The 57,671-nt window shown below is 35.1% G+C and carries 55 protein-coding genes, 1 pseudogene and 3 other annotated features (1 of these 59 running past the window's edge); of the genes and pseudogenes, 38 read left to right on the top strand and 18 right to left on the bottom strand.

The annotated features are described in order from the left end of the window. Positions 1 to 17: 17 nt before the first annotated feature. Positions 18 to 1,124 (top strand): RNA-guided endonuclease InsQ/TnpB family protein, encoded by a 1,107-nt coding sequence (locus BM350_RS11965; RefSeq protein ID WP_090948246.1) that lies wholly within the window; start codon positions 18 to 20, stop codon positions 1,122 to 1,124. 180 nt (positions 1,125 to 1,304) lie between these two features. Here BM350_RS11965 and BM350_RS11970 read toward each other — a convergent pair whose 3' ends face one another. Continuing rightward, positions 1,305 to 1,550 carry a DNA alkylation repair protein gene (locus BM350_RS11970; protein WP_090914988.1) on the bottom strand — a complete coding sequence of 82 codons (246 nt, stop codon included), beginning with the start codon at positions 1,548 to 1,550 and terminating at the stop codon, positions 1,305 to 1,307. Positions 1,551 to 1,688: 138 nt separating this feature from the next. Between BM350_RS11970 and BM350_RS11975 the strand changes: the two genes are divergently transcribed. Both BM350_RS11975 and BM350_RS11980 read left to right on the top strand, forming a co-directional pair. Further along, positions 1,689 to 2,018 carry a VOC family protein gene (locus BM350_RS11975; protein ID WP_090914986.1) on the top strand — a complete coding sequence of 110 codons (330 nt, stop codon included), beginning with the start codon at positions 1,689 to 1,691 and terminating at the stop codon, positions 2,016 to 2,018. Between the two features lie 12 nt (positions 2,019 to 2,030). Then, positions 2,031 to 2,594, top strand: coding sequence for a GNAT family N-acetyltransferase (locus BM350_RS11980; protein ID WP_090914984.1), 564 nt, complete (start codon positions 2,031 to 2,033; stop codon positions 2,592 to 2,594). A 58-nt stretch (positions 2,595 to 2,652) separates the two neighbouring features. Here the strand turns inward: BM350_RS11980 and BM350_RS11985 are convergent, their stop codons facing one another. Next, on the bottom strand, positions 2,653 to 3,147 hold the full coding sequence (locus tag BM350_RS11985; protein WP_090914982.1) for a GNAT family N-acetyltransferase: 495 nt from the start codon (positions 3,145 to 3,147) through the stop codon (positions 2,653 to 2,655). 380 nt (positions 3,148 to 3,527) lie between these two features. Here BM350_RS11985 and BM350_RS11990 point away from each other — a divergent pair, with 380 nt between their 5' ends. From BM350_RS11990 to BM350_RS12000, 3 genes are all read left to right on the top strand, one after another. Continuing rightward, positions 3,528 to 4,097, top strand: a complete 570-nt coding sequence (locus BM350_RS11990) for a DJ-1/PfpI family protein (protein WP_090914980.1) — start codon at positions 3,528 to 3,530, stop codon at positions 4,095 to 4,097. A 469-nt stretch (positions 4,098 to 4,566) separates the two neighbouring features. After that, a complete protein-coding gene (locus BM350_RS11995) occupies positions 4,567 to 5,241 on the top strand; it encodes a GOLPH3/VPS74 family protein (protein ID WP_090914978.1) in 675 nt (224 codons plus the stop codon). Between the two features lie 13 nt (positions 5,242 to 5,254). Further along, a complete protein-coding gene (locus BM350_RS12000; RefSeq protein ID WP_090914976.1) occupies positions 5,255 to 5,512 on the top strand; it encodes a helix-turn-helix domain-containing protein in 258 nt (85 codons plus the stop codon). A 442-nt stretch (positions 5,513 to 5,954) separates the two neighbouring features. Here the strand turns inward: BM350_RS12000 and lsrF are convergent, their stop codons facing one another. From lsrF to lsrK, 3 genes are read right to left on the bottom strand one after another with little or no spacing between them, the layout of a single operon-like run. Next, entirely contained in the window at positions 5,955 to 6,737 is a 783-nt protein-coding gene (gene lsrF / locus BM350_RS12005) for a 3-hydroxy-5-phosphonooxypentane-2,4-dione thiolase (protein WP_090914974.1), read from the bottom strand. A 13-nt stretch (positions 6,738 to 6,750) separates the two neighbouring features. Next, positions 6,751 to 7,107 (bottom strand): cupin domain-containing protein, encoded by a 357-nt coding sequence (locus tag BM350_RS12010; protein ID WP_090914972.1) that lies wholly within the window; start codon positions 7,105 to 7,107, stop codon positions 6,751 to 6,753. A 25-nt stretch (positions 7,108 to 7,132) separates the two neighbouring features. Further along, entirely contained in the window at positions 7,133 to 8,695 is a 1,563-nt protein-coding gene (gene lsrK, locus BM350_RS12015; RefSeq protein ID WP_090914970.1) for an autoinducer-2 kinase, read from the bottom strand. A gap of 466 nt (positions 8,696 to 9,161) precedes the next feature. On the opposite strand from lsrK, the gene BM350_RS12020 reads away from it, so the two are divergent. From BM350_RS12020 to BM350_RS12050, 6 genes and pseudogenes are all read left to right on the top strand, one after another. Further along, complete coding sequence (locus BM350_RS12020) at positions 9,162 to 10,655, top strand: sugar ABC transporter ATP-binding protein (RefSeq protein ID WP_090914968.1); 1,494 nt, start codon at positions 9,162 to 9,164, stop codon at positions 10,653 to 10,655. Then, a complete protein-coding gene (locus BM350_RS12025; RefSeq protein WP_244547990.1) occupies positions 10,652 to 11,620 on the top strand; it encodes an ABC transporter permease subunit in 969 nt (322 codons plus the stop codon). Before BM350_RS12020 ends, BM350_RS12025 begins: the two co-directional genes overlap by 4 nt. Next, positions 11,617 to 12,612, top strand: a complete 996-nt coding sequence (locus tag BM350_RS12030; RefSeq protein WP_090914966.1) for an ABC transporter permease — start codon at positions 11,617 to 11,619, stop codon at positions 12,610 to 12,612. The genes BM350_RS12025 and BM350_RS12030 overlap by 4 nt, the downstream gene beginning before the upstream one ends. Next, the gene (gene lsrB, locus BM350_RS12035; RefSeq protein ID WP_090914965.1) at positions 12,609 to 13,652 is read left to right on the top strand and encodes an autoinducer 2 ABC transporter substrate-binding protein LsrB; all 1,044 of its coding nucleotides are present in this window, start codon (positions 12,609 to 12,611) and stop codon (positions 13,650 to 13,652) included. The genes BM350_RS12030 and lsrB overlap by 4 nt, the downstream gene beginning before the upstream one ends. 698 nt (positions 13,653 to 14,350) lie before the next feature. After that, positions 14,351 to 14,827, top strand: a pseudogene (locus BM350_RS12045) (GNAT family N-acetyltransferase); the annotation flags it as partial. Then, positions 14,802 to 15,323 (top strand): cysteine hydrolase family protein, encoded by a 522-nt coding sequence (locus BM350_RS12050; protein ID WP_090914961.1) that lies wholly within the window; start codon positions 14,802 to 14,804, stop codon positions 15,321 to 15,323. The pseudogene BM350_RS12045 and the gene BM350_RS12050, both read left to right, overlap by 26 nt. Positions 15,324 to 15,449: 126 nt before the next feature. Here the strand turns inward: BM350_RS12050 and BM350_RS12055 are convergent, their stop codons facing one another. Next, entirely contained in the window at positions 15,450 to 16,004 is a 555-nt protein-coding gene (locus BM350_RS12055) for a helix-turn-helix domain-containing protein (RefSeq protein ID WP_090914959.1), read from the bottom strand. A gap of 358 nt (positions 16,005 to 16,362) precedes the next feature. Between BM350_RS12055 and BM350_RS12060 the strand changes: the two genes are divergently transcribed. Together BM350_RS12060 and BM350_RS12065 are read left to right on the top strand one after the other, a co-directional pair. Beyond that, positions 16,363 to 17,694: a D-serine ammonia-lyase gene (locus tag BM350_RS12060; RefSeq protein ID WP_090914957.1), complete on the top strand. Its 1,332-nt coding sequence runs from the start codon at positions 16,363 to 16,365 to the stop codon at positions 17,692 to 17,694. A gap of 470 nt (positions 17,695 to 18,164) precedes the next feature. Continuing rightward, positions 18,165 to 18,869: a YoaK family protein gene (locus BM350_RS12065; RefSeq protein WP_090914955.1), complete on the top strand. Its 705-nt coding sequence runs from the start codon at positions 18,165 to 18,167 to the stop codon at positions 18,867 to 18,869. Positions 18,870 to 19,085: 216 nt separating this feature from the next. Here BM350_RS12065 and BM350_RS12070 read toward each other — a convergent pair whose 3' ends face one another. Beyond that, positions 19,086 to 19,535 (bottom strand): YndM family protein, encoded by a 450-nt coding sequence (locus BM350_RS12070; RefSeq protein ID WP_090915033.1) that lies wholly within the window; start codon positions 19,533 to 19,535, stop codon positions 19,086 to 19,088. Between the two features lie 293 nt (positions 19,536 to 19,828). Between BM350_RS12070 and BM350_RS12075 the strand changes: the two genes are divergently transcribed. From BM350_RS12075 to BM350_RS12115, 9 genes are all read left to right on the top strand, one after another. Beyond that, the gene (locus tag BM350_RS12075; protein WP_090914953.1) at positions 19,829 to 23,344 is read left to right on the top strand and encodes a DUF4020 domain-containing protein; all 3,516 of its coding nucleotides are present in this window, start codon (positions 19,829 to 19,831) and stop codon (positions 23,342 to 23,344) included. A 97-nt stretch (positions 23,345 to 23,441) separates the two neighbouring features. Continuing rightward, positions 23,442 to 23,675 (top strand) — a binding site (T-box leader). Positions 23,676 to 23,730: 55 nt separating this feature from the next. Beyond that, positions 23,731 to 23,964: a binding site (T-box leader), on the top strand. 144 nt (positions 23,965 to 24,108) lie between these two features. Next, positions 24,109 to 25,185, top strand: coding sequence for a bifunctional 3-deoxy-7-phosphoheptulonate synthase/chorismate mutase (locus tag BM350_RS12080; protein ID WP_090914951.1), 1,077 nt, complete (start codon positions 24,109 to 24,111; stop codon positions 25,183 to 25,185). 7 nt (positions 25,186 to 25,192) lie between these two features. Continuing rightward, positions 25,193 to 25,425: a binding site (T-box leader), on the top strand. 52 nt (positions 25,426 to 25,477) lie between these two features. Continuing rightward, positions 25,478 to 26,650 carry a chorismate synthase gene (gene aroC, locus BM350_RS12085; protein WP_090914949.1) on the top strand — a complete coding sequence of 391 codons (1,173 nt, stop codon included), beginning with the start codon at positions 25,478 to 25,480 and terminating at the stop codon, positions 26,648 to 26,650. A 14-nt stretch (positions 26,651 to 26,664) separates the two neighbouring features. Further along, on the top strand, positions 26,665 to 27,759 hold the full coding sequence (hisC, locus tag BM350_RS12090; protein WP_090914947.1) for a histidinol-phosphate transaminase: 1,095 nt from the start codon (positions 26,665 to 26,667) through the stop codon (positions 27,757 to 27,759). Next, positions 27,752 to 28,852: a prephenate dehydrogenase gene (locus BM350_RS12095; RefSeq protein WP_090914945.1), complete on the top strand. Its 1,101-nt coding sequence runs from the start codon at positions 27,752 to 27,754 to the stop codon at positions 28,850 to 28,852. Before hisC ends, BM350_RS12095 begins: the two co-directional genes overlap by 8 nt. A 21-nt stretch (positions 28,853 to 28,873) precedes the next feature. Beyond that, positions 28,874 to 30,166, top strand: coding sequence for a 3-phosphoshikimate 1-carboxyvinyltransferase (gene aroA, locus BM350_RS12100; protein WP_090914943.1), 1,293 nt, complete (start codon positions 28,874 to 28,876; stop codon positions 30,164 to 30,166). Positions 30,167 to 30,546: 380 nt separating this feature from the next. After that, positions 30,547 to 31,755 (top strand): MFS transporter, encoded by a 1,209-nt coding sequence (locus BM350_RS12105; RefSeq protein WP_090914941.1) that lies wholly within the window; start codon positions 30,547 to 30,549, stop codon positions 31,753 to 31,755. Positions 31,756 to 32,616: 861 nt separating this feature from the next. Then, a complete protein-coding gene (locus tag BM350_RS12110; protein WP_090914939.1) occupies positions 32,617 to 32,835 on the top strand; it encodes an RtcB family protein in 219 nt (72 codons plus the stop codon). A gap of 472 nt (positions 32,836 to 33,307) precedes the next feature. Beyond that, positions 33,308 to 34,267 carry an RtcB family protein gene (locus tag BM350_RS12115; protein ID WP_090914937.1) on the top strand — a complete coding sequence of 320 codons (960 nt, stop codon included), beginning with the start codon at positions 33,308 to 33,310 and terminating at the stop codon, positions 34,265 to 34,267. 278 nt (positions 34,268 to 34,545) lie between these two features. Here the strand turns inward: BM350_RS12115 and BM350_RS26215 are convergent, their stop codons facing one another. The 3 genes from BM350_RS26215 to BM350_RS12125 all read right to left on the bottom strand — a co-directional run bounded on the left by BM350_RS26215 (position 34,546) and on the right by BM350_RS12125 (position 36,800). Then, the gene (locus tag BM350_RS26215; RefSeq protein WP_139207640.1) at positions 34,546 to 34,848 is read right to left on the bottom strand and encodes a hypothetical protein; all 303 of its coding nucleotides are present in this window, start codon (positions 34,846 to 34,848) and stop codon (positions 34,546 to 34,548) included. A gap of 269 nt (positions 34,849 to 35,117) precedes the next feature. After that, entirely contained in the window at positions 35,118 to 35,414 is a 297-nt protein-coding gene (locus BM350_RS12120; protein WP_090915030.1) for a hypothetical protein, read from the bottom strand. A gap of 426 nt (positions 35,415 to 35,840) precedes the next feature. Next, positions 35,841 to 36,800 carry an aminoglycoside phosphotransferase family protein gene (locus tag BM350_RS12125; RefSeq protein ID WP_090914935.1) on the bottom strand — a complete coding sequence of 320 codons (960 nt, stop codon included), beginning with the start codon at positions 36,798 to 36,800 and terminating at the stop codon, positions 35,841 to 35,843. A gap of 307 nt (positions 36,801 to 37,107) precedes the next feature. Here BM350_RS12125 and BM350_RS12130 point away from each other — a divergent pair, with 307 nt between their 5' ends. The 3 genes from BM350_RS12130 to BM350_RS26925 all read left to right on the top strand — a co-directional run bounded on the left by BM350_RS12130 (position 37,108) and on the right by BM350_RS26925 (position 39,246). After that, positions 37,108 to 38,736, top strand: coding sequence for an ABC-F family ATP-binding cassette domain-containing protein (locus tag BM350_RS12130; RefSeq protein WP_090914934.1), 1,629 nt, complete (start codon positions 37,108 to 37,110; stop codon positions 38,734 to 38,736). Between the two features lie 118 nt (positions 38,737 to 38,854). After that, positions 38,855 to 39,079, top strand: a complete 225-nt coding sequence (locus BM350_RS12135) for an FAD-dependent oxidoreductase (RefSeq protein WP_090914932.1) — start codon at positions 38,855 to 38,857, stop codon at positions 39,077 to 39,079. Beyond that, entirely contained in the window at positions 39,076 to 39,246 is a 171-nt protein-coding gene (locus BM350_RS26925; RefSeq protein ID WP_170857695.1) for a hypothetical protein, read from the top strand. Before BM350_RS12135 ends, BM350_RS26925 begins: the two co-directional genes overlap by 4 nt. A 210-nt stretch (positions 39,247 to 39,456) precedes the next feature. On the opposite strand, the gene BM350_RS12140 is transcribed toward BM350_RS26925, so the two are convergent. Next, the gene (locus BM350_RS12140; protein ID WP_090914931.1) at positions 39,457 to 40,284 is read right to left on the bottom strand and encodes a peptidoglycan-N-acetylglucosamine deacetylase; all 828 of its coding nucleotides are present in this window, start codon (positions 40,282 to 40,284) and stop codon (positions 39,457 to 39,459) included. Between the two features lie 206 nt (positions 40,285 to 40,490). Between BM350_RS12140 and BM350_RS12145 the strand changes: the two genes are divergently transcribed. Then, positions 40,491 to 40,673: a hypothetical protein gene (locus BM350_RS12145; RefSeq protein WP_090914929.1), complete on the top strand. Its 183-nt coding sequence runs from the start codon at positions 40,491 to 40,493 to the stop codon at positions 40,671 to 40,673. Positions 40,674 to 40,737: 64 nt separating this feature from the next. Here BM350_RS12145 and BM350_RS12150 read toward each other — a convergent pair whose 3' ends face one another. The 4 genes from BM350_RS12150 to BM350_RS12165 all read right to left on the bottom strand — a co-directional run bounded on the left by BM350_RS12150 (position 40,738) and on the right by BM350_RS12165 (position 44,862). Beyond that, on the bottom strand, positions 40,738 to 41,274 hold the full coding sequence (locus BM350_RS12150) for a PCYCGC motif-containing (lipo)protein (protein ID WP_090914927.1): 537 nt from the start codon (positions 41,272 to 41,274) through the stop codon (positions 40,738 to 40,740). A gap of 31 nt (positions 41,275 to 41,305) precedes the next feature. Beyond that, complete coding sequence (locus BM350_RS12155; RefSeq protein ID WP_090914925.1) at positions 41,306 to 41,890, bottom strand: SCO family protein; 585 nt, start codon at positions 41,888 to 41,890, stop codon at positions 41,306 to 41,308. Positions 41,891 to 41,951: 61 nt separating this feature from the next. After that, a complete protein-coding gene (locus tag BM350_RS12160; protein ID WP_090914923.1) occupies positions 41,952 to 44,513 on the bottom strand; it encodes a heavy metal translocating P-type ATPase in 2,562 nt (853 codons plus the stop codon). Continuing rightward, positions 44,503 to 44,862 (bottom strand): ArsR/SmtB family transcription factor, encoded by a 360-nt coding sequence (locus tag BM350_RS12165; protein WP_090914921.1) that lies wholly within the window; start codon positions 44,860 to 44,862, stop codon positions 44,503 to 44,505. Before BM350_RS12165 ends, BM350_RS12160 begins: the two co-directional genes overlap by 11 nt. Before the next feature lie 294 nt (positions 44,863 to 45,156). Between BM350_RS12165 and BM350_RS12170 the strand changes: the two genes are divergently transcribed. Then, on the top strand, positions 45,157 to 46,194 hold the full coding sequence (locus BM350_RS12170; protein WP_090914919.1) for a flavin-containing monooxygenase: 1,038 nt from the start codon (positions 45,157 to 45,159) through the stop codon (positions 46,192 to 46,194). A 160-nt stretch (positions 46,195 to 46,354) separates the two neighbouring features. Here BM350_RS12170 and arsB read toward each other — a convergent pair whose 3' ends face one another. Then, positions 46,355 to 47,413 (bottom strand): ACR3 family arsenite efflux transporter, encoded by a 1,059-nt coding sequence (gene arsB / locus BM350_RS12175; RefSeq protein ID WP_090914918.1) that lies wholly within the window; start codon positions 47,411 to 47,413, stop codon positions 46,355 to 46,357. 263 nt (positions 47,414 to 47,676) lie between these two features. Here arsB and BM350_RS12180 point away from each other — a divergent pair, with 263 nt between their 5' ends. From BM350_RS12180 to BM350_RS12215, 8 genes are all read left to right on the top strand, one after another. After that, positions 47,677 to 48,006, top strand: a complete 330-nt coding sequence (locus BM350_RS12180) for an ArsR/SmtB family transcription factor (protein ID WP_090914916.1) — start codon at positions 47,677 to 47,679, stop codon at positions 48,004 to 48,006. A 25-nt stretch (positions 48,007 to 48,031) separates the two neighbouring features. Continuing rightward, positions 48,032 to 48,433, top strand: a complete 402-nt coding sequence (arsC, locus tag BM350_RS12185) for an arsenate reductase (thioredoxin) (RefSeq protein ID WP_090914914.1) — start codon at positions 48,032 to 48,034, stop codon at positions 48,431 to 48,433. A gap of 55 nt (positions 48,434 to 48,488) precedes the next feature. After that, a complete protein-coding gene (arsD, locus tag BM350_RS12190) occupies positions 48,489 to 48,848 on the top strand; it encodes an arsenite efflux transporter metallochaperone ArsD (protein WP_035432312.1) in 360 nt (119 codons plus the stop codon). A 19-nt stretch (positions 48,849 to 48,867) separates the two neighbouring features. Further along, positions 48,868 to 50,634, top strand: a complete 1,767-nt coding sequence (gene arsA / locus BM350_RS12195; RefSeq protein WP_090914913.1) for an arsenical pump-driving ATPase — start codon at positions 48,868 to 48,870, stop codon at positions 50,632 to 50,634. 21 nt (positions 50,635 to 50,655) lie between these two features. Continuing rightward, positions 50,656 to 50,937 carry a HesB/IscA family protein gene (locus BM350_RS12200; RefSeq protein WP_090914911.1) on the top strand — a complete coding sequence of 94 codons (282 nt, stop codon included), beginning with the start codon at positions 50,656 to 50,658 and terminating at the stop codon, positions 50,935 to 50,937. Positions 50,938 to 51,191: 254 nt separating this feature from the next. Beyond that, positions 51,192 to 52,175, top strand: a complete 984-nt coding sequence (locus BM350_RS12205; protein ID WP_090914909.1) for an alpha/beta fold hydrolase — start codon at positions 51,192 to 51,194, stop codon at positions 52,173 to 52,175. A 13-nt stretch (positions 52,176 to 52,188) separates the two neighbouring features. Next, a complete protein-coding gene (locus tag BM350_RS12210; protein WP_090914907.1) occupies positions 52,189 to 52,860 on the top strand; it encodes a two-component system response regulator YbdJ in 672 nt (223 codons plus the stop codon). Further along, positions 52,857 to 53,858, top strand: a complete 1,002-nt coding sequence (locus tag BM350_RS12215) for a sensor histidine kinase (protein WP_090914905.1) — start codon at positions 52,857 to 52,859, stop codon at positions 53,856 to 53,858. Before BM350_RS12210 ends, BM350_RS12215 begins: the two co-directional genes overlap by 4 nt. A gap of 291 nt (positions 53,859 to 54,149) precedes the next feature. Here the strand turns inward: BM350_RS12215 and BM350_RS12220 are convergent, their stop codons facing one another. Then, positions 54,150 to 55,268 carry an RNA-guided endonuclease InsQ/TnpB family protein gene (locus BM350_RS12220; RefSeq protein ID WP_090914903.1) on the bottom strand — a complete coding sequence of 373 codons (1,119 nt, stop codon included), beginning with the start codon at positions 55,266 to 55,268 and terminating at the stop codon, positions 54,150 to 54,152. Between the two features lie 302 nt (positions 55,269 to 55,570). Further along, positions 55,571 to 56,107: a hypothetical protein gene (locus tag BM350_RS12225; protein ID WP_090914901.1), complete on the bottom strand. Its 537-nt coding sequence runs from the start codon at positions 56,105 to 56,107 to the stop codon at positions 55,571 to 55,573. An 851-nt stretch (positions 56,108 to 56,958) separates the two neighbouring features. On the opposite strand from BM350_RS12225, the gene BM350_RS12235 reads away from it, so the two are divergent. Together BM350_RS12235 and BM350_RS12240 are read left to right on the top strand one after the other, a co-directional pair. Beyond that, complete coding sequence (locus tag BM350_RS12235; RefSeq protein WP_090914900.1) at positions 56,959 to 57,669, top strand: nucleotidyltransferase domain-containing protein; 711 nt, start codon at positions 56,959 to 56,961, stop codon at positions 57,667 to 57,669. Further along, positions 57,669 to 57,671, top strand: partial view of a serine hydrolase gene (locus BM350_RS12240; protein WP_090914898.1) — the 5' portion only. Its footprint extends 663 nt past the window's final position; only the first 3 of its 666 coding nucleotides appear in the window; the start codon lies at positions 57,669 to 57,671; its stop codon lies off the right edge, out of view. The genes BM350_RS12235 and BM350_RS12240 overlap by 1 nt, the downstream gene beginning before the upstream one ends.

Raw genomic sequence — 57,671 nt, forward strand, 5'->3', positions numbered from 1 at the left:
AAAAAAAGAGGTAGGTGATGACAATGTTGCTCAGCCAAAAGTATGAAATTTTTCCAACTCAAGAACAAAAAGAAATGTTAGAACGTTGGTTACAATATTGTCGTCAAACTTATAACTCTGCTCTTTTAGATAAACAAAGAAAATATAAAGAAAATAAACAATCGTATACACGCTCTGATATGCAAAAACAACAAACAATCGATAAAAAGAGATATCCTTTTCTAAAAGAAGTGCCATCACAGCCCTTACAAGAAGTATTTTTACGACTGAAAAAGGCATATGATGGCTTTTTTCGTGGGGATGCCAACTATCCAAAAATGAAAAAGTGTAAAGAATATAACAGTCTCACTTTTACTCAATTTGGATTCAAACCGAATGGAAAACACCGCTATGCGATGTCATTTGCGGATAACGGAAAATTATATAACAAAAGATTAGGAGAAATTGATATCCTTCTTCATCGCCCGATAGAAGGAATCATCAAACAATTCATTATCAAACGTCAATCTAAGAGATGGTACGCTATTTTTAGTGTCGAAAGACAAGCTGTACCTTCCTCTTTTGTTATGGAGCACGCAATTGGTATAGATGTAGGACTAAACAAATATGCTGTTCTTTCCAATGAAATGTCAGTTGAAAATCCCAGATTTCTTCGTCAAAAAGAAAAGCAATTGAAAAAAGCACAACGTAATCTTTCAAAGAAAAAGAAAGGATCTGCGAACTATAAGAAGCAAGTAGAGCGGATTCATAATCTTCACGAAAAGGTGGCGAATCAAAGAAAAGATTTTTTACACAAATTAAGTTATCGCCTTACGCAAATGTATTCGGTAATTTGTATGGAAAACCTCGATATCCGAAACATGGTTCAAAATCGAAAGGTGTCAAAGTCGATTTCTGATGCGGGCTGGGGTGCTTTTCGCCGCATGCTTTCGTATAAGTGTGAGAAATTTGGAGGCCTACTAGTAAAAGTAGATTCAGCATATACATCACAAGATTGTTCAAGCTGTGGGAATCGTGTGAAAAAATCACTTTCTATTCGGACACATATTTGTGCAAAGTGTGGAACGGTATTAGACAGGGATCATAATGCAAGTCTAAACATTTTGCGAAAGGGGTTAGAATAATTACGTGTGAGAGCGAATGAAGACTGAAACTGTAGGGCAAGGTTGTGCCCAAACAGTATAAACGACGCCTGCGGAGAGTATGTAAGACTGCTTGGGAACCCCAAGCAGCAACGCTCTAAGAAACAGGAAGCCCCTTCTTCAAACAGCTCGTAAGAGTGTTAAGGAGGGGTCATTCACCAATTAAAAAGATTGATTTTGTGCGGGTTTAATAAATTGCTCTGGGTTTTCAATTAATCCACACGCAGCGCATTGTACACGGTATGTAGGACCTTGGTAAGCCATATGAAATGCACTTATATTATCATTTGTATATTCTTCTTCAATCTGACCAGTCTGTGGATTTAATTTTACCGGTTTTACTGATTGTTCAATAATGTTGAATCGTGTACGGTTCGTTTTGCAACTTGGACAAAGCATTGGTTCCATTTTAACACACCTCCATTGTTAGCATTTGTAACTATGGAGGTGTTTATTCATGAAAAAATTATAGAAAGGACTTTTGCGTTTTTTGTCAAATATAGTAGGGATGTGAAGGAGGAAGAAATGTGAATTTACAAATGAAATATATCATTTTATCGTGATATTTTACAGTTACCAATAAAGGGGGAGCACGGTGCATATGTTGAGTTCGATACAGGTTCCACAATTTTGGCAATCAATAGTAGAGAAAGTGTTCAACAGTTACCGGGATTATCAATTCCGAAGATGTTATCAGAATCATCTACATTTGAGATTGGATTTGTGGTTGATGATGTGAATGAAACAATATATACGCTAAAAAAACATGGTGTAACAGTATTAGTAGAGCCTGTTACAAAGCCATGGGGACAAACCGTTTCTTACGTTTCTGATCCAGACGGGAATTTTATTGAAATTTGCAGTTCATTAGATTAAGGGGGAAAGAGAATGGAAAGGTTTCCTAGTTTAGAAACAGATCGTTTGCAGTTAAGAGAATTAACGTTAGTTGATGCAGATACAATGTTTCAATATTTTACAAAAGAACCTGTTATTCGGTATTTTGGAATGGATTCGTTTCAAAATATCGAGGAAGTAAAAAACGTCATCAAAAATTTTAGGAGCAGATATGAAGAAGGCTCTGCATTCCGCTGGGGAATTGTATTAAAAGGAACAGATCAACTAATTGGAACGTGCGGTTTTCATCTTATTAATAACAGACATAAACGAGCTGAAATCGGCTATGAACTTGATGAAACGTATTGGGGAAAAGGATATGCGACAGAAGCACTACAAGCAATTCTTACATATGGGTTTGAAACACTTTATTTTGAGAGAATTTCAGCAGTTGTGTACCCGGAAAATGAATCATCGCGCAAATTACTACAAAAAGCAGGCTTTATGGAAGAAGGATTGCTTCGAAAATATATGATTCAAAATGAAGTGATGCATGATACGATTATGTATTCGCTATTGAAGGAAGAATGGGCGACATTACTTCAAAAAGTACGTTAAATACATAAAAATAAAGACAATCTAAACCTTTAGTTTCAGGTCTTAGATTGTCTTTTCGTTATGAAACGATGTATTTATAAAACTTTTTATCTACTTGCATGATAGGAAAATTGGTAGGTAACTTGTTAAGTTCTATATTTTCGAAACCATGTTTCTCGTAAAACCTATGGGCCGCTACAAATTGTAACGTCGTTCCTAAGTATATTTCTTTCACTTCTTTTGTCTTTGCCCATGCAATCGTATTATGTAATAAAAGACTAGCTGTTTGAAATAATTTGCCTCTAAACTCTTTTTTCACAAACATTTTTCTCAATGCTACTTGACGATTGCCAATATCTAAAAGAGCGATAGTGCCTACAACTTCTCCTTGATAAAGTGCAACCCAAAAATTACCGTTACCAGATTGATAAACGCTTTCTATGTTAAGTAAATCAGGTTGATCCTCTTTTGAAATAGGGATATTGTATTCATCTTGTTGGATGGAAAGGATTAAATCTAAAATTTGAGATTGATAATTAGAAGAGTATTCTTGTAAGGTAAGAGTTTCATTCATATATAACACCGTCCGATATATTATATAAATACAAATTAAAAAGTCGACATAAAAACCCTCTTCCTTTCTAGGCAAGCGAGGGCATCTGGCCATGCATAGAAGCGGTCAGGGCCTTTTTCTGCCACATGCAAGGTTTAAAACAAAAGGAGCAATCGAGTACTGATCATATTGTATTCTGCATAGCAGCGACTTATATGTCGAAAAATTAAAATGGACATATATAGATTTTCATTACTGCTTTCATTATACCAGATTTTATATTGACTATTCTAATAATTCGACAATAAAAACCTTTGTAATTTCATCAGAAAGTGTCGGATAGGAATGTTTAAGGTTTTATATGTAATTGAATAACAAGTGTAAAGGAGAAGAATAATTGTATGAAAAAAATATTATTTCTTGCTTATCCACAATACGCTGATTTTGAAATAGCTCACGCATTATTTTTGCTTAGAAAAATAGGTAAAGCAAAAATTACTACTGTCTCCGTAGATGGTAAACCAGTAGAAAGTATTGGTGGGTTATGGAGTCAAGTCGAAGCTTCTTTATCTGAAATTAAAGTAAATGAATTTGATCTAGTCCTTATTTCTGGAGGAGATGGTGTTCATGAAATAGTAGATGAGGGAATTGTTAGTGAGACATTAATGAACGCCTTTAACTTACATATTCCCATTGCTTCTATATGTGCTTCCGCCATTTTGTTGGGGAAAGCAGGGGTACTTAACGGTAGAAATTTTACGTGTCTCCAGCATACATATGAGAATAACAAAGCCCTGTTTGAAACATCAGTATATACAGGTACAGATATTGAAGTAGAAGACACAATAATAACTGCAAAAGGTACTGCATTTGCAGAGTTTGCAGTAGCTGCTTGTCAATTAATGGACTTGCTGAAAGAGAAAGAAAAATTAGACTCAACATTAAAGTTTTGTAAGGGAATAACCTCTTAATTTAATGATCTTTTAAGTAGAATATTAACAATGAAAATTAATATAACCTAATAATATAAAGCAGAAATAGGAAGAATAAACAGGATGATAGATCAGTTTTCAATCATAACTATCATTTCTATTATTCTTCTTTTCGTTTTAATAGTATTATTTTTGTCTTGCTTGGAGCGTTTATATGATCGCGATTCATTAATCAATTTAGTCAAATTTAGTCAAAGGACTTTTTTGGTTTACATTTACATAGAATACATCCTTTACAGGGAGTGAAAATACTGATAATTTAAAACGTTTAAAATAAATATAATATTCTGTTGCGTTTTTTAGTTTTTTTACATATGATAAGTAATAAGTAATAAGTAATAAGTAATAAGTAATAAGTAATAAGTAATAAGTAATAAGTAATAAGTAGTAAGTAATAAGTAGTAAGTGCTGAATTGCAAATCCATTATAAAAACGGGAGGTAAGTCAATTGTTAAAAGAATTAACTATTCCTGAAGAATTTGTATTATTATCTTTAGACCGTGAAACGAATAAACTAAAATCTATTTTCCGACAACATATCGCACTCTATACTGTTATGGCTTGTATAGTGGAGTTGTCTTTAAAAGGTAAGGTGAAATTTGAAGACGACGATACAGTAACGATTCTAGATTTTACTTCAACAGGAGATAAGTCTCTTGATCGTTTATTAGGAATTATGACTTCGGAAAAACCGAAAAAATTGAAAAAATGGGCATCTTATTTCTATAACCACATGTTTAAGCAACGTGAAGTTTATAAGTTAGTTGTAGAGGGGCTTGTAGAAAAAGATGTTCTAGAAGTGGAAAATACAGAAATCTTGTTTGTTGTACCAAAGAAAAAATATGTAGATGTAGCAAACACTCGCAATTACATTGTGGAAAAAATTCGTGCTGAACTATTAGAAGAAGGTAATCTGGAAGAGCATACTATTGTGTTGGTACTGTTTTTAAATGCGAAGAAAATGTTAAACGATTATTTTTCTGAGTTTGAGCGTAAGGCATTGAAACAAAAAATTGAGCAACTCCGTAAAGAAGAAATGTTTGAAACCATTAAATCTATTGATAAAGCAATTAAGAATATTGATGCCTCTATTGCTACAATTGCAGCATCAGCAACAACATAATAGGTGATAAGTGATGGGAAGACAGCGAAGTTTAGAGATAATACAGAAATCAGAGTATGTAAGTATTAGTGAATTGGTTCAACTTTCAGGTATTCGCTACAGTACTATTAAATATTACACCGAGGAAGGACTCGTTCCGTTTGAACAAGAAGATACTAGGCTAACGAGAAGATATCCTCGTGTGAAGGCACTTGAACGATTGGCAGAGATTAAAGATTTGAAAGAGTATCAGGGATTAACGATAAAAGAAATTAAAGAGAAATTGTTGTAGCTTTAAAAGAAAAAAATAATATTTTCAATAATAGAAGTTAGAAAAGAACAAGAAATGTGGATAAACCATGTTTCTTGTTCTTAATCGTAATTTATTTTTTATGTTTATTAGGAGTGTCAGGGGTTATACGATTGTATGAATAGAACTGAAGATACATTATCTTTTTTCTCTCCCTTAATACTAGTCCATGAACTGTTATATTAGTAGTATACGAAACATATAAAGTTAAGTAAGAAACTATATAAATTCATTTTCATTTTTCGACATATCAGTCACTGCTATGCAGAATGCAATATGAGCGCTACTTGCTTTCTTCTTTTGTTTTCAACCTTGCATGTGGCAGGAAAAGGCCCTGACCGCTTCTATACACGGCCAGATGCTCTCGTCCTCCCCTAAAAAGGAATGGGTTTTTATGTCGTTTTTTTTACTTATATATGAATGCTTAGTTTGTAATCGTATTATATAATTCTAGAGCTTCTTTTACATTTAATCTATTTTTTACGATACCATGAATCGATTGAATCATCGCAGCCGGATGTTCAGATTGCCAAATATTTCGCCCCATATCGACACCGACTGCCCCTTCTTGCAGTGCATTGTATGTAATCGTAAGCACTGCTTCAATGGTGTCTAACTTTGGCCCACCTGCAATCACAACTGGAGCCGGACATGTACTTGTGATTTTTTCAAAGCCTTCACAGTAATACGTTTTAATGATATCAGCACCCATTTCAACACATACACGTGAAGCTAACGCCAAAAAACGTGCTTCTCGTTTTTGAAGTTCTTTTGCTACTGCGGTGATTCCGAGTACAGGTAAGCCGTAATCATGTGCTTCAGATACAACATTAGCAAGGTTTGTTACAGTTTGTGTTTCATAATCAGATCCAACAAAGACAGATACGCCAACGCCAGCTACATTATGACGCAAAGCTTCTTTTATTGGAGTAACGATTGTTTCATTCGCAAGATCTTTTCCAACTACAGTCGCACCGCCTGACACACGAAGAACCATAGGGGTTTTACAATCTTCAGGTATACAAGAATTAAGAACGCCTCTCGTTAAAAAGAGGGAGTCGGTATATGGAAGTAAGCTTTTTACTGTTTCATGAGGCTGTTCCAATCCATGAATGGGTCCTAAAAAGTAACCGTGATCAATTGCTAACATAACTGCTTTTCCATCAGGCAAAATAGTGTTTAGGCGATTTTGAAATCCCCAAGTCATAGGGTATCACTCCTTAATTACAGTTTGGATTTTCTGTTTGTACAGTATCTTTTTCTTGTAAATGAGGCGATTTAATAAAGAGCGCTTTAAAATTTTGAGAAGAGCGATTGATGAGATAGTGAGATTCATGAGGATGAACTTGTAAGACGTCGCCTTGCTTAATAGGAACTTTTACGTGATTAATATAGAAATCTATCTCACCTTCTAATGCATAGAAAATTTCTTCGCAAGTTGTATGATAATGATTTTGAAAATCTTGCCCTGGTTTAATGACAACTACACCTATATCAATATTAGGACCCTTTACTAAATATTTTGGCCCATTATCACCAAAGCGATAGGAGAAATCTTCTTCATTCACCTTTAACATACTTTTCACTCCTTTTTGTAACAATTTACAGAGCGCCGGGTGCAATCCACATATGAGAAGTAAATCCTTGATCAGCTAATTGGAGTTGCTGCTGATATACATCCTTCCAGTTTTTGTATAGCTTTTGATATTGTTTATGATTTTCATTGTTCGGTATATAAGTTGTTTCCCATTTTACAAATTGTTCGGAAATAGATTCCATTGAATGATACATACCGACACCAATCCCCGCCACAATTGCTGTTCCTAAAGCAGCTGCTTCCTTGACCACTGGTACTTTTACAGGAACGCCTAATACATCAGCAACAATTTGGCACCATAACTTTCCCTTTGAAGCCCCTCCGGCAAAAGTTACTTCTTTCGGGAACTGTCCTGTTAATTCTTCAATTAACTTTAAATTTCCATATGTTACGAAAGCTGCATTTTCTTCAATTGCCCGAAACATTTCTTTCTTCCCGCACTTTTCAGAATCTAAGTTTAAATTTATAAAAGAGGGAGATGCATGTCGCCAAGAAATATAGTTCATAACATTAGAAAAAATCGGAATGATACCGTGTGATCCAACTGGGACATGTTTTGCTTGTTCCTCTAATAATTCGTAAGCATCGATACCTAGTTCTTTTGCTCGTTGCTTTTCCTCCTGACAGAAAGCGTCCCGAAACCAGCGCATAACAAGACCGGGAAAAAAGGCAATTGTTTCGTACTGCCAAAGAGTAGGAAGAACGTGACAATTTACACGAATGCGAGCGTTTGGATCTAGTACAGGGTTGCTTACGTTTACTTCTTGTTGCCAAAAACTTCCGCCGCAAATGAATGTTTGCCCGCTCTTGACAACTCCAGAACCGAGAGAAGCCATTTGCGCATCTCCGCCTCCAGTAACAACAGGCGTTCCTTCGAATAATCCAGTTTCTGCTGCACATTGTTTTGTTACGTTTCCAATAATAGTTCCGGCTTCGTTTATTTTCGGTGAGAGTACTGATGAGAGGTTGCATTTCTCTATTAATTCTGGAGCCCAATTTCTAGTATGTAAATTAAAAATTCCCGTCGTACATCCATTGGAAGGATCCATTTGTAATACACCGCAAAACTTATATAAAATCCAATCGTTTAGCATTGTAATAGAATGTGCTCTTTCATAAATGTCAGGTTGATGTTTCGCAATCCATTTTAATCTTGGTAATGCACCTAGAGCGAATGTTTGCCCTGATATTGTATATACATCTTGTTCAAGGTGAGATCGTATTTGTTTAAGTTGTGTAACTTCCGCCGCCGCACGGTTATCAACATTGGCACACGCCCAAATTTCAGTACCATTCTTGTCATATAAAACAAATCCTTCGCGCATGCTTGTTGCACTAATTCCTTGAATAAAAGAAGGGGGAATCCCACTTGTTTGTAGTACATCTCTTGTGCAGTCTTGAATAAGTTTCCAATTTTCCTTTACATCAAAATCCATTGAACCCGGATATCGGGAGTTTTCTATGTGAACCCATTCTCGTTGACTAACAGCAAGTTGATTACCTTGTAAATCAAATAAGACAGCTCGGATACTACCAGTTCCGGCATCATAAGCTAATAGAGCAGCCATTATACTCCACTCTCCTTCAGTCCGTTCCTTCTTTATATAAATACAAATTAAAAAATCGACATAAAAACCCTCTTTCTTTTTAAGCGGACGAGAGCATCTGGTCATGCTGTATTCTGCATAGCAGTGACTGATATGTCGAAAAAGTAAAATGGATATATATAGTAAACGGACAACCTTATTTCTAGATATATGTAGTAAGGAGACAACTTCTTGTTTGATAAGATGATCTTTTTAATAATGCCAAGCAGCTTTCGTTAACAAATTTTCTTCAAAGTTTAGCTACATTATGCTTGCCATCTCTTCAACATATGTACATGAATTTTTATTTATACCGTCAGCAGTTGGAAATTACTTGAGAAAGATAAGTTCTAGATATGAAGAAAAAGATATACAATGCTACAAAACAAGTAGAGCAAAACATAAGAGCTTGAAAAATTGTTTTTTGTTAAAGGTAGGTGAAAGAAGTTTGGAACCATTTCCTTTATTGGAAGTTAAAAATGTAAAAAAATCATTCTTACAGCAACCAGTACTAAAAGGAATCGATTTAACAGTAAAGAAAGGGGATATTTTTGCATTAGTTGGTGGTAACGGGGCTGGAAAGTCAACGTTTATGAAGATATTGACAGGATTGTACACATATGATGAAGGAGAAATCAAAATAAAAGGGAGACCTGTTACATTTTTTAATCCATCTGAAGCTCATCGAAATGGTATTTATTTAGTTCCGCAAGAACCGCTTATTTTTCCGAATATGACTATTGAGGAAAATATTTTATTAGGTATGAAGCAAAATAAGAGACAGCTTCGAACGAAATTAGAGGTACTTATGAGGAAACTTGGCTGGAATTTACAGCTAGAGGAACGTGCGTCATTGTTGTCTATTGCCCAGCAGCAATTAGTAGAAATAGTTAGAGGATTAATAAGAGAGGCAGAGATTCTGATTTTAGATGAGCCTACATCGACGTTAACAGCAAACGAAATTAAAAGTCTATTTGTTGTAATGAAAAATTTGAGTGAACAAGGAATTGGAATGATTTATATTACACATAGGCTTTCAGAGATTTTTGCAATTGCAAATCAAGTAGCTATTTTACGTGATGGGGTACTTTCTAATCAAGGTAAGGTAAATGAATTTACTTACGATATGTTGTTAAAAGGATTATTACCGGAAGGATACCAGGAAATGCAAAAGGAAGAGAATCTGTACAGAGAAAAAGCAGAGTTAAAACGAGTACTTCAAGTGAATGGTTTATCTAGTCATAAATTTCGAGATATTTCACTAGAAGTAAAAGCAGGAGAGATTGTTGGAATTGCAGGCGTTGTGGGAGCGGGAAGAACGGAACTAGCTGAAGCATTATATGGTATTACATCTGTAACAGCAGGAAATATTCTATTGGAGAAGACAGAAATTACAGCGTGGACAACAAAAAGGAGAATTGATGCAGGAATGATCTATGTACCTGAAGACCGAGCGGGGCATGGGATTTTCTCAATTGCTTCTGTTCAGCAAAATATAACTTCTGTCCTCCTATATCGTTTAAGTACATTTTTTTTAAAACAAGAAAAAGAAAGCGCTTTAACGAACGAGTATATTAAAAAATTTCGAATTACGGTTCATGATACAAAGCAAAGAATAGAATCTTTGTCGGGAGGGAATCAACAAAAAATAGTGTTAGGAAAATACCTCGCTTGCGAGCCAAAACTCATTATTTTAGATGAACCAACGCGCGGTATAGATGCAAAGGCGAGGCTAGAAATATATGAAACAATTAATAAACTAAGAGAAAATGGATTAGCTGTATTATTGATCTCCTCAGATTTAGAAGAAATTATGAATTTAGCAAATCGTGTGTATGTAATGAGAAATGGTAATATCGTTTCACATTTAGAACAGAAAGAAATTTCATTAGACTGCATTACACGTACTGCTTATGGTGGAGAGGAGGTTTCAAAAGAATGAAATATGTTACATATGCACTCAAAATGCGTGAAACCTCTATTGTAGGGTTGTTAGTTCTTTATATTATACTTGTTAGTATGATAAATCGAGATTTTCTTCAATTCGATTCTTTTTCGATTATTTTAAAATCAAGCCTTATTTTAATTGTTCTTGTAATTGGTCAATCGTTTGTATTATTTACAAAAAATATTGATGTATCAGTTGGATCGATAATGGGGTTATGTGCTGCTTCATGCGGAATGTTTTTGAAGAGTGGGAATAACTCTTTTTATGCAATTATAATTACACTTTTACTTGGTGCGTTTATTGGAATTGTAAATGGTGTAGGTGTGACAAAATTTCGTGTCCCGGCAATTATTATGACTCTCGGTATGCTCGGTATTATTCGAGGTTTGATGATTATATATACAGAAGGAAAATGGATTGAAGATATTCCACACGACTATAAAAAATTGTCTTCTGTAACATGGTTAGAGATTCCTATAACGGTTTGGTTCATTGGACTTTTGTTAATAGTCACTTATCTTTTTTTAACAAAGATATCGTTTGGAAGATATTTTTATGCGGTAGGAGATAATAAAGAAGGTGCAAGATTGATTGGGATTCAAGTAGCGTTAGTGCAAATTTTGGCCTTTATGATTTCAGGAATAACCGCTGCGATTGCTGGATGCTTATTTGTGATGAATATTGGATTTGTACCGAATCAAACAGGAACAGGAATTGAGCTGCAAGTAATCGCTGCTGCAGTGCTCGGAGGTATTCGTTTAAAAGGTGGTACTGGATCAGTTTTTGGTGCAACTTTAGGAGCATTGTTTTTAGAGGTGATTAGTAGTTCATTAGTATACTTGAAAATCCCAGCCTTTTGGAACAACGCAATTTCAGGATTTTTATTATTACTCATTATTATTCTAGATAGTGTAGTGCAAAAATGGAGGAAACAGGAGCGGAGGGAGGTTGAAATATGAAATCTTTTCGCTGGATTTTTCAGTGGGAGGGAGCACTCCTTCTTTTGTTATTTACCGAGTTTATCGCTTTTAGCCTATTAAATGCTGATTTTTTTAATATAGGAAATTTATTGTTTAGTATGAACGATTTTATTTTTATTACAATTGCTGCGATACCGATGACATTTGTCATTATGACAGGGGGAATCGATGTTTCAGTTGGATCAATTATGGGACTTACATCTATTCTTATTGGTGTATTGTGGATGAATGGGATATCTATTGTTATTGCTGTAATGATTGCTCTTGTCATAAGTATACTAGCTGGTTTTTTAAACGGACTTATTATTCAAATGACATCTGTCGAACCACTGGTTGTAACATTAGGAACAATGTTTTTATATTCTGGTATTGCTCTTGTCATTTCAGGAGGATCTAAAGCAACTGGATATGAGGGAATTAGTGGATTGCCAGATTCGTATGTTCAACTTGCAAATGGAGCATTATTAGGGATTCCGAATTTATTTTGGTTACTTCTTATTATGACAATTTTGTTCTCTATTCTCTTGCGTCATACAAAATACGGTCGATATGTAGTTTTAACAGGTATAAATGAAAAAACAGCTAAGTATTCTGGAATTCAAACGAAGCGCATTGTCATTTTAGCCTATATGCTTTCAGGGTTAGGAGGTGGATTAGGGGGAATATTCCTAACTGCTTATTTTGGATCAGCTCGAGCAGATTTAGGAAATGAAGCAATTTTACCAGTCATTACAGCAGTTGTATTAGGCGGTGCTCTTATTACTGGTGGAAAAGGAAGTATAGTAGGAACCGTTCTTGCCAGTATCGTTATTGGAATCATGCAATATGGATTACAGATGACGGGGTTAACAAATGAGCAATCTAATGTAGTAATTGGCATTATTTTAATTCTTTCAGTTATAATGCGCCATTCAAATATAAGGTATTTCTTCACTAAAAAAAGTGTCTCATATAAGGAGGAAACAACATGAAAAAGAAGATAAGTGTATTTATCGTTCTATTGTTGTTTGTTGCTTCTATCATGGCATGTACAAATACAAAATCAAATAGTAAAAAATCAAAAGATGTGAAATTAGCCTTTATTCCAAAATTAACTGGAGTCGGATTCTTTACATCGGGCGGAGAAGGTGCAAAAGAAATGGCTGATAAGCTCGGTGTAAATTTAAAATATGATGGACCTTCTGAAGCAAGTGTATCAGGGCAGGTAAAATATATTAATAACTTTATTAACCAAAATTATGATGCAATTATGGTTTCATCCACTTCTGTTGATGGTTTATCTCAAGCTTTGCAGCGCGCCAAGAAAAAGGGGATTACCGTATTAACGTGGGATTCTGATGTGAACCCGAAAGATCGTTCTTTCTATATTAGTCAAGGAACATCTGAGCAATTGGCGAACTTGCTTATTCAAATGACAGCTTCACAAATTGGAGATAAAGGAAAAGTAGCATTCTTCTATTCTAGTCCAACAGTAACGGATCAAAATCAATGGGTTTCAAAAGCGAAAGAGATAATAAAGGAAAAATATCCAAATTGGGAAATTGTGACGACCCAGTATGGTGAAAACAATGCTCAAAAATCATTAGCAGTAGGCGAAAGTATTTTAAAAACGTATCCAGACATTCATGCAGTTATTTGTCCTGATGCAACTGCATTACCAGCAATGGCACAGGCTGTAGAAAATTTGAAAATGGATAAGAAAGTTGCTGTTACTGGATTTTCAACCCCTAATGTTATGCGTGATTACTTAAAACGCGGGACAGTTCAACAGTTTGGTTTATGGGATGTAAAGCAACAAGGTGCACTTGCAACTTATGTTGCAAATGAGATGGTGGTGAAGGGTAAAAAGTTAAAAGTAGGTGATACTTTTGAAGTGCCTGGCGTTGGAAAAGTTAAAGTAGAACCAAATTCGATTCAAGGATATGAATATGAGGCAGAAGGAAATGGAATTATCGTATTGCCAGAGCGAGTTGTGTTTACGAAGGATAATATTGAAAAATATGATTTTTAATAGAGTATTTATAAAGAAAAATTAATTATATTGATGAATATTTTTATATGACGAGCAGCCTAATATGGTTGTTCTTTTTTATGAAAAAAATGAACCTTTTTGAAAATCGAGCGAATATAGCGTGAAAGCTTTTACAGATAATCTCTTTGTCTCTCCAGGGATTGCCTTGATTTTTGGAAGTGTTTTTGAAACAAGCCTGTCGATTTACTGTAAAATCTACAATTCACAATACATTAGATCTTTTGATTTAAAAGGGAAATATATAATGATTTTTATATGGTTCTTATATAAATGTAGTGTAATATTAAGATTAATAAGTTTTTAAGATTAGTTTTATTTTGTGTAAAATTATCTGACCATAGTGGAATATAAATTTCCTTAACAATCCTTCTTTTCATCAAGGAAGGGTTATTCTATTAAAAGTCGAACACAATAATGTTGCAAGAGAGGAGTGACTATATGATATTTCAAGAAGGGGAACTAACCATTCGATACGTAACAGAAAATGATGTTCGAACATTATCAAACTGGTTATCAAGCCCTGAGGCTTTACGCTTTTATCCCGCATTAACGGGCAGTAAGACCCCCACCTCAAGATTCAGAGAGAAACGAGGAAGAAACTGCCCGTAAAAGCCCGATTGGTTCAACTAACCATCAGTGGGAGATGAAAAAACTCTCCACTGATGGAAGTTTCACTTTATGAAGGACGAGACAAACCACAATCACCACAGCAAGTTCGAGAGCGTTATATAAGTAATTCAGAAGATAAAAAGAAGAAGTGTATTGTAGAATATCAAAACAAACCTATTGGATATATACAAATGTATCCTTTAAATCCAGAATGGAAAGCGTTATATGGATATGATGAGAGAGAAAATGTGTGGGGAATGGATCAATTTATCGGAGAAACAGCGTACTGGAACCGAGGAATTGGTGCAGAGCTCGTGCAAGCTGCAATTACATATATTAAGAATGAATTAGGAGCATTCGCAATTGCGATGGATCCAAGAGTAAGGAATGAAAGAGCAATTCATTGTTACGAGAAGTGTGGGTTTCAAAAAGTGAAAGTATTAAAAGAACATGAATTGCATGAAGGGGTAGTGGAAGATTGTTGGATGATGGAATATAAAAACAGAGGGAGCGATTGTAATGAAACAAGCACTTATAGTAATTGACGTACAAGAAGGAATGTATACAGTAGGTATACCTGTACATAATGGCTCTGACTTATTGCAGAATTTACAGGAAGTTATTCAAAAATGTCGCACGCATGATATTCCTGTTATTTACGTGCAGCATAATGGATCTAAGGGTCATCCGTTAGAAAAAGGAACAGCAGGTTGGCATATTCATTCTAAAATTGCTCCAATGTCAAATGAGGTTATAGTGGAAAAAGAAACGCCGGATTCTTTTTATGAAACAAATCTTCGGGAAGTTTTGCGAGAAAAAGGAATTGAACATCTGTTCATTTGTGGATTGCAAACAGAATATTGCGTAGATACAACTGTTCGCCGTGCGTTTAGTGAAGGATATAAAGTAACGTTGATTCAAGGGACGCATAGTACGTTTGATTCGAAGCAACTACGTGCAGAAGAGATTATTCAACATCATCAAACAATATTAGGATGGTTTGCGGATATAGTCGATATAAAAGAAGTAAAGTTAGCCTAGACATGCTACATGTGTTTTCGGTTAGAAGAAAAATGAAGCCAACACTTTTAGGATAAGCTTCTAGAAATGTTGGCTTATTTGTTAATAGGATTTTCATATAGTCTTATTCATGCATTTGATAAATACTTAAAAAGTAGGAGGGGTAATCGCAAAGATGACTACCGCTTTCTTTTTATATGGATTTTCCCATTTATGTTTCATATAAGAAGGGATTTTGACACTATCTCCTTTGTATAAAGTTACTGTCTCTTGATTTAACTGTAGTGTCACAGTTCCCTCTAAAACAAATGCGATTTCTTCACCTTTATGCTCGATTGGTTCTTCAGAAGAAGAGGATTGCGGTAATAAAGTCATAAGAGCAAGCTCGAGGGCTCCACTTAAATCGGGAGAAAGTAACTCGTATGATAAACTTTCACTTTCAGGAAAGGTAATTTTTTTTCGCCTGTCAGCTCTTACAACTAAACTTTGGGCATTTGTATCTTCCAAAAAGAAATTAAACATAGGAATATTTAATGCGTTAGATATTAATTTAAGAGTTTGTAGAGATGGATTGGCTGATCCCTTTTCAATTTGGCTTAACATAGAAGGAGTGATATTGACGAGTGTTGCCAGTTCTCGACTACTTAATCCTTGTGCTTTTCGGTATTCTGCTATTTTCTCTCCAACATTTATATCATTCATATTTACTCTCCTTTTACTATACAAATCTATTTTAATTTTTCGATATATAAGTCGCTGCTATGCAGAATACAACATGACCGCTACTTACTTTCTCTTTTTGTTGTAAACCTTGCATGTGGCAGAAAAAGGCTCTGACCGCTTCTATGCATGGCCAGATGTTCTCGTCCATCTAAAAAGAAAGCGGGTTTTTATGTCGATTTTTAATTTGTATTTATATAGTTTAAATTAAATTTAATTAAAATTTATTAATTTATATTTAATTATTTTTGTTTGTGTGTTAAATTTATTTTAATTATAATAAATAAATTTAAACTTTGAAATGATAACATGGTAGGAATGAAGAAGGGAGAATAGACGAATGAAGAAATATGACAGCGAGGTTATACAAACGTTAAAAGAAAAGCATCCTTTATTAAATCAACTCGTTTTGACAGAGGAAGTATTTTGGGTGAATCCGAATAAAGAAGAATTCGAAACAGGAATTCAAAAAGCACCTCTTACTAAAGATGATGTAAAGGATGCGGAGGAAAGATTAAAACGTTTTGCGCCGTATATTGCGAAAGCTTTTCCTGAGACAAAAGATACAAATGGAATCATTGAGTCTCCTTTAGTCGCAACTCCTTCTATGAAACAACATTTAGAACAAGAGTATGGTCAGCATATCGCGGGTAATGTATTACTAAAATGTGATAGCCACCTTCCGATATCAGGATCTATTAAAGCAAGAGGCGGGATTTATGAAGTTCTGAAACATGCAGAAGATTTAGCCTTGAAACATCAATTATTAAATAAACAAGATGATTATTCCGTTTTAGATAGTGATACATTCCGTGCGTTCTTTTCGCAATATTCAATTGCAGTAGGTTCTACGGGGAATTTAGGTCTTAGTATTGGCATTATGAGTGCGAAACTTGGATTTAATGTGACGGTTCATATGTCCGCTGATGCAAAACAGTGGAAGAAAGATTTACTACGCAGTAAAAATGTTACAGTTGTCGAATATGCAGCGGATTATAGTAAGGCAGTCGAGGAAGGAAGAAGGCAAGCAGAAGCGGATCCAATGTGTTATTTCGTTGATGATGAGAATTCAAAAAATCTATTCCTTGGATACGCTGTAGCAGCTTCTCGTTTACAAAAGCAACTGCAAGATCAAAACGTTATTGTTGATGCTGATCATCCGTTATTTGTTTATTTACCATGTGGTGTCGGCGGCGGACCTGGCGGTGTAGCGTTCGGTTTAAAATTATTGTTTGGTGATCATGTACATTGCTTCTTTGCGGAGCCAACTCATTCTCCTTGTATGTTAATTGGTTTACTGACAGGCCTTCACGATGAAATTTCTGTCCAAGACTTTGGCATTGATAATGTAACAGAAGCTGACGGTCTTGCGGTAGGAAGAGCATCAGGATTTGTAGGAAAAGTGATGGAACCGTTATTAAGTGGCTGTTACACAGTTAGTGACCAAGAGTTATATAGATTACTAAAGGCTATGGCTGATACAGAAGGAATAAAATTAGAGCCGTCAGCATTGGCTAGTGTATACGGACCAGTTCAACTCTTTAAGAAACAGCAATATATGCAAGGAAATCAAATGCAAGAGAAAATGAAACAAGCAACGCATATTATGTGGGCAACAGGTGGCGGAATGGTACCACCGCAAATTATGGAAGAATATTATCAAAAAGGATAAACAATCTTTTTCTAATGTATGTATAAATACAAATTGAAAAAACAACATAAAACCCTTTTCTTTTTCGAAGGGCGAGTGTACCTGGTCATGCATAGAAGCGGTCAGGGCTTTTTCCTGCCATGTGCTAGATGTAAAACAAAGGGAGAAAGCGAGCGTGAGTAACCCAAAAAGGATTCTGTATAAGAATCCTTTTTGGGTTATTTTTTATAAATTGTTCTATTTAATTATAACGATTTACGCATTTTAGGTTATATTGAAAAATATGAACGAAATTAAACAATTATAATATGTTAAATAATTGTGTTGATTGTAGGTGAAAATCTTGGTATGGTATTATATCATATTAGGAAAAAGTATAAGAAAGCGACATCAAGATATAAATTGCGAATATCTTGTGAAGGATTTCATAAGGGTGTTGTTTTTATATAAATGGATAATATCTGTAACATAAGGTACAAGGAGATAATAATATGAAAGACAAACTAGGTACAATCCCCTCATTATCTTCAAACTCTGTTTATTTGGGTGTTTTGTTAGCTGGAGTTGGAGGCTTTTTAGATGCGTATACTTTCATCAGTAGGGACGGAGTATTTGCTAATGCACAAACAGGGAATGTAGTATTACTCGCTATAAGAGCAGCTAACGGAGAATGGCATAATGCTTTGCTTTATATCCCGCCTATTTTAGCTTTTATGTTAGGAGTTTTAATATCAGAAGTAGTAAAGATTCCTCATATAAGACATGCATTGCATAGTTATAGACGCTCTATTCTTATTCTAGAATGTATCGTTTTAATCATTGTAGGGTTCTTGCCAAAAAGTATTCCTAACATAGTAGTTACAGTATGCATTTCGTTTGTATCATCTTTACAGATCTCTACTTTTAATAAACTTGACAAGTGGGCTTACAATTCAACGATGACAACAGGAAATCTTCGAACTTTGACGCAGGCTGCATATTTAGCGTTTATAAAACATGATCAGGAAGAGAAAAAACGATTTAATGAATTTTTTGTTATTATTTTTTCTTTTATAATTGGTGCACTGTTAGGCACATTTACTACCACTCATATAGGGCACAGAGCTATTTGGATTGCATCAGGAATTTTAGTGATTGCTCTTATTTTGTATCATAAAGATAGAGGGTATTGGAGAAAACCTCAAATGTTGAAATGAAAAGTTTTTTAAAATGTTGCTTTAATAATATCTCACTATTGTATTTCGTTCATTACCAGCTTCTTCATAAAAGACATGTGAAGTGAATGAATTGTTGTTTGATAAACAAATGATCTCAATTTGACAGAAAATCCTGAGAAATCGTAATTCTCAGGATTTTTCTTTTCGTTCAAGAGAGTGTAGTATTGTTTAACTCACATCTGTATATTCGTTACATCATTTCCGTTTTTTCGTATCAGTAACATCTTGCTCCTCAGCAAACTCTGTTCCATAAGCTAATGATCTGTTGAAAGTGAATGGTTTTCTTTCAATCGTTTGATAAGTAGCGATGCGATCCATTAAATAGCGGTGAACAAAAATTTCTGCCCCTGTAATTATAATTGCTGATAAAATACTCCCCCAAGCAATTTGCATATAATTATCTAAAAGTACGCTGCCGAAAATCCATACACTCATATAAGTAAAAAGAAAATCAATCATGAGTGCAGCAGTATTTCCCGCTCGCGGTAAGATAATTTGATCTCCTAGCATATACGAAGCGATTGTAACAAATAAACTAAAAGAAAAGATGTCAACAATTGTTGCATCAAAGAATAAATCCAAACCAATTGCAAAAGCAATCATACAGGATATAAATTTGATCAGCATAATCGTAATATGATTCATCATTTGAACCTCTCTTTTTCTATTTAGTTTGAATGAAAAAAGGGACTTTATGCATGGGAATTTAAAATTGCAACTTGCAAGGTGTTTTTTAAGAAGGAAGATGAATACGTTAAATCAATCTGATTTTTTTAGTACTTATTCTGTTTCCTTTATTAACAGTTATTTCATGTGCAATTTTTTATATAAAATTTAAATTTTATATTATATTTTACTTGTCTAAATATTAAAAAAATAAAAAGAAAATGTTATATTAGAAAGAGAAAATTAACATTTTTAGGTAAGGAGGGATCGGGGTGTGGATTACTTCAGAAGTAGAAATTCCAGATGAACTATTTGATAAACTTGAACAAGGGAAACTGGTTTTATTTGTTGGAGCTGGAGTATCTATGAAAGGTAATTCAAACTTACCAAATTTTGATGATTTAGTGGATGATATTGCGAACGCTCTATATGTAGAAAAACGTGAGGAAAATGAACCGCACGATTATTATCTTGGAAAAATTGCAAAAACGAAAGATGTTCATCAAGTTGCGAAGAATCTTGTTCATGTAGCATATTCAACGCCAAATCCATTGCATTATTCTATTTTGCAATTATTTGCAGTTGATGAGAATGTTCGGATTGTTACTACAAATTTTGATCAACATTTTACAACGGTACTTGAGGAATCAAAACGTAAAGTAAATATATACTATGCTCCGGCACTTCCAACAGGAAGAGCCTTTAAAGGATTGGCATATATTCACGGTAATGTGGAACAAGAGGAAGAAAATTTAATTTTGACAGATGGTGATTTCGGAAGAGCTTACTTAACAGAAGGATGGGCTAGACGGTTTTTAGTTGATCTATTTTCTAATTATACAGTTTTGTTTATTGGATATAGTCATAATGACCCTGTTATGAAATATTTAGCAACTGGATTACCACCGAGTACGAGGCGGTATGCTTTTGTGGCTCACGGGGAAAATACATATCATTGGGAACATTTAGGGGTGAAGCCCATTGTATATCCGAATAAGACGCAAAATCATCAATCATTAGCAAAAGCAGTGCAGCGATGGGCAGAGTTAATGGGAGATAATTATATTACAAAAAGAACACGAATTCGTGATATCGTAACGGTTCCGCCATCTTTAGAACAAGAGCAGCTGTCTTACATTAAGCAATCTATAAAAAAGATTGAGACACTTCGTTATTTTGTAGAATTTGCAAGAGACTACGAATGGGTGGAATGGTTAGAAAAAGAGGGACAATTGCGAAATTTATTTTCGGAGGAAGCTGAGACTTCTGAGAAAGATCAGTTGCTTGCAAAGTGGATTGTTGATCATTTTTTAGTAAGCCACCAAAATGAATTATTTCAGTTAATGTATAAAAATAATACAGAAATATCTGCCTTGTTATGGAATACGATATGTACATTTTTAGTAGAGATGGAACAGCCGATACATATAGTTTCGTTTGCGAAGTGGCTTTTATTATTGTTAGAAAAGGCAAAAAGAAATGAATGTTTCATTGAAAATCTACCTCCTTTGCTTCATAAATGTACGTATCCAGAGCATAAAGAAATTATGGTTCTTTTACTAACCTGTATATTAGATGGAAAACTAAAATTGAAGCGACTTCGGCAATGGGAACAAGAGATGCAAGATGTTGTAGAGTTAGCAGAAACAAACCATCTATCAGCTGCAACCTTTTCAAAGATGCAGCACATATGGGAAGCGAAAGTAAAGCCGCATCTTTCTTATTTTTCGATCCCAATTTTACAGATTGGATTAGAAAAACTACAGAGATTAACGCTAAAACAACAGGCACTTCAGATCTACGATTCAGTTAGTGAGTCGCGAAGTGCAATTGAACCGCATGAGCAAGATAGTCAACCGCGTGAATTTTCTTTTTTAATTAATATTGTTAGAGATTGTATGGACTATGTTTGTTCTCATTTTGAAGATAAAGCAAATTTTTATATTTCTTTTATGATTGAATTTGGAAATACTCTGCAAAAGCGAATTGCGGTGCATAGTATGAACCATACTGTTTTCCGAAAGCAAAATGAAAAAATAGAATGGGTGTTACAACATCAATTGCTTACTGAAGACACTTGTAAGCATGAAGTGTTCCAACTGTTAAAGAATCATTATGAGCATGCATCTGAACACACGAAGGAAAAAGTGCTGACAACCATAGTGAAACAGTTTGAAGAAAAGACATGTTATGTAGCTTGCAACTTAATCGACTGGATTTATATGTGCAATCCAAATCATGAATCTACGAAACAAACATATGAATCCATGAAACAGAAATTCCCTCATTTTTTATCGAGGCAGTTTCCAGATTTACAAGAAGAGCGAACATTACAACCAATTACATGCAATTTAACAACAGATAGTTTATTACATATGAAAGAGGAAGAAATGATAAGACAAGTTCTTCAATATTCACAAGAAGGATTGTTTGAGAAACATCATTTTTTAGAAATGCTTTCAAAGGCTTGTAAAACAAATGTACAATGGAGTATTTCACTTGCGTATCAATTAATTAGCTATAAAGAAGTGAGTAAAGAAGTATGGTTTATATTCATGAGAGAGTGGCGCAATAATCGACAATTAACGGATAAGCAAATACAAAAGCTTTTACCACTGCTGCATCAATTTGTAAGGCATACCACTTACCATTGGCTTATTAGTAGTTTTCTGTATGAAAAGAGCAATCAGTTAGAGGAATTTCAAGAAGACACAATTCGAGCAGTAAAACAGCTTGCATTTTCATTGTTTCCTCATGTTATGAAAGGAGAGCAAGGAAGAGGTAAAGAGCAAACAGATTACTATAATGAAGCTGCTTTGCATCCAGTAGGGAAAATAACAGCAGTTTTATTAAAACTTCTTGCATATGAACATTTATATGATCGAAATATACATGCTTATTTGTGTGTATTTGAAGAGCAAATGCGGAAAAAATCATACTACGTAAATATTATGATTGCGAGGTTAACAGCTGATTTAACATTTCTCTATCATATCGAAAAGCATTGGTGTAGAAAGCATATGATTCCGTATTTAAATTTGCAGAAAAACGAAGAGGAAACAAAGTATGCATGGGCAGGGTTTGTGAATACACAAATCAATTTGCCTTTATTTATACAAACAAAGAAACATATTGCTTTTGCTGTTCGGCATTTACATTTGTTGAATGGACAAACACAAGAAGTATTTATGAAATGGCTAAGTCTCGTCTTTTTAAAATGTATTTTATATTGGGATGAACAAATAGATTGGTTGTACACTCTTTTTATACAGGGAAAAGAGATAGAGAAAGTAAAGTTTGTAGAAAATGTATCGTATTATGTAAAAACGTTGAGCATAAGAGAACAACAAAAATTTTGGCAAGATTGGCTTGCAGATTTTTTAATAGAACGCCCTAAAATGAGTATAATATCAGAGAAAGAATATATTATCTTTTTGCGGTTTGTGTTATACATGGATGTTATTGCTGAAAAAGGGATTGAAACTGTTTTATCGTATTTTTCTATATCTTCACTGCAAGAAGAAAAACAAGCATTGAAGTATTTATTTAAACAGCTGTTGGAAAAAAACGAGTTGATTCATCAAAGTCCTACAGTATATGCAACATTATTTTTCGTTTTATTAACAAAGATAAATGATGCAGATTGTATTGAAAATGAAGTGATTCATCTCCGGCAATTGTTTGATGAGACAAAGCTTGAAAGTACGTTATTGGAACGTATTCAAAATGAGATGATGCGCATTGGAATGATCAATCGCAATGCAAATGATTCACATTTGTTATTATGAAACATACGATGCAGTGAGAATGAAAATATAAAAAATAATGAAAAAGTGTTGACATATTTTGAAAAGACATTTTATAATACAAATCATACTTAATAAAAACAAAGCATTGAAGGGAACAAAGTAGTGTTTATCCTCCCTGTTATAGAGAGCTGATGGTTGGTGGAAATCAGTACAAAGGTAAACATGAATTACAGTCCTGGAGCATCTTTTTCGTAGTAAAGACAGATATCTTTATGAAGGAAAAGACGGTCAAAATGATCGTTAACAATGAAGAGAGGTAGACGAATGTGTCTACAACTAGGGTGGTACCGCGATAATCATCGTCCCTACTGATTGGATCAGTAGGGATTTTTTGCATATACGCGGACCTACATGATAATAAAATAATAAACGCAATGATAGGAAATAGAGTAGTGGTTGTTTCCCTGTAACAGAGAACTGGTGGTTGGTGTGAACCAGTACATAAACAAGCATGAATTACAATCCTGGAGCATCTTTTTCGTAGTAAAGGCCGATGTCTTTATGAAGGGAAAGACGGTCAAAATGATCGTTAACAATAAAGAGAGGTAGACAAATGTGTCTGCAACTAGGGTGGTACCGCGATAATTATCGTCCCTACTGATTGGATCAGTAGGGATTTTTTTATATATTTCATATGAGAAATCGTTATCAACCTTGTTTTGTTATAAGTATCAAGTTCAGAAAATAGGGAATTTTCAATCCCTTATTATATAAATTTAAAAAGATACAAGGAGGAATTTTCAATGGGAAATCATGAATTAGAACAATTACGTAAACAGGTGGATGAGATTAACTTACAACTTCTGCACTTATTGAATGAGCGTGCAAAGGTTGTACAAGAAATCGGACAGCAAAAGAAATTGCAAGGTACGAAACGCTTCGATCCTGTTCGTGAGCGTGAAGTACTCGATATGCTTGCAGAGCATAATGAAGGACCATTTGAAACATCTACAGTGCAACATATTTTCAAAACAATTTTTAAAGCCAGCTTAGAACTGCAAGAAGATGATAATCGTAAAGCCTTATTAGTTTCACGTAAAAAGAAACAAGAAAATACGATTGTTGATGTAAAAGGTGAATTGTTAGGAAGCGGCGTGCAAACGTTCATTATGGGGCCATGTGCAGTGGAAAGTTTAGATCAAGTTCGTCAAGTTGCTCAGGCGATGAAAGAACAAGGAATCAAATTAATGCGCGGCGGTGCGTTCAAACCGAGAACATCTCCATACGACTTCCAAGGATTAGGAGTAGAAGGGCTGCAAATTTTACGCCAAGTAGCAGACGAATTTGATTTAGCGATTATTAGCGAAATCTTAAATCCAAATGATGTAGAAATGGCACTTGATTACGTTGATGTGATTCAAGTAGGCGCTCGTAATATGCAAAACTTTGATTTATTAAGAGCGGTAGGAAAAGTGAATAAACCAGTATTACTGAAACGTGGTTTAGCAGCGACAATTGATGAATTCGTGAATGCAGCAGAATACATTATTGCACAAGGAAATGATCAAATTATTTTATGTGAACGAGGCATTCGCACATATGAAAGAGCAACGCGTAATACGCTTGATATTTCCGCAGTTCCAATTTTAAAGAAAGAAACACATTTACCGGTTGTTGTAGATGTAACGCATTCAACAGGGCGAAAAGATTTACTTTTACCAACTGCGAAAGCAGCATTAGCAATCGGTGCAGATGCCGTTATGGCAGAAGTGCATCCAGACCCAGCGGTTGCTTTATCAGATTCAGCACAGCAGATGGATATTCCGCAGTTTCATGCCTTCATGGAAGAGTTAAAAGGGTTTAAAAATAAGTTATCATAATAAAATAAACATTGCGTTGATAGGGAAGCAGTAGCATGTATCTTCTTGTTTCAGAGAGCTGATGGTTGGTGGAAATCAGTACAGAGATATATGTGAATTACAACCCTGGAGCATCTTTTTCGTAGTAAAGACGGAAGTTTTTATGAAGGAGAAGACGGTCAATATGATCGTTAACAATAAAAAGAGGTAGACACATTTGTCGATAACTAGGGTGGTACCGCGATTATTGTCGCCCCTACTGAACAGAATCAGTAGGGTTTTTTTTATATAAAATCGTAAAGGGGAAATAGAAATGAGATATATAACAGCTGGAGAATCACATGGTCCGCAGTTGACAGTTATTTTGGAAGGTGTTCCTGGAGGGCTATCTTTAACTGCAGAAGATATAAATATAGAGCTATTCAGACGCCAAGAGGGCTATGGCCGCGGAAGACGTATGCAAATTGAAACGGATACTGTGGAAATTGTAAGTGGCGTGCGACATGGCTATACCCTTGGTTCACCGATTACATTGGTTGTGAAAAATGATGATTTCAAACATTGGACAAACGTAATGGGAGCACAGCCGATTTCTGATCAAGAAAGTAAAGAAATGAAACGAACGATTACAAAACCACGTCCAGGGCATGCTGATTTAAATGGAGCAATTAAATATGGTCATCGTGATATACGCAATGTATTAGAACGTTCTTCTGCAAGAGAAACAACTGTGAGAGTAGCTGCAGGTGCTGTTGCGAAAAAGATTTTAACAGAATTAGGAGTAAATATTGCAGGGCATGTCCTTGAAATTGGTGGTGTAAAAGCTAAGCAAGTTCTAGACAAATCATTAGCAGAGATGCAGCTGATTTCAGAACATTCGCCTGTCCGCTGCTTAGATCAAGAAGCAGAGAAAGCGATGATGGAAGCAATTGATGCAGCGAAACGTAATGGAGATTCTATTGGTGGAACTGTTGAAGTGGTTGCAGAAGGAATGCCGATTGGTGTTGGTAGTTACGTTCATTATGACCGGAAACTAGATGCAAAGCTAGCGGCGGCTGTCATGAGTATTAATGCATTTAAAGGTGTTGAAATTGGCATTGGTTTTGAGGCAGCGAGGCGACCAGGAAGTGCTGTACATGATGAGATTTTGTGGGATGAAGAAACGGGTTACACGCGAAAAACGAATAACGCTGGTGGATTAGAAGGTGGAATGACAACAGGAATGCCGATTGTTGTCAGAGGTGTTATGAAACCAATTCCTACATTATATAAGCCACTAGCAAGTGTAGATATTGATACGAAGGAAGTGTTTCAAGCAAGTATCGAACGTTCAGATAGCTGTGCAGTACCAGCAGCGAGTGTAGTGGCAGAAGCAGTTGTCGCTTGGGAACTGGCAACGGCGTTAGTAGAACAATTTGGGCAAGATCGTATGGATCTTATTAAACAAAATATTGCTCAGCATAAAAAGTACGCGAAAGAATTTTAAAGAGGGGGATTTTCATGAAAGTAAAAGAACAATTACGTGCGCTGCATCCCTATAAACCAGGTAAATCAGCAAAACAAATGCAAGCAGATTATGGTGTCCATTCATTTGTAAAATTAGCTTCAAATGAAAATCCATTTGGCTGTTCACCTTGTGTGATGGAAGGATTACGAAAAGAGTGGAATGAACATGCTTTATACCCGGACGGGGGAGCGGTAGAACTTCGTGAAACGATTGCGGAAACATTGCATGTTAAAAAAGAAGAAATTTTATGTGGAAGCGGTCTTGATGAAGTCATTCAAATTATTAGCCGAACACTGCTTTGCCAAGGTGATAATATTGTAACGGCTGGAGAAACATTCCCGCAATACCGCCATCACGCAGTAATCGAAGGGTGTGAGGTAAAGGAAGTTCCCCTTCAAAATGGAGTCTATCACTTAGATGAAATTGCGGCAGTCATGAATGAAAAAACAAAAATTATTTGGATTTGTAATCCGAATAATCCAACAGGCACATATGTGAATGACCGAAAATTACGTGAATTTATGAAGCAAGTTCATAAAGAAACATTAGTTGTAATTGATGAAGCGTATTATGAATATGTCACAGCTTGTGACTTTTCAGATACCATTTCACTTTTGAAAGAGTATAAGAACCTTCTGATCTTAAGAACATTTTCAAAGGCTTATGGATTAGCAGCATTTCGAGTTGGTTATGCAATTGGAAATGAAACAATTATTGAGAAACTAAATGTCGTTCGTCTTCCGTTTAATGTGTCATCACTGGCACAAAAAGCTGCCGTACTTGCATGGAATGATGAATCATTTTTACAAAGGACAATTCGTGCAAACCGTGAAGGCTTGCAGCAATATGAAAGCTTTTGTAAAGAAAATGAGATTCGATTTTATTCATCTCAAACGAACTTTATCTTTTTACCGTTAGACAATGCCGAGGAAATTTACGAACTTTGTGCACAGGCTGGATATATCGTTCGCCCATTTTCAAATGGTGTTCGTATTACAATCGGTACGAGTAAGCAAAATGAAGGAGTGATTGCAGTGTTAAAACAACACTTTAATAATAGTAGGTCTCGAGATGAGGTACATGTGTAAAAAAGTTGTATTAATTGGAACAGGATTAATTGGCGGTTCACTTGCTTTAGCAATAAAGCGTGAACACAATGTAATTATTACTGGTTATGACATTCAAAGTGAGCAAGTGGAACGGGCAAAACGATTGAACGTAATCGATGAGGTGGGAGTGAACTTACAGACAATATGTGAAGAAGCGCATTTGATTATTTTTGCATCTCCTGTCGAAGAAACAACTAAGTTACTAAAAAAGTTTACTTCGTACCAATTACGTGAAGATGTCATTGTGACAGATGTTGGTAGTACAAAAGGCACAATTATGAAAGAAGCAGAAATGTTACTGACAAACGGTGTTACGTTTATTGGCGGACACCCGATGGCGGGATCTCATAAAACGGGAGTAGAAAGTGCAAAGGCGCATTTATTTGAAAATGCATACTACATTTTAACGCCGATGCGTCATGTTCAGACAGAGAAGGTTGAACAATTAAAAGATTGGTTAAAAGGAACGCGTTCGCATTTTCTTGTGTTAAATACAGAGGAGCATGATTATGTAACAGGTGTTGTCAGCCATTTTCCTCATTTAATTGCAGCAGGGTTAGTGAAGCAAGTAGAGAAACATGCCGGAGATAATCCGTTAATTCATATGCTGGCAGCTGGTGGTTTTAAAGACATTACCCGCATCGCTTCTAGTAGTCCGAAAATGTGGAGTGATATTGTAAAACAAAATCGTTTTCATTTATTACAATTATTAGAGGAATGGATTACAGAAATGAAGCAACTGCAGCATACGGTTGCAGAAGGAGATGCCGAAGTATTACACACTTATTTCGCAAAGGCAAAAGAATATCGTGATTCTATGCCTGTCCGCAAAAGCGGAGCAATTCCCGCTTATCACGATTTATACGTTGATGTTTTAGATAAAGTCGGTGCGTTAGCGCATATTACAAGCATACTTGCAAGGCACCAAATTAGTATTACAAACCTACAAATATTAGAAGCACGCGAAGGGTTACTCGGAGTATTACGTATTAGTTTTCAAACAGAGGAAGATCGTATGAAAGCAACGCAATCTTTACAGCACGAACGGTATCAAACGTATGAAAATATATAAAGGAAAGAAGGTGTCATAAATATGAAAACTGTACAGGCAGCTATAGAAGGGTTACAGGGAACGATTGTCATTCCAGGTGATAAATCCATTTCGCATCGTTCTGTCATGTTTGGTGCAATCGCCCAGGGAAAAACAACGATTAAGGGCTTTTTACCAGGAGCAGACTGTTTAAGTACGATCTCTTGTTTTCGTGAGATGGGGGTATCGATAACGCAAAATGGAGATGAAGTAGAAGTAATTGGAACAGGAATTGAAGGTTTACAAGAAGCGGAGCACGTACTTGATGTTGGGAATTCTGGTACAACGATTCGTTTATTACTTGGCATATTAGCGAATACGAACCTTCATTTTTGTTTGCAAGGTGATCATTCGATTGGAAAACGACCAATGAAACGTGTTACAAAACCGCTCAGTCTAATGGGCGCAGTAATTGACGGAAGAGAAGACGGGACGTATACACCGCTAACGGTACGAGGAGGTAATCTTCAAGCAATTGATTATATTTCGCCGATTGCAAGTGCGCAAGTGAAATCGGCTATTTTATTAGCAGGTCTAGGAGCGCGGGGGGTAACAAGTGTCACAGAACCTCATGTATCAAGGGATCATACAGAGCGAATGCTTCAAGCATTTGGCGTGCAAGTGAAGCGAGATGGAACAAAAGTTTCAATAGGAGGTGGACAACAACTAATAGGAACGAACATTCATGTGCCAGGAGATATTTCATCGGCTGCATTTTTCTTAGTAGGCGGAGCGATTACTCCAAATAGCAAGCTTACATTACAAAACGTTGGAATGAATCCAACAAGAACAGGAATTATCGATGTTCTTATAAAAATGGGAGCAAAATTAACAATTGAACAATACGATATAGATGCTGTCGAACCCGCTGCTAATCTTACAATTGAAACATCAAAGTTAAAGGGAGTTGAGATTGGCGGTGATATGATTCCAAGATTAATTGATGAAATTCCAATTATCGCTCTTGCAGCAACGCAAGCAGAAGGAGTTACTATTATTAAAGATGCACATGAGCTGAAGGTAAAGGAAACAAATCGAATTGATACAGTTGTAGAAGAACTAACAAAACTAGGGGCACGTATAGAAGCAACAAATGATGGGATGATTATTTATGGGAAAACATCATTAAAGGGAAATACCGTAAATAGTCATGGTGATCATCGGATTGGAATGATGCTAGCAATTGCTGGATGTATTGCGAATGGAGAAACGCTGATCGTTGATGCGGAAGCTGTTGGAGTATCGTATCCACGTTTTTTTGAAGAGATTGAGAAATTAAAGTTAGAAACCCGGTAGATTGATAGAAGATCTATCGGGTTTTCATTTGCGAAAAGATATTCTGGTGTGTTATATAAATACAAATAAAAAAACGACATAAAAACCCTCTTTCTTTATAGGGGGGAGGAGAGCATCTGGCCGTGCATAGCAGCGGTCAGGGCCTTTTTCTGCCACGTGCAAGGTAAGGAGAAAGCGAGTTCATTTAAACATTAATGCACTGTCTACAGCATTTTTCAGTTACAAAAGTCTATGGGAATTATCTCAAATAGGTGTCATGTACTAATTTCTTGGGTTTATATTTTGAATACTCTTATTATTATTTCAGTTCCTGTTTCTTTTTAATAATATTTATTTTATAATTATTTTAATTAAATTGTATTTCTTATCTGGAGGTGACAATGGAAAATTATAGGTTTTATTCATTTTGGATCGCTCAAACAAGCATTTCGTTAGCGGATGTTGTATATATCATGGTTATTACGACGTACATTTATCAGAAAACGGAATCCATATTATTCGCTTCATTATTTCCTTTTTTAAAAGCCGTTACAAGATTAATAGCTGGTTTATCAGCACCATTGATTCTACAAAATACTTCTATGGCAAACGTGCTTGTAAATTTACAAATTACTAAAGCCATTTTGATTACTTTATTATTATTAGGATTTACATTCTTAACTTCTCATATTTATATTTTACTCACTTACATATTGATACTTTCTTTTGTTGAAGGATGGGGCAGTCCCTTATTAAATTCTATCGTTCCTAAAATTGTTTTAAAAGAAGAACTTGTAAAAGCTAATAGTTTGTTATCTATCTCCAATCAAGCGGTACAAATTGGTGGCTATACGCTGACAGGATTTATTGTCGTAAAAATAGGATATACTCCTCCTTTACTAATAACGGCTGTTTTGTTATGGGTTTCAATTGTTTGTTTATACATAGCAATTCGTTCTCTTTACAATCAGTTAACAGAAAATCAAGGAACATCTAAATCTATTCTTATGAAGGAAGGTTGGATTCATCTTTGGAATAACGCAACTTTGCGATTCGTTACATTAATGGATGTAATTGAGGGGATTGCAGGTCAAATATGGGTTGGAGCGATTACATTGGTTTATGTAAAAGAAATACTTCACAAAGGAGAACAATGGTGGGGTTACATTAACGCGAGTTATTATATCGGTACAATTGTAGGAGGAATTATAACGATATATCTAGCGAAAAAGATTCAAAAAAATCTTGTACTTAGTATGGCAGCTGGCTCTTTTTTATTCAGCGTTCTTACTTTGTTATACGGGCTTAGTAGTATGCCTCTCTTATCGCTTATACTCTGTATTGCCATGGGACCGGCATATCAAATACGGGATGTAGCACAGCAGACTGCATTTCAAACAAATATAGATGTGTCATTGCTTCCGAAAGTATATGCCTCTCGTGACGTTCTATTATCAACGGTTTCAAGTATTTCTATTTTTATAGTCGGAGTTATAGCTGAATATTTAGGTATTAGAGTGGTGTATATGTTTGGAGCTGCACTAATCTGTATCTCGGCAGGGGTATCTTTTGTTTTATTTAAAACAAAAAATACGAATTTACAATGTTAAGGAAATCCGCAATTACCATCGTCAGATAAAGTGAAACTTCCATCAGTGGGGGATAAAAGAGAAATGGGAACTGATGCATAACGTAAATCAAACGGTGAATAACGAAATAATAAGAGTTAATTCATAAAAAAAAGACCTAATAATATTAGGTCAGAAGAATAGGGTAACCACATATTAACATTTTTGTCAGTAGAGGTCTATATATATCATATTGAGAAAAATAAAAGCGACTTGTGCCGAAAATAGGAGAATAAACAAACGAATGCAATTACGTGAAGGACTACAGGATAGAAATCTACATAGAGAAGTTGATCCGGCGAAACGTATTCAAGATTCCACTAGAAGATACATTGCTCATATCACTTTTAGTTTTAGAAAATTTCAATCACTCTTTTTTGTTTTTTATCACGGTTAATAGCATTTATTTGATCAAACTTTATTTAAAAGTTAAAACAAAGGCATTATTTGATGGAGGTGCAGTATGAAAAAAGTTTATCCCGCTATTTTGGGGCAGTAATACTCCCATCTCAAAATTCAGCGAAAGCATTGTCCAGCTCTAGCGGCTAGAATCTCCGGTCGTTTCGCCCCCTCGGACGAGGCAAAAAACGCCTCTCTGTCAGGGGCGTGGGCGTCCTGCGATTCTGGGCAAGCCGCTTCCGCTTTTCTAAAGAAGTTAGGTGGGAGATAAACTGCTGGCATGCGCCCGATTGGTGAGGGCTGATAATCAGTGGGGGATGAAGAAAACCTCCACTGATTAAAGTTTCACTTTATGTAATGTTGGATGTTTGGAATATCAGTACATTACAGCAGCAAGAAAAAAACTGAACAAAATCATTATCTTGTAGAAAAGGGGAATGAGAGATGTTAAATTTACAAGGAAAATACAATGAAGCAAAAGTATTTACTAATCATGTTGAAGAGATTGCCATGGGGCAAATTATTGACCTTTGTAACCAGGAGTTCGTCAAAGACAGTAAGATTCGTATTATGCCAGATACACATGCCGGAGCTGGGTGTACGATTGGAACAACAATGACAATTCAAGACAAAATCGTACCGAACTTAGTCGGGGTTAACTAATCGGCTCAGACTTTAAACTACTCACTCAATTGACTGGGAACCCTAACGTAAAGTCGAGGGTAATCAGCAGCCAGTGGTCATGGTGACATGATCGAATGGTTCAGAGACTTGTATCAGGTTGGCAGACTGGGATACAGAATTATTCCTCATCCTTTTACTCTGAAACGTGGAATAGACGATGGTTGCGTTACATTAATAGTAAGAAACTATTAATGTATAAGGAGTGATAGAAAATGAGTAAGAAGATTAATGATGGTTTGACAGCAAAACAAAGGTATTTTAAGAAGGTCTACGAGAATGCACCCGTGATAGCGACCTGTTTTGTTCAAACTGTCATAGACTTCACCATTGGCTAGAAGAGGAATAATTAATACGGTGAGCCTACGGTAGAGACTGCATATCTCGATGACCGTAGAGAAGGTATAGTCCACTCCTCAAGAAATTGGGGGTTAAGTGTGATATTGGCTGTGGTATGGAAGTTGTTGTGATTAATAAGAAAAAAGAAGAAATTAACTTTGATCAATTAGATGACACGATTCGTAAATACGTTCCAAGCGGCTTCAGTATCCGAGATAAAGAACATAGATTTTCAAAAATGATTCATTTTGACGGCGTGAGAGCACCATTTACATTACAACGTGCTCAAAAGAGTATTGGTACCCTTGGAGGAGGAAATCATTTTATTGAACTTAACGAGGATGATAAAGGTAATGTATATATCGTTATTCATAGCGGTTCCCGTAATTTAGGTAAACAAGTAGCAGAGTACTATCAAAACTTCGCATATGAGCAACTTATAGATGTTAAATCTGTTAAAGACGAAATCATTGAACGATTAACAAAAGAGGGCAGACAAAAAGAAATACATGAAGCCTTACGAGAAGTTAAAAAGCCTAATGTTCGCAAAGAACTAGCTTATTTAGAAGGTCAAGGGTTCAAAGATTACATGAATGATATGAAGATTGCTCAAAAGTATGCTGAATTAAATCGTAAAGCAATGATTGATGAAATCGTCACTAGAATGGATTGGAAAGTAACTGATCAATTTACTACAATCCATAACTATATAGACATGGAAAATATGATTCTACGAAAAGGAGCTATTTCCGCTCAGAAAGATGAACGAGTAATCATTCCAATCAATATGAGAGATGGTTCAATTATCGCATTCGGTAAAGGGAATCCGGATTGGAACTTTTCTGGACCACATGGAGCGGGTCGTATTATGAGCCGAAAGAAAGCTAAAGCGGTACTTAACTTAGAAGACTTTCAGAATACAATGACTGATGTTTGGACAACTTCTGTTGCCGAAAGTACTTTAGATGAAGCACCAATGGTATATAAACCAATGGATGAAATTGTAGCAAATACTAAAGATACAATTGATATCAAACGTATTATAAAACCGATTTATAATTTTAAAGCTAATTAATTCAGAGATGTAGTTGACTTGAGTATTGAGCGCGCTGAAAAAGCCGGCGATGTATTTACCAGGGAAGATTTAACATATAATACGCGGCGATACGTCGATGCATTCGAAGTAGATTACGTGGTTAATAATGTTGGGACCATAATCAGTTTGACGAGATTATGCGAAAATTAGGAGTGCAGCCGGTCAGCAGTTGTGAGATTATGACGGATGCTTTTGCCAACTTGAAATCGATTGTATATTACGGCAGTGGGCATCCGCATAATTAGGAGGCGTGTTTATTAACATAATTCGCAATAATAGCAACAGCTTGCAGGACTTCCTCCGCTTCGGATACATCGGCGATAACATTCCCAACGGTTGGCCATTGGACTACCATAGGTATAATACGGATATGGCTGTGTAGTTGGAATATTAGAGACGGCTTGATTTAAATTATAAGGTGCTATAGGTACTGTATAAGCCGTTGGCACTAAGTAGGAATCGGTAGGGATTGCAGTAGGTGGATAACACCATATTTCACATTCTTGGTACGGTTTTCCGTGTGCTAAACAAGATTCCATACAAGTTGGACGACGAAACACGTTTATCACTCCTTGTTTTAATCTTAGTTTCGTTATAGTGTATTGAGTTCTGTATATATTAGATGATTGTCTTTGCATAATTGGGTAGTTGTCTAAAACGATGAGACCAACAATTATTGTATAGATTTAATATTTGATTGAATTTGAACAAGCATTAAGAACTCCAGTCATTAGTGCTCCAACTGTCACTGTTTTGATTAAATTGTTTTTCATTACTAGTCTAGTCCCCCTTAATATATAAAACCGCCTATGTTAGGTGGTTTTATATATTATCTCTTTAAAGCTCTGCGTTTTCTTATTTTTTCCTTAATATAAATTACGTTATTTATACCTAGACGAATTGAAGCAATGATAAGGTAAATCATTGTAATGGAATAGGCTACAATCCAACTCGTATAAATATATGTATCTTGAAATCCATTTTCAATAAGCCAGTGAGTGACTAACATTCCACCGAAGTAAGCCGGAATTGCTAGTAAGCTCACGTCTCTCGGATCAGTTGCAAGATAAATCATAAAAAATAGAAAAGCAAGAGATCCTATCGTATTCGTGTCATCCAAAATCATCATAATAATGCACCTACTTTATAGATAATAATATAGCTACAATTCACTATCGTCATTCAATACAAGTTAACTTTTTACAGATACTACAAGTAATTTTTCTGTACCTTTACGTACAATTTGCTTCCACTTATAATTCAGAAAATCTCCCCGTGGTTTATCTACGTTAAGGATAACAAATATTACGGTAAATTTTTCTAATAAAAAGAACGCTTACTGAGCGTGTTACTGTCTATGAATGTACAAGATGGGGGGGGGAACACAATGCTAACAAAATTAAACGATTATTTTAGTTTAGAATCACAGTCTGATTGCGTTTGGTATTGGGGTACATTTATTGTTGGTGCTACGTGTTACCAACCCTTTTAACTTTCGTATTAGAAGAAAATTCTCTTCTTACTACAAATAACCTTATCTAGCCCAACAACATTATTTGGATGTTATTGGGCTAACTGATGTATGAGTTAAATAACTACTTGATTCATACCATGTAGGTTTTAGAATTTCAAAATTTTTGTGGTCTTCCAGTATAACGTATAATCGGCCTATCATTTCTTCTAACTGTTCTGGCGCAAAACGTAAGGACCATACAACCGATGAAAAGATAACCATTCCAGAATAGATAGAATAAAGCATCCAAAAATCTTCGGGAACATTGTTATTAAAATATCCCTCAATTTGTCCGATTGAAAACGGGACACTTCGTTCTCTTTGGAATAAAGCTACTTTTACAAAGTCATGAAGTGGATCTCCCCAATCAAAATTATTAAAATCAATGACACCAGCAAATTTTTTATCTTTCACAATAATATTTTCTAGATGAAAATCATCATGTTGAAATCGATTAGGACGTTTTTTTATATGCTGTTTATTTTCCTCAATGAAATCAATAATTTTTTCATCATTTTTAATCTTTATACCACAAGACTTGTAAGCATTTAGGTATCTATAATGCTTTTCCATCGCTCGGTCATACCAGGTATTAATTGTTGAAGGCGCTTCATACGAATGCATCCTAGATAGTTGTATTCCTGCTTCTATTCCAATTTTATATTGATCTTCCTTTGTTAGCGTTTGTATCATATCTTTTGCGTCTACGCCATCTATAAAAGAGTATATATTATAGCAGGAGTTGAACTCTTCAATCATACCTATATCAATAGGCTGAGGAGATTTAACTCCGAGATTTTTTATATTTTGTAGTATTTGGAACTCGGTTTTCTTCTTTTTATAGCCCTGTATATCACCTACCCGTAATAATAATTTTTCATTATCAAGATGAGCTACATATTTTTTATCTGGTGAGTATCCTTTTGATAATCCTTCAATTTTTTTAGCGTTTTGAAGTAATTTTACTCTTTCTTGAAGAGTCTGTATAACATCGTTCATATATTAACTGCCTCCATCATTCCTTCTATATTTTTATAAAATTAGCAAAAACTACTATATTATAACTTTAATATACCCAGAAAGTATGAGATTAGTAAACTATCGATATAGAATTTAGTATGTAGTAATTGATATGAATAGTTCGCTAATAATTCAGTAAAGTCAAGCGTTTAATATATCTATTGTCTTTCCTATATTTACTACTGTATAATGTGAATACAGTTTAAAATACGTGAATCGTAATCTGTCTTTTTGAATGAATGTGTGAGAAAACGCTGAAAACAGCGGTATTATTAGGAGGAACTACATGATTACAGTAAGTAACGTAAGTTTACGTTTTGCAGATCGTAAACTTTTTGATGATGTTAACATAAAATTCACACCAGGTAACTGTTACGGTTTAATCGGAGCAAACGGTGCTGGTAAATCTACATTTTTAAAAATTTTATCTGGTGAAATTGATCCATCAACAGGAGATGTTCATATTACACCAGGTGAGCGTTTAGCTGTTTTAAAACAGAACCACTTTGAATATGAAGAATTCCCAGTTTTAGAAACAGTTATTATGGGACACACACGTCTTTATGCAGTAATGCAAGAGAAGAATGCGATTTACATGAAAGAAGATTTCAGCGATGAAGACGGTATGCGCGCAGCTGAGTTAGAAGGCGAATTCGCTGAGTTAAACGGTTGGGAAGCAGAATCAGAAGCTGCGATTCTTTTGAAAGGTCTAGGCATTGGTGAAGACCTTCATGCGAAAAAAATGTCTGAGTTAACAGGGGCAGAGAAAGTAAAAGTATTACTTGCACAAGCACTATTTGGTCAACCGGATATTTTATTACTGGATGAGCCTACGAACCATTTAGACTTAAAAGCAATTCAATGGTTAGAAAACTTCTTAATGAACTTTGAAAATACAGTTATCGTTGTATCCCATGACCGTCACTTCTTAAACAAAGTATGTACGCATATGGCGGATCTTGACTTTGGTAAAATTCAACTTTATGTTGGTAACTACGATTTCTGGTATGAATCTAGTCAATTAGCATTAAAGTTAACACAAGATGCTAATAAGAAAAAAGAAGAGAAAGTAAAAGAATTACAAAACTTTATTGCGCGTTTCAGCTCAAATGCTTCAAAAGCGAAACAAGCAACTTCTCGTAAGAAATTATTAGAAAAAATTACATTAGACGATATTAAACCATCTTCTCGTCGTTATCCGTTCGTTGGTTTTACACCAGAGCGTGAAGTAGGGAATGATTTATTATCAGTGGAAGGTCTTTCTAAAACAATCGATGGTGAGAAAGTATTAGATAACGTGTATTTCACTGTTAATAAAGGTGATAAAATTGCATTCGTTGGTCGTAATGAAATTGCAATTACAACTTTATTTAAAATTTTAGCAGGTGAGATGGAGCCAGATAGCGGTTCATTTAAATGGGGCGTTACAACATCTCAGGCGTACTTCCCGCGTGATAACTCTGAGTTCTTCAAAAATAGCGAATATAACTTAGTGGAGTGGTTACGTCAATTCTCGCCACAAGATGAGTCTGAAAGTTTCTTACGCGGATTCTTAGGTCGCATGCTGTTCTCTGGTGAAGAAGTGAAGAAGAACGTTTCTGTTCTTTCTGGAGGAGAAAAAGTGCGTTGTATGCTTTCCAAAATGATGTTAAGCGGAGCAAACGTATTAACATTTGATGATCCAACGAACCACTTAGACCTTGAGTCTATTACAGCATTAAACAATGGTTTAATCGCATTTAAAGGAACAATTTTATTCACATCACATGACCATCAGTTTGTTGAAACAATCGCAAATCGCATTATTGAAGTAACACCGAACGGCTTAGTTGATAAACAATCGACATATGATGAGTATTTAGAAAACGAAGAGCTTCAGAAACAAGTAGAAGCTATGTATAAAGAAGCAAAATAAATAGTAACATCCCCTACATTAAGGGGATGTTTTTTTTGTTTTATTTTTAAAAATTTCTCCTTTCAATATGTCACAAGTAAATAGGTGAAATCGTTTTAAGGGTAAAGGGGGAATGAAGATGAAACATATTGTTATTTTAGGCGGAGGATTTGCTGGTATTAATCTGTTAAATGGATTAAAGAAAGAATTGGGTCACTCACTAGGAAAAGAAGTGAAAATTACGTTAGTGGATAAAAATTCATTTCATTTTCGGAAGGTTTTATTATTTAAGTCAGTTGTTGAAGAGGCTGATTTAAAAGTTCCATTAAAAAGGTATTGTACAAATGGAATGGAATTTCTATGATGCAAACAGAGGTAAACGGTTCTTCTGGAATTGTAATAAGAAATCACACTGGAATACAAGCAGTAATGAGTTTTGAATTTGAAGGGGATAAAATTAAATCCATTTATAATATTGTAAATCCTGATAAACTAAGAGGTTTTCATATGGATACTCATCCTGCAGATTAAAAAATAAGTTAGAAAAGTAGATATTTCATACGGAGCATGCATGTATATAAATACAAATTTAAAAATCGACATAAAAGAGCCCTCTTTCTTTTTAGGGGGGAGAGCATCTGGCCATGCATAGAAGCGACTTATATGTTGAAAAATTAAAATAGATATATAATTATAAAAGGGCTGATTCCTATCATATAGAAATCAGCCCTTTTATATATGTTAAATTCGTTTATCATGCCAAAAGTTTACTTCGAAATGTTCGTTTTCATTATAGCTGTCAAACTCATAGCCTTTTTCCTTTAATCCTTTAATAATAGCAGATACAGCAGAAACAGATTGTGGGTGAATATCGTGTAAAAGAATGACTTCTCTGTTTGTTTTTGCGCCTGCAACTACATTTTCTACAATTTTAGCAGAAGCAGCATCCACTGGCATTTTATTATATCTCCAATCTAAAGAATCAATAGTCCAGTCCCATACTCGCAGACCGTTTTCAGCGACCTGATTTCGCAATGCATCAGTAAGGCCTGGCATGGAACCGTATGGTGGACGCGTTAATTTTGGAGCTTGTCCAATAATATTAGAAATTAATTTTTGATCTTCTTTCATTTCGTTCACATAACCGCCTTGTTTATATAGCTTCGCGTAATCATGTGACATACTATGCATGCCGACATAGTGACCTTCTGATAATTCGCGTTTTACTAAATCTGGATATTCTTTAACGTTAGAGCCAATAAGGAAAAAAGTAGCTTTCGCATCATTTTGTTTTAATATATCTAATAATTGAGCGGTATGCTTTCCTGGACCATCGTCAAAAGTAAGATAAGCTACTTTTCTAACTTGACCATTGTATTGTTGTGGTGTTTCTTTTGGAGCTAGTGCAGTTTGTATTTCACTTACTAGCTGAACAGATTGTGGGGAATCTTCTGTATTGGCACTTACAATATACTTCGATCCTACAGATGCTTCGTATATGCATGAAATTCCTACACACATAATAAGAGTTCTTTTAAATAAAGTTCTGAGAGATGATTTGTTACGCATAAATGTCCTTCTTTCTATTTCTAATAATCCCATTCTATTTCATTCTATTATATTAGTAATTCTATGTATAGTACTGTGAAAAAATATATTTACAAGTAAAGATGTGATTTATGGAATAGATGCAAGATTTTTTGGATTTTGTTTATCAATTGTGTAGCTAAATCATACATTTAAAAAAACGTATGATTTAGAGGGGAAGTGGAATTATGAAGCTCTTTCATTTAAAGGATAAGAAATTCCCTTTTTTTCAACGATTTATACAGAGGGAAAACTTAAACACACATGTAATTATTATGGGAGCAATTCTGCAAAAACAAAAACGTAGTGAAGGAAACGAACAAAGTGGCGGGAGTTTTCATTATATAAAGAAGAAAGTATTATACTTTTGAATGAAACAGCCATTGATTCCTCAATGGCTGTTTCATTTCGTAATAGATTATTTTATCATGCATATTATGCACTTGGCATGGGAGTTGGAGTTGGTTTTGCATAACCTTCTTTATACTGTTTATCGATATATTGGCGAATTTCTAGTGTAGACATTCCATTTTTCTTCAGTGAGACAGATTGTAGAGCGATTTCTAAACAATTGGCACAAGTTGTTGCGTGAGAGTCCCAGATGATTTCACCATTGTCTTTAACTTCACGAACAAAGCAATTTTTATTGCTTTTATGTCTAACGCTTTCTCCACATCCACAATAACAAGGAATCCACTCTAATAATTCATGATCCTCTCCTGCCATTTGATAAATTTTTTGTATCTGTTCAGGCTTTGTAGATAGGAATGAAGGAAGAGTATTGGCTCCCTTTGTTGTTTCTGCAATATCAGTTGCCGTGTAATTATCTCCTGTGGCATGTTCTTGTTCACTTTTTTGTGTTGGAGTTGGTTTTTCTGAAGAAGCTTTCTCTTCATTCGAAGTGCATCCTGCTAAAGAAATTAGAATAAAAAGACAGATTAATAGTAGGATAGGAAAAAGTGTTTTTTTCATATGCGTTCGCTCCTTGTTTTCATATTATAGGTTAACGAATCGTTTTAATATCTTGAATAATTTCTTCGTAAGGTGTATTTGTAAGGGCTGGGTAGCTCTTTACAACAGTTCCGTTCTTATCTACAAGATAGAATTTTGTTCCGTGAATGACTTGTGTTGTACTTGCTGGTTTATCTATCAATGTTTGGAAGCTATTTTTAGCAAAAGCAGTGATTTCTTCTTGTGTATAATTGGTTAAAAAATGCCACTTAGACATATCGGTGTCATATCGGCCCATAAACTCTTTTAATTTTTCTGGCTTGTCCACAGTAGGATCAACACTGAATGAAACAAATTCTACATCTTTGATTCCTTCTTCTTTTAACATATTTTTAAGTTTTGTCATATTGGCTGTCATAGGAGGACAAACAGTTTCACAACTTGTGAAAATAAAGTCTGCTACCCATACTTTTCCTTTTAAGCCCGAGAGACTAAAAGGTTTTCCATTTTGATCGGTATATGAAAACTTCTCCACTTTCCAGTCCAATGAATCTTTCAATTTTTTTTCACCACATGCACTTAAAAATACAATCATGCCAACAATCATCAGTAATCCCATAGTACGAAACTTTTTCATATGTATCCCCTTTCATTTTTTCGTTTTGTATAAGGAGGCTATGTGATAGCCTCCTAACAGATTACTTGTTTCGTAATAAGCGCATACTATTTAAAATAACTATGAGTGCAGCACCTGTATCGCTAAGTACAGCAATCCAAAGTGTGAGCCATCCTGGGAAAATAAAGGCGAGGGCAATGAATTTAACAATCAATGAGAACCAGATGTTCTGCTTGATTATGTGCAATGCTTTACGACTTAACTTCATTGTATAAGGAAGTTTTTCAAGATTGTCTGCCATTAATACAATATCTGCCGTTTCCATTGCGGTATCAGTGCCTGCACCGCCCATAGCAATTCCAAGGTCAGCTGCAGCAAGGGCAGGGGCATCATTAATGCCGTCCCCAATCATAGCTACTGTTTTCCCTTCAGATTGAAGGTGCTTTACAGAATGGACTTTATCTTCTGGAAGTAAGTTAGCGAAATAACGATCCACCTTCGCTTCCTGTGCAATGTGTTCTGCTGTTCCTTCGTTATCTCCCGTTAGCATAACAGTTTCCTGAATACCTGCTCGTTTTAATTCTTGGATTGTTTGATAAGTAGTCGGACGAATGGAATCTGCTACCGAAATCATTCCTAAAATGACTTTGTTAGTTCCAACGAGTATCACTGTTTGACCAATTCTTTGCATCTCTCGGATTGGTTCATTCCACATCTGAAGAGAAACTCCAAAATCTTCATATAAGGTTTTATTTCCAGCATAGTATATTTCTCCATCTAGCGTTACTTGAGCACCTTTTCCTACAATTGAGCGGAAGTCAGTTCCCTTTTGGATAGGGATTTGATGTTCTTTCGCATATGCTGTAATTGCTTTTGCAATTGGATGATTGGAATATTCTTCGATTGTTGCTGCAATTGATAGTAATTCATTTTCAGTACAATTTAGGCTTCGTATATGCATTACCTTTGGTTTTCCTTCGGTCAATGTACCTGTTTTATCAAATGCAATAGCATTTAATGAACCTGCAATTTCTAGAGCTGTACCGCCTTTAATGAGTACACCGTTTCTTGCTGCATTTCCAATCGCAGATACAATTGCAACAGGAGTTGAGATGACTAAAGCACAAGGGCATGCGACAACAAGAAGTTCCAGTCCTTTATAAATCCAATCCATCCATGCACCCATACCAAGAAGGGGAGGAATAATCATTACGCCAATTGCCAATACAAAAACGATAGGGGTATAGATTTTCGCGAAACGATCCACAAATGCTTCTGTGGGTGCTTTCTTTTCTTGTGCTTCCTCCACAAGGTGAATAATTCGAGATAATGTAGTATCCTCAACGAGTTTAGTTACTGTAATCTCAAGAGAGCCTTCTTCATTAATCGTTCCTGCATATACAGAATCACCAATTTGTTTATCAATTGGGATAGATTCACCAGTAATAGGTGCTTGGTTTACAGTAGAAGTTCCCCCTATAACTGTGCCATCTAATGGGATTTTTTCACCAGGTTTCACAACAATAGTTGTATTCACCGTAATATCATCTACAGATTTTTTTATAAGTTCAGTTCCAATTTTCACCCATGCTTCTGAGGGTGCTAAATCAATTAATCCACGAATAGATTCACGCGTACGTTCAATGGATTTATTTTGTAAGGTTGCTCCTAATGCGAATAGCCAAACAACTGTTGCACCTTCTAGCCATTGACCAATTAGAGCTGCACCAATAGCGGCAGATATCATGAGAACATTCATATCCAGCGCTTTACTTCTTATTGCATAAAAGGCACTTTTGGCGGGTTTATAGCTACCAATTAGAATGCTTGCTGCATAGAGAAGTGTAATAAGAAGAGGTGGTGTGTTTGTAAAACCTCCCCCAAATCCTAAAGCTAAAAATAACCCTGAGAGAATCAAAGTTGTATTTTTTGATTTTGAAACAGGTATTGCACCTCTACGAGCTCCTGCTAAAGAGGCTTCAAAGCCTGCATTAGATACTTCTTTTATAATGTTATCTACATTTCGATTATGACGAATTTGCATTTTTCCTGTAGCGAAGTTGACTCGAACTTCCTCTACGCCAGAAACATTTTGTAGATGTTTTTCGATTGTTAAGGCACAAGCTCCGCAGTCCATGCCATTGACTACATATGTTTGTACGTCATCACCTTTTATTTTCGGAGTATCAAGAAGAGGTGATGTGTCTTCGCATGAGCTATCACCACAGCAAGAAGCTTTTGATGTCATTTCTTCTTTTTGTAGGGCTAATTCAGGTGTGCAACAGGAAGAGACCTTTTCGGATTCGGGTTCACAACAAGAATCGGAAGTGTTATTCTCTTTTTTTATCGTATCGGTGTTACTACTGCAGCAAGAAGTTTTCTTAGCAACGGGCACAATTAGAATCTCTTCTTTAGAGGAACAACATGACGATGTTTCTTTTGTTGTTTCTTCTTTTACCGTATCGGTTTTACTACTACAACAGGAAGTCCCTTTAGTAGCAATGGGAACAATCGGAATCTCTTTTTTAGAGGAACAACATGATGATGTTTCCTTCGCTACTTCTTCTTTAACAGGAGTTGGTGAAGAGTCACTGTACGAAGAAGTTTGACAACAACTCGCCTGTTTCTCTTTCTTATCTGTCATGACAATTCTCCTCTTTTTGAGATAAGCATGCATCGTTTTTATCACATGATGCTACTTCGTTCTGTACTTCATGAAATACAACATCAAACATTGTGAGTAGCTGCTCGATTTGTACGTTTCGCAAAGAATAATAGACATATTTTCCTTCTTGTCTTCCAAGGATAATGCCACACCCTTTCAAGCAATTCAGGTGTTGAGATATATTGGATTGATTCCCTTTAATGATTTCTACAATTTCGGATACCGTTTTTTCGCCATCCATCATACACTGAAGAATCTGAAGTCTTGTTTTATCAGCAAAACCACGAATAAATTTGGCTTTTATATCTAAATCATTTGCGTTACACAATTGTATTCACTCCATTCGTATTAGTCATTACTAATATGTTTATTCTTCATTCATATTAGCATTGACTAATATGTGTGTCAAAATATTTTTAAAAATTCTGATAAAAATTCTTTTACTCTATATTTGCTTTGAACAGTTAAGGATAAATAGAGTTTTTGTAGAATGTATTTTACGAATAATTGGATAAAAACCCCTTGACGCGTGAGAAGGAGTTGCTATAATAAATGAAAATACATGAACATATGAACATATATTCATATGTTGTTTCGAAAAATAGGTAGTGGAGGTGAAGGTGTGTTAGATGTTGTTGTGATTGGTGCTGGGCAAGCTGGATTAAGTATGGGTTACTATTTGAAGCAAGGAGGCTATGATTTTGTAATACTTGATGGAGAAAAAAGAATTGGAGATTCATGGAGAAACAGGTATGATTCTTTAGTTTTATTTACACCTAAATCATATAGTTCACTGCCAGGAATGAAATTAGAAGGAGATGAAAATGCATTTCCTACAAAAGATGAAATTGCAGACTATCTTGAAACATATGCAAACCGTTTTTTGTTACCAGTACAGATGGAAATAACTGTACATAAAGTACAAAAAGTAAAAAGTACATTTGAAGTATCTACCGATAAGGGAGTATTTCATTCCAAACATGTCATCATCGCATCTGGTGCTTTTCAGAAACCGTTCATTCCCTCAATTTCTCAAAGTCTTTCACAAGAGGTGTTTCAAATTCATTCTTCTCAATATCAATCACTAGAGACGATTCCAGATGGTCCTGTCCTTGTGGTAGGGGGAGGGAATTCTGGTACACAAATTGCGACTGAACTTGCAGAAAGTCGCGATGTAACCATTGCTATTAGCCATCCACTTAAATTTTTACCACTTAAAATCATGGGTAAAAGCATTTTTCACTGGTTAGAAAAGATGGGTTTCTTATATGCAGGAACTACTACAAAACGAGGATCATGGTTTCAAAAACAAAGTGACCCTATTTTTGGATTTGAATTTAAAAAAATGATACGTAAGGGAAAAATAGAAATCCACTCAAGAGTGATACAAGCACAGGGAGGAGAAATAACTTTTAATGATAGAAGCAAAATAAATGTGCACAATATTATATGGTCAACGGGTTTTGTTCCTCATTACAAATGGATAGACATAGAAGGAATTTTAGATGAAAAAGGATTTCCTCTTCATAAAAGGGGAGTGAGTCCAATTCAAGGTTTATATTATATTGGATTACCGTGGCAATATCAGAGAGGATCAGCACTTATTTGTGGAGTGGGAAGAGATGCTGAGTTTTTATATTCAATTATACAAGGGACTTAAAAAATAACTTAAATGACATTATTAAATCAAAATAAAAAAGTAGCTGTTTTAGCTACTTTTTTATTTTGAAAACGCCAGTTGATAATTTTTATTTCTATAAAATAGAGTATATATTACTACGAATCTACATTACGCATAATGCTTTGAGTAGCGTGCTTAGTTATCCTTTTATACAAGTAGTATGGGAAAACTTTTTTTGTAATTTCAAAGCAACGTTGACGAGTGTGATTAAGACAGGCACTTCCACTAACGGTCCAATAACAGCGGCAAAAGCTGCACCCGAATGAATACCAAATACTCCAACAGCTACAGCGATAGCTAATTCAAAGTTATTACTTGCTGCTGTAAAGGATAATGAAGTTGCAACGGGATAACTTGTTCCCATTTTCTTTGATAAGAAGAATGAAACAAAGAACATGAAGATGAAGTAAATCAGCAATGGAATTGCAATCCGTACAACGTCTAATGGTAATTGAATAATCATTTCGCCTTTAATAGAGAACATCACAACGATTGTGAATAATAAAGCGATTAAGGTTAATGGACTGATACGAGGAACGATCGTTGAATCATACCATTCACGTCCTTTTGTCTTTACAAAAATAAATCGTGTTAACATACCTGCAATAAATGGGATTCCTAGGTAAATGAAGACACTCTTCGCAATTTCCGCCATTGAAATATCAACGACATAGCTCTCCATTCCTAACCATTTTGGTAACACTGTAACGAATACATATGTGTATACAGAATACAGTGAGATTTGAAAAATAGAATTAAAGGCAACAAGACCTGCTGTATATTCACGATCTCCTTGTGCGAGGTCATTCCATACGATAACCATAGCAATGCAACGCGCTAAACCAATCATAATCAAACCAGTCATGTATTCTGGATAACCTTGTAGAAAAATGATTGCTAATATAAACATTAAAATTGGTCCAATGACCCAGTTTTGAAATAAAGATAATAATAGCACTTTCCAGTCTTTAAATACACGCCATATTTCTTCGTAGCGAACTTTTGCTAGTGGTGGGTACATCATAATGATGAGTCCAATGGCAATTGGAATGAAAGTTGTTCCTACTTGTAAGGAATTTAGATGATCAACAAAGTTAGGTGATACATAACCAATTAACACACCTAATGCCATAGCCAGAAAAATCCATAGTGTTAAATAACGATCTAAAAAGGATAGGTTCTTACTGACATTCCCCAATTTATTCTCCTCCTTGAAAGATATTGTTGTTCACTTATATAAGTATACGCTTATATTAGTGTTTGATTATATGTTTTTCAAGTATTTTTAATGAATGGAAGTTTTTCTTTTTAAGGAATCAGTGAAATGTCGTTTATGGCGTAGAAGAAAAGGAAACCTTATAAAAGAGGATTTGTTGCTTAAGTTTTTGAGCTATTAGTATTTTTTAGTTGAATATATAAGTAAATGCTTATATACTTATGGTGAGAAAAGGAGGTTGAGATATGCAAAAGACAATATTAGAAATTGAAAAGGTATCAAGTATCCTTAAATTATTAGGGGATAAAACGCGATTAGCGATGATGCGAATGGTATATGAACAAGAATATTGTGTTTGTAATTTTGTAGATATATTCGAAATGAGTCAACCTTCTATTAGTCAACATGTACGCAAGCTGAAGGATGCAGGGCTTGTGAAAGAAGAAAGACGTGGACAATGGATTTATTACTCCATTAATAACGAAAGTGAATATTACGAATTGATTCAAGATGTGATTCGTCATGTAGCTCTTCCGCAAGGTGCAGATACTTGTGATGATAACTGCTGTAATTAAAAGAAATAATAGGAGATGAACAGACATGACAAAGAAAACAATCTATTTCTTATGTACAGGTAACTCTTGTCGTAGCCAGATAGCTGAAGGGTTCGGGAAAAAGTATTTGGGTGATACATGGAATGTGTACTCTGCAGGGATTGAAGCACATGGCGTGAATCCAAATGCAATTAAAGCAATGAATGAAGTAAATATTGATATTACAGGTCAAACATCAGATATCATCGACCTTGACATTTTAAATAAAGCAGACTTTGTTGTGACATTATGTGGACATGCGAGAGATGTATGCCCAACAATTCCTCCACATGTGAAACATGAACATTGGGGATTTGATGATCCAGCAGGGCAAGATTGGTCAGTGTTTCAACGTGTGCGTGATGAGATTGGTACACGCATTAAGAAATTTGCGGAAACAGGTGAGTAATCAAAACATAGCCGAGAAGAAGTTCTCGGCTTCTTGTATATAGGGGGAAAAGAAAATGAAAAAAATTGAAATTTATGATCCAGCAATGTGTTGTTCAACAGGTGTTTGTGGACCAAGTGTAGACCCAGAATTAATTCGAGTTTCTGTGGCTGTTAACAATTTGAAAAATAAAGGATTTGATATCACACGCTATAATTTAGCAAGTGAACCAGATGCGTTTGCATCAAATGAAATCATCAGTAAATTGTTAATGGAAAAAGGTCCTGAAGTACTTCCTGTTACTCTTGTTGATGGTGAAGTGGTAAAAGAAAAAGAATACTTATCAAATGATGAATTTGTTGCATTAACAGGATTAACAGAAGAAGAGTTAAGTCAAAAGCCTCGTGTACGTTTAGGATTAAACGTGAAAAAGTAAAGAGAAAGAAGGAATAGACATGACTCGTTTATATAATCCACAGACAATGGAATTTACACCATTTCTATTCTTTACGGGAAAAGGTGGTGTGGGAAAAACATCAACTGCATGTGCAACCGCAATCACATTAGCTGATAAAGGAAAGCGTGTATTGCTTGTAAGTACAGACCCAGCTTCGAATTTACAAGATGTGTTTGGTATGGAACTAACGAATCAACCAGTAAAAATTCAAAGTGTAAATAATTTATTCGTAGCTAATTTAGACCCTGAAACAGCAGCAATCCAGTATAAAGAACGGATTGTAGGACCTTATCGTGAAAAACTTCCAGAAGCGGTTATTAATCAAATGGAAGAACAGCTTTCAGGGGCATGTACGGTTGAAATTGCAGCATTCGATGAGTTTTCATCTTTATTAACAAATAAAGAACTAACAAAACAGTACGATCATATTATTTTTGATACAGCACCAACAGGACATACGTTGCGCCTTCTTCAACTTCCAACAGCATGGAGTGGATTCTTAGAAGAAAGTACACATGGTGCTTCTTGTCTTGGGCCACTTGCTGGATTAAGTGAGAAGAAAAAACTGTATGAAGAAACAGTTGCCAAACTGTCTAGTGGAGAACAAACAACATTAGTGTTAGTAACACGTCCAGACATATCTCCATTACAAGAAGCTGCAAGGGCTTCAAAAGAACTTGGAGAAATTGGGGTACAGAATCAAGTGCTACTTATCAATGGGATGATGCAAAATCATGTGAAAGAGGATGAAGTATCCCAAGCTTTTTATGAGAGACAAACAAAGGCATTAGAACAAATACCAGACGAATTAAAGCAGGTTATGACTTACGCTGTTCCTTTAGCGTCGTTTAATATCACTGGTATTGAAAATCTTCGTAAATTATTTATGAACAGTGCGATATTCGATGTGATGACATTAGAATCAAAAGACATGAAAACAGCACCTTTAAAAGATTTGATTGAGAATATACACAAAACTGGTCAAAGTGTTATTTTCACGATGGGGAAAGGCGGCGTGGGAAAAACAACGGTCGCATCTACGATTGCGGTTGGTTTAGTGGAAAAAGGGCACAAGGTTCATTTAACGACTACTGATCCAGCAGCACACTTAGATCATGTCATGCACCATGAATTTGTACATGGCAACTTATCCGTAAGCCGTATTGATCCAAAAGTCGAAGTGGAAAAGTATCGAGAAGAAATTCTGAATCAATCAAGAGAGTTGTTAGATGAGGAAGGATTAGCTTATTTAGAAGAAGATTTACGATCCCCTTGTACAGAAGAAATTGCGATTTTTCGTGCGTTCGCCAACATTGTAGAAAAGGCAAGTAACGAAATCGTTGTTATTGATACAGCACCAACAGGACATACATTATTATTGCTTGATGCAGCACATTCGTATCATAAAGAAATCGAACGTTCGACTGGTGAAGTTCCAGTTTCAGTACAACAATTATTACCACGTCTTCGCAATACAAAAGAAACAGGTGTTGTGATTGTAACATTAGCAGAAGCTACACCTGTGCTTGAAGCAAGTCGTTTGCAAGAAGATTTAAAACGAGCAAACATCACACCAACTTGGTGGGTAATTAACCAAAGTTTATATGCAACGCATACGAAAGACCCTATCCTACATGGCAGAGCAATGTCAGAAATAGAATGGATGTGTGAGGTCGAAAAAAGATCGAATGGACAATATGTTGTGATCCCTTGGAAAGCACAAGATATTGTTGGCTATAAAAATTTAAAACATTTAACAGTGTAAAATAGAAGAGGAGAGATTAACATGATTATTACAGATGGAGCAAAAACATATATTGGAGAAATTATGAAAGAGCATGGTGTATTCACATTACGTTTTTCATTTGAAGGTACAGGATGTTGTGGACCAAGCTGGGGAATGTCGTTAGCTGCAGTACAAGAAGACGATGTTGTACAAACAATTAATGGGCTAGAGATTGCAATTGATAAAAAGGTTTTAGATACAGTAGATAAACTTACTCTTGATTTTGAAGGCAACGGGGAAGAAGCAGGTTTGGTCTTCCACGGAGGAGAAAGCTGCTGTTAGAGATAGAAAAAAGGTCTCCTTAAACGGGGCTGTTGACAAAAAGGGGGAGCGCTTTGCGTTTCCTCTTTTTGTCAACAGCCCCTTATCGACAGGTTCTCTTTTTCTATGTGATTTTATTCGTTTTTATGAAAGTTATTTATTTAAAAGAATAAAATAAATTGTCACGGTGAAGGAGTAGTAGTGGTATAAAAATTTATTAGAAATTTATTTTTATTTTGTATCCTTTCAATATAATAGCTTGAAAGGAGAATTCTATGAGAAAATTATTTAAAGTATTAAAAAATGTATTTGCTATGTTCATTTCAGTTCTTTTGCTTGTATCAGTATCTGTATGTATATACCATAACTACAAATTAAGTAAGGAATCAGCGTTAATTAAAAGTAAGGGGACGTTAGTTCAATTTAATAACAAAAAAATCAATGTATATAATGAAGGGAGCGGTGAGGATACATATGTATTTATGTCTGGTGCTGGGATAGCTGCTCCTGTTTATGAGTTTAAAGGTTTGTATAGCAAATTTTCAAAAGAGAATAAAATAGCTGTCGTAGAAAGAGCGGGTTATGGTTACAGCGATGCTTTTGAAGATAACAGAGATATTGATACAATATTAGAACAGACTAGGAAGGCACTTATTCAAAGTGGGAATAAGCCACCATATATATTAATGCCACACTCTTTATCAGGCCTAGAAGCTATCTACTGGGCACAAAAGTATCCGCATGAGATAAAGGGGATCATTGCTTTAGATATTGGCTTGCCGCAACAGTATGTAACGTATAAACGAGATCTAGTTGATACACTAAAAATAAAAGGAATGAATATTTTCACAAAAATCGGATTGCATCGATTCGTACCATCTTTAGCTTATAATCCTGAAGTAATTCGGCAGTCTTTTTTAACTGAACAGGAAAAAGAAGTGTATAAAGCGATAGCCAATAAACAATTTTTTAATGATGATATGGAGCAAGAGCTTTTACAGGCATATGAAAATGGGAGGAAATCAATTCATCTACCGTTTCCAAAAGAAACACCGATATTGTTTATAGACGCGGTTGCTGAACAATATAAAAACTCGAAATATGCAAAACAAAATTATAAAGATTATAAGCACTTTGCCAAACAACTGTTAAGATCAGAAGTTATAAAAGTTAGCGGTACACACTGTATTTATTTATACGAACCAGATGAAATCTACAATCTTACAATGGAGTTTATGAATAAAAAAGATAAAAAATGAAGGGTTTTACGTGATGAAGGGATATAACATTTTAATTGTTGAAGATGATTTGATGATTGGTGATTTATTGCAAAAAATTTTGCAGCGCGAAGGGTACAATGTATGTTGGAAGAAAGAAGGAAAAGATATTACTGAAATCATCCATGAGATAGATTTAGTTATAATGGATATTATGTTACCAGGTGAAGATGGTTATCAAATTACGAAGAAAATAAAAAATCTTGGATTAAATATCCCGGTTATCTTTTTATCTGCTCGAAGTGATATGGATAGCAAACTCCAAGGATTGACTATTGGGGAAGATTATATGATAAAACCTTTTGATCCTAGAGAGCTGTTACTAAGAATGCAGAAAATGTTAGAGAATCAATACGGTACGTTTACGCAAATCAAACATTTATATATTGATGCAGAACATAAAAAGGTTTTCAATACTAGCTTGCATAATGAAGTTGCTTTTACTACGATTGAGCGTAAAATATTCTTCTATTTATATGAAAATAGGGATAGAATTTTAACGAAAGAACATTTTTTTGACTATTTATGGCAACTAGAAGACAGAAATCCCAATATCGTGAATGTACATATTAAAAAAATTAGAACAAAGATTCATGATAAAACGGGTGAAATTATTCAAAATATATATGGAGAAGGGTATCGACTAAATACCTATATGAAGAAATGAAATTAAAGAAGAAATACCAATTATTATTATTTTCCGCTATTATTAGCGTACCATTGTTATTGCTATTGATTAGTGTCTCTATGTCAATAATTTATAATATTGCCTTTAAAGCGAAGAACAAGCACATTCCTTTTCATGAATCATTTGCATATCCTACAATGCTAGTTATCTTTTTTGTATCACTATTATTGTTAGCCTTTTTATTTTCGAAATCAATTAATTCACTATTAAATAAGGTAAATATACTAAATAAAACGATTCGACATTTAGCTAGCGATAAAAAGATCCCGAATACATTAGATGTTAAAAGGGATGATGAAGTAGGGGAATTAATTCGCTCAGTAAATTTATTAATTGAAAGAACTATATACCGAGAATTAGAACTTAAACAGCAAGAGGAAATGAAGAAGGAACTTTTAAATAAACTAAGACATGATATTAATACACCTTTAACAGCTATGAGATTACAACTATTTTATTTAGAAGACCAATATAATGCTCAAACACAAGTACTAGAATCGTTATATCAACAAATACAGTATATTGCTGAATTAACCAATGAATTTAAATTACAATCTACAGATGCATTAGAGAATTCTTATATTGTAAATGATGATGTGAATATACATAATGTATTAGAAACGATGGTTAAAAAATGGAGTTATCTGTATAGTATGCATGATATCGAATTAGTATATAATCCAATACGTAAAGATTTGATATGGACTAGTAACGATTTGTGGCTTCAAAGATTATTTGATAACATTTTTCAGAATACGTTACAACATTCAAAAGCTAAAAAACTTGTGATAACGATTGAAAATAGTGTTGTTTCTATTAGGGATAATGGAATTGGTTTTGATATGAATGGTCAAAGTACGGGACTTGGATTAAAAATAATTGAAGATATATCTAGATTGCTCAATATTAAATATACTTTACAGTCAAATAAAGATGGGACTATATATTGTTTTACCGCAATCGAAAATAATATATAAGGGATACTTATTATTATTTTGTAAAGGAATATGGTTTGAATATTTTGTAATTTAAATAGTTGAATTAAATCCATTTTGATCATTCTCTTTTCAAAATGGATTCTTTTTTAGTAGATTTAAGTTTAGGGTTTATCAAAAATAAACCTGTGTCAACTGACCCGCCACCTACTCGCTAATGCTCCTTGAGGTGGGGGCTTGTAACTACCCAGAAGTGCAGACGATTCTTACGGATCTCCTTCCTTCAATTGGTGTTTACATAAGGGCAGGTTGACAGCTACCCAACAAGGGAAGTCATGCTTCCTTTGTTACTTCAACGATGTACTCCATTCCTTTTCGTTGAAGATTCATCGCTCCGATGCGGTCGTCATTGGAGGTATATGCACATGTTTTGCAACAAAAAATATGCTTCTTTTTATTACGATTTGCTTTTTCTGCGTGTCCGCATTTTGGGCATATTTGAGAAGTATAGGCAGGATCTACCGCAATAACCTTTGATTGTTCCATTCGAGCTTTGTATTCCAGCATTTGACGTAATTGAAAGAATGCCCAAGAAACAGAAACATAACGGTCTTTGCATTTTACTCGTTCTGTTGCTACACGAATGCCCGTTAAATCTTCAATCACAAATAGCGTATCTGCTCCGTATTCAGAAACGAGTGCCTTACTGACACAATGATTTACATCGGTCATCCAACGGTTTTCTCTGTTTCCAATCTCTTTCAATCGTTTACGGGCAGATGGAGTTTGTTTACGCTGCAATTGTTTGCGGATTGCTTTGTATCTTGCTCGTTTATGTTTGATTATTTTCCCATTAAAGAAGGATGTATTCCCCTGAGAATCATAAGAAGTCGCAACAAAATTGATTCCAAAATCAATTCCTACTACTTGTTTGATATTATGGACGGACGCTTCTTGTATCTCCTTTGTCATAGGAATGTGCAAAAACCATTTCTTATGCTTGTACACTAACTTAGCTGTTCCAAAAGACCATGATCCATCGAAGTATTGTTCCATTCCTTTTGTTTCGAATGGAATTTTGACACGACCTTGCAATGTATTAACTGAAAATGTACCTACCGAAAGAGTGTAATCACGATTCCAAACAAGGTCATACTCCGGTTTTTTAAATTGTACCAAAGACCAATCATGTCCATTGCTTTTGTTCGTTTTATATCTTGCAATCACTGTCTTCATAACAGACTGTGCCATTTGCGAACGCAAGCCATAAGAAGAACGTAACACATGATATGTAGCTTTGTGTAAAGAAACCTGTACAAGGTTCTTGCTTTCAAATACAATGCGAGAAACAAAATTACATCCTTTCCGGTATGCAAAAATCGTTTCCTCCAACAGTTTTGCTTGTTCGATTGTAGGGTTCATTTTTAACTTAGCTGTAATGGTTATATTCATATTCGAATCACCTCCTTTACTAAAATAATTATATCTTTTATTTAGTAAAGAACATATACCAAATAAGGAAAGGAGGATGTGCAGGATGTTTTTTGCTACGCAAAAAACATCCTGCACATCCTCCCCGACTTACTCATTGGGCTACGCCCTACTCATTCCTTGAAGTTGGAGTATCCTGTACGAAAAATTTGATGAATGTATTGGTCAATGAAATAAAACGGTACGAATTTGTTTCAAAGCTACAGCAGTAATAAGAGCCAACTCCTAAGAGTCGGCCCCTCATTGTTTCTATTAGTTTAGTATTAATTTGCCTTCACAATAGCAGAGGAAACTTGATCATTCCATGTTCTTGCGCCATCTCCCATACTAACTGTTGTTAAATTAATATATTTCCCATTGTTTACAATAGCAAGCGCGCGTCCTTTTGCATTACTATGTTCATAAATTGTTGTATAGTCTCCAAATGGATGCGTAAGGATAGATGAAACCGCATCGTTATTTGAACCACCAAAGTTAGCTAAAATAACAGGGTTTCTACTCGAGTTCACAGTAAAACGCGCTCCCTTTAAATCTATGTCATAATAAAAAGTAGAATAAATCTGTGATGAAGATTGTAGAGATTTTGTAACATTTGGAGAAACTGGATGTGTCTTTAAGTATGTTTCAAATTCGGCTTTGTTATCAAATCCAATTGTTGTAGGATTTTCATTCAATTCACCCGGTGTTACAACTTTATATGGCTGTGAAGAAGAATCTGCATAAGCCGCCGTATTTGATACACCAAACAACATTGTGCCAGTTAATAAAGCAGTAGAAAGTACACCCATAACACGTTTCAAATTTATCACTCCTATAATAGAATACGTACAAGTTCATTGTACAATTATTTTCCTTTTATTGGTAAGTGGTTAATTTATTTCTCAACAAGGGATTTGATCGAGATATATGTAATTATATTAATATTCGGTTTATGGTCTATGTACAATGTAATGAAAGGATTTTTTAATTAAAATCACTCCCAAAATAAAGTGAAACTTCCATCAGTAGGGGTTTTCTTCATCCCCCACTGATGGTTAGTTGAACCAATCGGGCTTTTACGGGCAGTTATCCCCCATCCATCTTCTTCGATTCTCTCCCACTCTTGAGGTGGGGGTCTTACTGCCCGTTAATGCGGGATAAAAAGTCTCAAATGACTGTTTCTAATTTTATCTTTGCTAGAAATATGTTTTTGAAATATATGAGTTAGCTTAAAGATAACTAAGTTTGTGAAGGATCACATTTAAGAATGATCGTACGAAAGGATTGAACTTTATTCAACAGCTATATTTATATAGTTCAAAAAGTAATCTATCAATATAAGCTAAAAAACGACATAATCCCTCTTTCTTTTAGAGGAGAACGAGAGCATCTGGCCATGCATAGAAGCGGTCAGGGCCTTTTTTTCACATACAATGTTTAAAACAAAGAGAGCAAGTACGGGGGGATAGGTCCGGTTGTATTTTGCATAGCATCGATTTATATAGTGAAAAATTAAAATGTTATATAAGAATAAATGAGGATTAGTTTTAAAATTTCACATACCGTATTTTTATTAAAAAATAGGAAAATCAAAAAGTAATGTCGAATATATCATAAGTGGTAATAGATAGTAAAAAATATATATAACAATGAACGAATAGGAGAGGTACATATGGAACCAGTAGAAGCAGCTAAACAAATTCTTGCATCTCAATTTCCAAATTGTGACGCGGCTCTTTTAGGAGGAAGCATTGCAAGGGGAGAAGGAACGAAAACTTCTGATTTGGACATTATCATTTTTGATAGAACTCTTTCTTCAGCGTATCGTGAATCTTTTATAGCCTACGAATGGCCTGTTGAAGTATTTGTGCACAACTTTACGTCTTATAAAGACTTTTTTGCAAGTGATTGTAAACGTGGTCGTCCTTCTTTGCCGCAGCTCGTTGTAGAAGGAATTGTGCTAAAAGATATGAAAGGGATTATACCAGTTATAAAGAAAGAAGCGCAGCAACTATTAGAAAAAGGGCCTGAACCTTGGACAAAAGAAATGATACAACAGAAGCGGTATTTTATTACAGATGTGTTAGACGACTTTATTGGTGCAACAAAACGAGAAGATGAATTGTTTATCGCGAATCATCTTGCAGGTCTTGTTCATGAGTTCGTATTGCGAATAAATAATTGTTGGACTGGGCAATCAAAGTGGTTTATGAAGACACTGAGGAAATATGATGAACAGTTTGCTGCAGAGTTTGCAGCGGTGTTTGAACAATTTTATAAAACAGGAGCGAAAAAGCAAGTTATCGCGTTTGTTAATGGTATTTTAGGTATGTATGGAGGACGACTTTTTGAGGGATTTTGTATTGGAAAGGTTGAAAAGTGATG

Origin of the sequence: Bacillus sp. 103mf (genome assembly GCF_900116295.1) — a bacterium.
In the GTDB taxonomy this organism is placed as follows: Bacteria; Bacillota; Bacilli; order Bacillales; family Bacillaceae_G; genus Bacillus_A; species Bacillus_A bruguierae.

Bases quoted from the DNA above. Each gene is read 5' to 3' on its own strand.
- BM350_RS12105 (WP_090914941.1), top strand. From the start codon at position 30,547: ATGGAAAATTATAGGTTTTATTCATTTTGGATCGCTCAAACAAGCATT.
- aroC (WP_090914949.1), top strand. From the start codon at position 25,478: ATGAGATATATAACAGCTGGAGAATCACATGGTCCGCAGTTGACAGTT.
- BM350_RS12235 (WP_090914900.1), top strand. From the start codon at position 56,959: ATGGAACCAGTAGAAGCAGCTAAACAAATTCTTGCATCTCAATTTCCA.
- BM350_RS12125 (WP_090914935.1), bottom strand. From the start codon at position 36,800: ATGAACGATGTTATACAGACTCTTCAAGAAAGAGTAAAATTACTTCAA.
- BM350_RS12135 (WP_090914932.1), top strand. From the start codon at position 38,855: ATGAAACATATTGTTATTTTAGGCGGAGGATTTGCTGGTATTAATCTG.
- BM350_RS12030 (WP_090914966.1), top strand. From the start codon at position 11,617: ATGAAATCTTTTCGCTGGATTTTTCAGTGGGAGGGAGCACTCCTTCTT.
- hisC (WP_090914947.1), top strand. From the start codon at position 26,665: ATGAAAGTAAAAGAACAATTACGTGCGCTGCATCCCTATAAACCAGGT.
- BM350_RS12150 (WP_090914927.1), bottom strand. From the start codon at position 41,274: ATGAAAAAAACACTTTTTCCTATCCTACTATTAATCTGTCTTTTTATT.
- BM350_RS12220 (WP_090914903.1), bottom strand. From the start codon at position 55,268: ATGAATATAACCATTACAGCTAAGTTAAAAATGAACCCTACAATCGAA.
- arsA (WP_090914913.1), top strand. From the start codon at position 48,868: ATGACTCGTTTATATAATCCACAGACAATGGAATTTACACCATTTCTA.
- aroA (WP_090914943.1), top strand. From the start codon at position 28,874: ATGAAAACTGTACAGGCAGCTATAGAAGGGTTACAGGGAACGATTGTC.
- BM350_RS12140 (WP_090914931.1), bottom strand. From the start codon at position 40,284: ATGCGTAACAAATCATCTCTCAGAACTTTATTTAAAAGAACTCTTATT.
- BM350_RS12205 (WP_090914909.1), top strand. From the start codon at position 51,192: ATGAGAAAATTATTTAAAGTATTAAAAAATGTATTTGCTATGTTCATT.
- BM350_RS12115 (WP_090914937.1), top strand. From the start codon at position 33,308: ATGGAAGTTGTTGTGATTAATAAGAAAAAAGAAGAAATTAACTTTGAT.
- BM350_RS12145 (WP_090914929.1), top strand. From the start codon at position 40,491: ATGAAGCTCTTTCATTTAAAGGATAAGAAATTCCCTTTTTTTCAACGA.
- BM350_RS12155 (WP_090914925.1), bottom strand. From the start codon at position 41,890: ATGAAAAAGTTTCGTACTATGGGATTACTGATGATTGTTGGCATGATT.
- BM350_RS11965 (WP_090948246.1), top strand. From the start codon at position 18: ATGACAATGTTGCTCAGCCAAAAGTATGAAATTTTTCCAACTCAAGAA.
- BM350_RS11980 (WP_090914984.1), top strand. From the start codon at position 2,031: ATGGAAAGGTTTCCTAGTTTAGAAACAGATCGTTTGCAGTTAAGAGAA.
- BM350_RS11985 (WP_090914982.1), bottom strand. From the start codon at position 3,147: ATGAATGAAACTCTTACCTTACAAGAATACTCTTCTAATTATCAATCT.
- BM350_RS12065 (WP_090914955.1), top strand. From the start codon at position 18,165: ATGAAAGACAAACTAGGTACAATCCCCTCATTATCTTCAAACTCTGTT.
- BM350_RS12120 (WP_090915030.1), bottom strand. From the start codon at position 35,414: ATGATTTTGGATGACACGAATACGATAGGATCTCTTGCTTTTCTATTT.
- BM350_RS12010 (WP_090914972.1), bottom strand. From the start codon at position 7,107: ATGTTAAAGGTGAATGAAGAAGATTTCTCCTATCGCTTTGGTGATAAT.
- BM350_RS12055 (WP_090914959.1), bottom strand. From the start codon at position 16,004: ATGAATGATATAAATGTTGGAGAGAAAATAGCAGAATACCGAAAAGCA.
- BM350_RS12000 (WP_090914976.1), top strand. From the start codon at position 5,255: ATGGGAAGACAGCGAAGTTTAGAGATAATACAGAAATCAGAGTATGTA.
- BM350_RS12215 (WP_090914905.1), top strand. From the start codon at position 52,857: ATGAAATTAAAGAAGAAATACCAATTATTATTATTTTCCGCTATTATT.
- BM350_RS11990 (WP_090914980.1), top strand. From the start codon at position 3,528: ATGAAAAAAATATTATTTCTTGCTTATCCACAATACGCTGATTTTGAA.
- lsrK (WP_090914970.1), bottom strand. From the start codon at position 8,695: ATGGCTGCTCTATTAGCTTATGATGCCGGAACTGGTAGTATCCGAGCT.
- BM350_RS12160 (WP_090914923.1), bottom strand. From the start codon at position 44,513: ATGACAGATAAGAAAGAGAAACAGGCGAGTTGTTGTCAAACTTCTTCG.
- lsrF (WP_090914974.1), bottom strand. From the start codon at position 6,737: ATGACTTGGGGATTTCAAAATCGCCTAAACACTATTTTGCCTGATGGA.
- BM350_RS12060 (WP_090914957.1), top strand. From the start codon at position 16,363: ATGAAGAAATATGACAGCGAGGTTATACAAACGTTAAAAGAAAAGCAT.
- BM350_RS12200 (WP_090914911.1), top strand. From the start codon at position 50,656: ATGATTATTACAGATGGAGCAAAAACATATATTGGAGAAATTATGAAA.
- arsD (WP_035432312.1), top strand. From the start codon at position 48,489: ATGAAAAAAATTGAAATTTATGATCCAGCAATGTGTTGTTCAACAGGT.
- BM350_RS12080 (WP_090914951.1), top strand. From the start codon at position 24,109: ATGGGAAATCATGAATTAGAACAATTACGTAAACAGGTGGATGAGATT.
- lsrB (WP_090914965.1), top strand. From the start codon at position 12,609: ATGAAAAAGAAGATAAGTGTATTTATCGTTCTATTGTTGTTTGTTGCT.
- BM350_RS12110 (WP_090914939.1), top strand. From the start codon at position 32,617: ATGTTAAATTTACAAGGAAAATACAATGAAGCAAAAGTATTTACTAAT.
- BM350_RS12210 (WP_090914907.1), top strand. From the start codon at position 52,189: ATGAAGGGATATAACATTTTAATTGTTGAAGATGATTTGATGATTGGT.
- BM350_RS12130 (WP_090914934.1), top strand. From the start codon at position 37,108: ATGATTACAGTAAGTAACGTAAGTTTACGTTTTGCAGATCGTAAACTT.
- BM350_RS12070 (WP_090915033.1), bottom strand. From the start codon at position 19,535: ATGAATCATATTACGATTATGCTGATCAAATTTATATCCTGTATGATT.
- BM350_RS26925 (WP_170857695.1), top strand. From the start codon at position 39,076: ATGATGCAAACAGAGGTAAACGGTTCTTCTGGAATTGTAATAAGAAAT.
- BM350_RS12180 (WP_090914916.1), top strand. From the start codon at position 47,677: ATGCAAAAGACAATATTAGAAATTGAAAAGGTATCAAGTATCCTTAAA.
- BM350_RS12025 (WP_244547990.1), top strand. From the start codon at position 10,652: ATGAAATATGTTACATATGCACTCAAAATGCGTGAAACCTCTATTGTA.
- BM350_RS12095 (WP_090914945.1), top strand. From the start codon at position 27,752: ATGTGTAAAAAAGTTGTATTAATTGGAACAGGATTAATTGGCGGTTCA.
- arsC (WP_090914914.1), top strand. From the start codon at position 48,032: ATGACAAAGAAAACAATCTATTTCTTATGTACAGGTAACTCTTGTCGT.
- BM350_RS11970 (WP_090914988.1), bottom strand. From the start codon at position 1,550: ATGGAACCAATGCTTTGTCCAAGTTGCAAAACGAACCGTACACGATTC.
- BM350_RS12050 (WP_090914961.1), top strand. From the start codon at position 14,802: ATGAAACAAGCACTTATAGTAATTGACGTACAAGAAGGAATGTATACA.